Here is a 57,671-nt window from a genome sequence, read left to right as displayed (position 1 = left end):
GCCTGCACAAAGACTCGCAAGGATACCAACAGCACTATCTCGTTCGCCTAAATACCCCGTTACAAAGAGTGGCATATTTAAGAGGTACATCCACTGTCCGACATGAAGAAAAATAAAGGCTATAAAAGGCACGAATAAAGTAAGGCTCTTTATTATGTTCGGACTTTCGACCTCTTCATAACTCGTAATTTCGATTGCAGTAGATTCTGCAGGGGCTGCAGAATTCTTAATCAAGAAACTCGACATAAATACAACTAAAAACATGATTACTGTGCCAAAGAACAATCCTGTAAAATCATAACGTGCAAGTAAAATGGAACCGACTAAAGGTCCAAATAAGAATCCAAAGCTAAACATTGAACGCAAAATCGTATTTGCCATTACAGCGATGCTAGAACGATACTGGTTAATAGATTCTCTTGCTGAGGCATAGAGCTGCGGCATGGCCGGTGCACCTAGTGAGAAGAATAGAATATAAGCAATAATTAAAATCCAAGTGTTTGGGATGATTAAGAAACTTAAAAATGCACAAATTTGCATTAGTAAAGCTGCGATAATTAAATATTTACGGTCGAATGTTAACCGGTCACTAAAGCGACCAATAATCGTATTAACGATAAAACTCCCAACAGCAGCTGAGGCCATAAATATACCGTAAGCTGATGATGACATGCCATGGTGTTCAGTCATGAAAATAACGAGGAACGGGGCTGTGATTGCAACAGCCATACCGAGCATCGTCATATTCATTAAAAATAATTTATAGTTTTGAATTTGGAATAAGTCTTTAATCATTGCTTGTCCACCTTATTTTAGTCTCTTAGCTTGCTTTCATTTTTAATCAATTCTACGAAAGATGCGACTTGCGGTAACATCAAGACACTTTTATCGTACGATAAAAATGTTTCCCTTATCAGCGGACTATCTTCAACCATGACTTCTTCAATATGATAATTTTCAAGGTCCAAACCTTCAAGTACAAGTTCAGGTAGTACAGTAATGCCAACTTTTTTACGTAATAGTTCACGACACGTTGTAATCTGATCCACAAAGATTTGTGGTTCGTACTTCGTGTTAAAGCGTGCTTCAAAGAAATTTTTAATATGAGTGATATAGGCAGGATCCGCCTGGAACTCAATGATTGTTAAGTCTTCAAAGTTCGTATCTTTCGGGGTCACTAGATAATGACGGTCTCTATATAAAAGCTCATTTTCCTTATTCAACACCCGAGAGCCACGTACAATTGACAAGTGATATTCACCTTGGTTAGCGATAATTTCTTGAGTGGAACCTACATTTATTTTTACATTTACACTCGGGAAATCATTTAAATACTTATAGAGAATATCAGGTAATATCGAGTACCCAATTAGTGATGACACACCAATTGAAATATTCCCTTCTACTTCACCTTCATTCGCTAGAATATAATCTTTTACACGGCTTTCTTCGTCGACAACCTTTTTAGCATGCTCTATAATTTTTTCTCCAACACCTGTCGTGTATAGTGCTTTTTTTGTTCTAATAAAAATCTGCACGCCCCACTCATCTTCGATGGATTTCAATCGTTGGCTGACTGCCGGTTGTGATATATATAATTTTTCTGCAGCTTTACGTAGAGTTTTGGCTTCACTCAGTGTTGCAAGTAAACGGTAATCATCTACTTTCACGATACTACCTCCATTTAAGAAGCCATTCACGGTTTCCGGAATGGCTACATTAATTTTTTAAGTTCAGTTAATGCAAAATCTGCTAACGCCTTAAACTGTGAAAAATTACTGTCGATTTCATGCATTAAATCATTTGCGACCTGATAGGCAAAATCTCTTTCTTTTTTAGTAATCTTTCCCTTTTTTAAAGCACGTTTGATATCTTCTTCATCGACAAGTTCATATCGACCATCTGGTAAGGCCAAAACATCAAGATACATATCTTCCCGTCTCGCTTTACCAGGTTCTAATGTGTGTGAATAATTAATGTCGAAATAATACTGTATCTCTGTCCAACGTTCATCGTACATGACTGTTAGACTGTAATTTCTATTTTCAGGTAGGAGTTGCATCCATTTATAATTGTTGGCTGCCACGAGTGTATCTTTACCAACGACTGGTACCACAAGGGGTTCACGTACCTTGTGCATGTGAATCATACCGACCAGGATTTTTTCACCTTTGTAAGTCAGTACGGTTTCATCGTATTTTGAACGCACTAAGCGTCGCCATTTTTTCTTATCCAGATACTTCAACTTCATGGCATTCATCTCCTAATGGTAATTATACAAAAAAAATTAAACAAAAGTATAGAGATAGGCATTTATATTTGCTATCTCTATAACTTTTGCTTATATTTTATCGAATCGATAGGAGACTGTAATTCATATATGTTTCATACTCTGCCTGTGGGTCCTCAATAAATCCAGGATAACTGTATAAGAGTAATTTGCCACTGGTAGGATCGATATCTTGTTTTGAAAAATCAGTAACAAAGTCATTTCCATCTACTTCTTTTAGTTCATATTTCTTATCTAATTCATCAACTGTTAAAGTCTCATAGTCGGTTACAAACGCTTCGTATTCATTCTCTTCAAGATTAACTGTGTACAATACACTTGTCTTATCAATGCCTAGTAGACTTAAAACCTCATCTTTATTCTCAACATTTTCTGTTATTGCAGGATTATAAATCGAGCTTGTTCCATAAATAGAATCATCTACATAGTTTAGATTCAGGCCAATTTGCCCTGTCTCGTTAACAATTACCGAATGGTAAAGTGAAAGTTCAGCGAGAGATGCTTTGTAACTGTCGACTATATCTTTATCTAAATCGACATTATATTCATTACTGCTGATACCGATAAGTTTAGGCGTTTGTTGAGCATAAGCAAGTACATCGTCATGCTTTTGATACTCACTAAAACGCTGACGATCCATTAACTGAACTGCCTCTGAATCAGAATTTAAAGTATTAAATTGATAGGTCTTTATACTGCCATCCTTCATTTTATACTGCACATTGATTGTTGCTTCCATCTCTTTTGAAAAATCTGGACGACTTCGTTCTTCACTAGCAATTTCGTGTATTGTTCTCGCCGTTTGAATCGCACCTTTAGAATCGTCAAAACCATAACCAGCTTCAAGATATTTCCTAGATGCTTGGTCCATCATCATGGCATCATTATTTAAACTGACACTCTCAATCTCATTTGTCTCAGGTATATCTTCCACATATCGTGTGAAGGCGAAAACAAAAATAATCCAAAAAATGATAATCAATACTATAGTTAGAATCAGTGAACGCCAATGAAATTGTATTTTAACACTGTTTTGAAAGAGCATTTCAATGACAAGGTATGACACCAATGCACCGACGCTAAAACTAATAATGGAGATAATAACGGATTGCTGTAGTAAAAAGGATACAACAACACCCAGTGCTAACATGCCCGTGATTGTTGTTAGAGCAATGAGTAGGTTTCTTAACAAGGTAAAGTTAAAACTCAAATGCACACTCTCATTTCTTCTGTACTTATATAGGACAAAAGATAAGATAATAAGGATAATTGCTAGTATGCCGAAAATCAAACTCAGCCCAACATTTAACCCCATGTATAGTTGATTCACTGCCAATATAGGAAAAGTCGCATCTAAGACCGGTTGGATATAAGCTGTTATATCAGTTGATATACCGTCAAAGAGTAAGCTTGCAGTACCATGAATGAGTGTCCATAAGACAATCGGTAAAAATAAAATCAAAATTATTATTTGTAAATGTAAGAATGATCCGTTGACTAAATAGCCTGTGAAAAGGGCGATAGAAAACATCACTAGATGTGTAAAAATTGAATATACTAACCATTTCCCTATTTCTAAAAGTGTAATATTCGTAGCAATTGTCATACTTTCTGCCACAAGTATTAAACCATTTACCAAGAGAGGGATGACAATGGCTAAAAATCCTACTATCAGAACATGAATAAGTAGGTTTGAGCGCTTTATGGGTAAGGAATGTATAAAATCTGATGAATCTACCTTATACAAGTAGTTTATTAGAAACATACCGACAAGCGTCGAAAATGCTAAACCGATTATTTGCTGTCCAGCAGACAATTCCAATAGACTGCTTCTAACTGTACCACCAACAATCATGTTATTATTCATGGTGTCTATCCAAATGATGAGTGGTAAGGCGATAATATTCATGACCATGTAGACCACTGTCATCCAAAATATAAGACCCGTGAAATGACCCAGTAGATTTCTATTCAACAATGACATTTGAGATTTCATAACCCATTTCCCCCATTTCATAAGTGAATATTTCTTCTAGTGTTAATGGCAATATATCGTACATTAATGGGTTATACTTACTCACTTTTTCTTCTACTTTAGAGAGATTCCCTTTAATAATACATGTGATAATTCGTCCCTTTTGACTCGAATGTACAACGTTTAAATCTTCATAAAATTTATTGTCAGGTAGCGTTTTAAAGGCAATCTGTAATTTACAATGACTCCCTCTAATTTCAGACAAGTCTTGATTAAATAGGATCTTACCATGATGCATGATAGAAACTGAGTCACATAAGTCCTCCATTTCTCTTAAGTTGTGACTTGAAGCAATGACCGTCATCTTATGATTAGCGATATCTTGCATCATAATATTTTTAACTTGTCTTCTCATAATTGGATCTAAGCCATCAAAAGGCTCATCTAAAAGAAGTACTTTCGGTCGACTTGAGAACGCTAATATAAAAGATGCCTGGCGTTTCATTCCCTTTGATAGCTGATTTAGTTGAGTATTTGGAGCGAGACCAAAGTGTTGAGACAACTGTACAAAGCGCTCAGATGACCAGTTCGTATACATTGCCTGATAAAAATTAGCCATCTTTTTCAAAGTTGCACCCTTAAAAAAGAATGGAATATCATGAAGGAGAATCACATCATTTTTTACTTTGGGACTCTCAAAAATATCAGCACCATCATAAGTGACACTTCCTTTGTCCGCCTTGTAAACACCCGCCATAATTTTCATCAAGGTCGTCTTACCCGCTCCATTTGAGCCAAGTAAACCATGTATGGTTCCTGGTGCGATATCCATTTCTATATGATCCACAGCCACTTTTTTTCCAAAATACTTTGTCGCTTGATTAATGTTCAGCTTCATAACCATCCTCCTTCTCCTTATAAATTCCATCGACAAATGCCTTTACCTCGTCGCTCGATACCTCAAGAAAGACAAGCTCACCAATCGGCGCTTTAAGCGATTCTAAAATCACCCTTATTCTCTCTTGATTCACTTGATTCGTTATTTCATTAACAAAACTTCCACGTCCCGGAAGTGAGCTCACATAGCCTAGCCTTTCCAATTCCCTATACGCTTTTTGAATGGTATTAGGATTTATTGTCAGTTCTGCTGCCAATGTTCTAACGGAAGGTAACTGCTCGTTAGCTTGAAGTACGCCTTTAATGATCTGTTGTTTTATATTATCAACAATTTGCTCATACAAGGGTTGTCGGCTTTTAAGATCAATTTCAAACATAATTTACCTCCTCCAACTAACTGTATTACATATTATAGTACAGTTAATACACTATTTTGTCTATAAATTATAAAATATTATTCATTTAAACTTGCTTTTTAAGTATTTACTGGTTATGATGTAAAACAACATTTAATAATATTTATACAATTCAAAGTATATTAATTAGTTATATAATATTTTTAGGAGGTCTTTATGCATTTTCAGGGCAAAAGTTTTTTAACAACTACAGATTTTTCTAAAGAAGAATTGACCTACCTCATTGACTTTGCGATTCATTTAAAAGCTTTAAAACAAAACAATATTCCTCACCAGTACTTACAAGGACAAAGTATTGCGTTACTTTTCGAGAAAACTTCTACACGTACTCGTGCGTCCTTTACAGTAGCTGCTAATGACCTAGGTGCGCATCCTGAATTTCTAGGCACTAATGATATACAACTCGGTAATAAGGAATCTGTACAAGATACTGCAAAGATTCTTGGTAGCATGTTTGATGGAATTCAATTCCGTGGAGCAAGTCAGGACACTATTGAAACACTAGCTGCTCATGCAGGCGTTCCCATTTGGAACGGCTTAACGGACATGTGTCATCCGACACAAATGATTGGGGATTTCATGACAATTAAAGAAAGTTTCGGGTCGCTTCAAGGTATTAAAGTGGTCTATGTTGGAGACGGCCGTAACAACGTCGCAAATTCTCTGTTGGTTACAGCAGCGATTTTAGGTGTCGACATGACAATCGCTTCGCCTGAATGTCTCTTACCTGATGAATTTTATAGCAAACAAGCATCGTTATATGCAAAAGAATCCGGTGCAACGATCCATTTAACTAGTGACGTGCATAGTGCAGTTAAAGACGCCAACGTGATCTATACCGATGTCTGGGTCTCCATGGGTGAAGAAGATCAGATTGAAGCACGTCTTGATTTACTAAAAGAATATCAAGTAAATGAAGCCTTGCTTAAAGATGTACATGAGCAGTTCATATTCATGCATTGCCTGCCTGCTTTTCATGATACGAAAACTAGCTTTAGTCAACAGATAAAAAAAGACTATGGTTTAGATGAAATGGAAGTAACAGACGAGGTCTTTAATGCACCATATGGAAAGCAATTTATTCAAGGTGAAAACCGTCTACATTCCATTAAAGCGATTATGGCAGCAACGAATGGACATATATTCATCCCTCGGCAATATACAAAAAACGAGTCTTAGATATCCCATTTAGGATAACTAAGACTCGTATATAATATTTTTTATTTACCAAGCGTGTCCACTACCACCGTCAATATTGACAGCAGTCCCCGAAACATATGATGCTAAATCTGAGCATAAGAAGGTAATAACATTAGCCGCTTCACTCGTATCCCCGATTCTACCTAGTGGGATATTCTCTCCAATTTTCTTAGAGTATTCATCCCAGCTTAAATCAGGTGCATTGTTTTGCCAACGCTTTTCAATTTGATCACTACGTATTAAACCGATACATACAGCATTAACGCGGATATTGTATTGACCAAGATCTTTAGACATTGCCTTAGTCAGTGCTAAACCAGCACTTCTAGATACCGTTGTTGGTAGTGAATTTGCCTGTGGTGTTTTACCCATAACTGCGGTTAGGTTTAAAATCGCACCGCCTTGTTTTTTTAAGTGAGGGATGGCTGCTTTAGAAATTTTAACAGCTGCAAGTACTTTTAAATCGATATCTTGTTCCCAGTCACTAAGTTCAATATCTTCAAAGCTTTTAGCAAATGAACTACCCGCATTATTAACAAGTACGTCTAGACGCCCATATTCTTCAAGTGCTTTATTGACAATTTTTTCACCAGCATCCTCAGAGGTAATATCAATAGCAATGTATAAGACCTCACCAAACTCTGATATTTCCGCTTGTGCTTTTTTAAGTCCTTCTTCTCCTCTAGCGACGAGTAGAACTTTCGCACCAAGTTTAACCATCTGTTCTGCTGTTTCTCTACCGATTCCTTTACTTGAGCCTGTAATCACTGCCACTTTTCCTTGATAATTAAAATCCATCTTGATTCATCCCTTCATATTTTTATCACTTAAAGATCAACCATTGGAACTAAAAACTATCCTAAGTTTACATTATGAAATACATTGGAAACATCTTCTAAGTCTTCTAAGACATCGATGAGATGCTCAAACTTTTCTTGGTCTTCATCTTCAAGGTTAACTTCATTTTGAGCAATCATCGCAAGTTCTGCAACCTTATAGTCTTCAACACCCAGTTCATCCAGTGCATTTTTGATATCGTTAAAGGCATGCGGTTCACCATAGACCACTGTCATCTCATTTTCTAAAGTCACATCTTTAACATCGACTTCTTTTTCCATTAAATGCATCAATACTGCTTCTTCGTCAAAGCCTTCAAAGACAAATACTGATACGCTATCAAACATATAAGATACCGCACCACTGACGCCCATATTTCCGCCGTTCTTCCCGAAGGCTGCACGCACTTCTGAAACTGTACGATTCACGTTATCGGTCAATGCATCAACGATGATCATTGAACCACTTGGTCCAAAACCTTCGTATCTCAATTCATCGAAGTTTTCTTCTTCGCCACCTTTTTTTGCTTTTTCAATTGCTTTATCAATAATGTGTTTGGGAACTGAATAAGTCTTCGCTCTTTCTAAGACAACCTTTAAGGCTTGGTTCGCTTCAGGATCAGGTTCACCTTTCTTTGCCGCGACATAAATTTCTCTGCCGAATTTTGCATAGACACGGCTAGTGTTCTGGTCTTTTTGAGCTTTCTTTTCTTTAATATTATTCCATTTTCTTCCCATTGTTCATCTTCCTTATTTCGTAGATTTAATTGTTTTTGGATCTCTTTTCAGGGACAGTCTTATTGATAATCATCTCTACTTGGTAAATGCGACTCACTAAAAGGTGAATCGGTGCTTGTGTTAATTTATATATTGGCCAAGGTAGAGATGGTTCATAGTCATGTAAGGCCATTATAAATTCATCAGACACAGCAAGCTTTCTAAACTCAAAACGCTGGGTTTTCTTAGCCATATTTTTTCTTAATTTACCACCGATAATTTCAAAGATAATGATATCTTCAGTTGATGATTCTTCGTTTAATTTCAATATTAATACAGGAGAAGGGTTGTCTAGTAAATGAATATAGACGGTCTTATTTTCTATTACAGTATTAACAAAATTATAGACAATCTCATCCAACCAGCCAAAGTAGTACCAAGCTATATTTTCTATAGTCCAACCTGAAGGCATGGGGGCCCTTTGTACACTTCTAACACTATTGTAGTCTTTAATACGATAATTTAAATTCTTACCATAACGTCTTATTGGTGTCTGCGTTTCATTAACTGGGGTGCCGTAACTACCTAGAACAGAAAGTATACTACCATCGGATAGTTCATCTGCTATATATATAATTTGTTCTATTTCATTTACCATACTTGCCCGAGCAATATTATCGGCGATTAACATATATAAGTCACTGAATTTCCCTTGAGTTAATCGATTCAGTCTCATAATAGGGTCTTCATAGAAGATAACAATATCAATTCCGGCTAATGCATCCTCAACATCAGGTAAGATAAAGAGATCTTTCTTAATAAAGTTCACATCTTCAAAGTAATCTTCTTCATGTGCTGCTGAAAATGCATAGAGTTCAGAGGTATCTTTTAGTTCTTCATATAAATGCTCACCAATTCTACCGTTCACACCCATTAGTAAAACTTTCTTTTTTTCCATACAACCACTCCTAATGTACTGAATCTACCCATTTCATCCTTACGGCAAGCATTAAAATAATAATAATAATCATTATAATGGTGACACAACCAATACCTAAGAAGGGTAGGTTAAAGACTGTTGCGAAGTAGCCTCCAATTGTGGAACCAGCAACAGAACCTAAAGAAAAGTAAGAATAAAAGATACCATTTGCTTTACCCCGTTCGTGCATTTCTGACGATTCAGCAATAATTTTATTCATGGATGGGAACGTCATTGCGAAACCAATTCCATAAATGACCATGACAGCGAAAATCATAGCTGCAGACGGAACGAAATGTAAGAGCATCATACTTACACTTAAGATTAATAATCCAAGTGCAACTAGGCTTTCACTCTTGTAAGCTGTGTATATTTTATTTATAGGTGATATGAAGATAATAATCGCTGTCACACCAAAGACACTGAGCATCATACCTGTACTGGATGCTTCTAAATCAAGCAGATCAGTTTTTATTGGCAAACCAAAAGCCAACGCACCTTGTGAAATCATCAAAGTAAACGATGAAATATAGGCCACATTTAATGATGGTCTTAACAATAATTCCTTAAGTGATGTTTGACTATGATGTGCACGGCTGCCTTCTGTCGAACTTTCTTTGATGGCAGAATAGACAATGATTGTACCAATGACATAAACAATAGCTAACACATAATAGACTGTTTCATAGTTCACCAGACTCGCAATGATTCCTCCCGATGCAGGGCCTAATATAGCAGCAGTCCCAATGGCCACACCTGTTAGGGCCATAGATTTACCGATTGCCGAACGTTTTGATATATCAGCAACTAAGCTAAATGCAGCTGGGGTTAGAAGTCCGCTTGAGAAACCGTGAATCGCACGTACAAGTAGAAGAATACCTATTGATGGTGTCATCGTGTAGATTAAAACGAAAAACACCTGCATAATCATTCCGAACAGGAGTGTATTTCTCCGACCGTACTTATCGGACATGTAACCGCCCGCCATGTTTCCGACCATATTAAACAGTGAATATGTAGCAACAACAATCCCTGCCATAAACTCAGATGCACCAAGTTCTAGAACAAAGGGGGTAATTATCGGCAACTGAATAAATAAGTCTAAAAAACAAATGACGATAACTAAATATAAAATAATTCTCTTTTTCACTTAAATACCTTCTAACATAGTGATAATTCTACCTATATTATTATAACAAAAAAAGACAGTCTATCACCTTTTAGACTGTCTTTGACCTTTGATTTATACGTCTTTGTTCAATTTTTGTTCATAACCATCGATGACTGCTGCTACCGCACCATCACCTGTAACGTTCGTTGCCGTACCAAAGCTATCTTGCGCGACGTAAAGTGCAATCATGAAAGCAACTGCCGCCTCGTTGAAGCCTAAGTTAGTCATTAAGACACCACTCGCTGCCATAATTGCGCCACCCGGTACTCCAGGTGCTGCAATCATTACAACCCCAAGTAGTAAGATGACCCCAACCATTTCAAAGAATCCTGGCATACTGTACTCAGGTAATATCGTCATAACTGCTAATGAACAACTGACGATTGTGATCGTTGAACCTGATAAATGAATAGTTGCACATAATGGTATTACAAAATCAGCAATACTTTCTCTAATTCCGTTTTTCTTCGCACGTTCTAATGTGACAGGAATCGTTGCAGCAGATGACATTGTACCTAGGGCTGTAAAGTATGCTGGTAGCATCGTTTTCAACATAGCAAATGGATTTCTCTTCAATATTGAACCTGCAACTGTATATTGAATCGTTAACCAAACCCAGTGTAAAATAATCGCAACTAATAAGACGACACCAAACACTTTTAGCGTATCGAATACTGTGCCAGTTGCTGCCATTCCAGCGAAAACACCGGCAATGTAAAACGGTAGAATTCTAATGATAACTTTTTCGATAATGAATTCTGTGATGTCTTTACCTTGGTCGAAGAATTTTATCATTAAGTCGAGCTTTAAGACGTTCATGACGATTCCGACTGCAAAAGCTAATACTAGCGCTGGTAAGATGTCAATAATTGGCGTCAATTCAAACTCGATAAAACTCTCAAGGCCTGTCCCTTCTTCAGGAACAGAACTTCCTTCAGTTATACGTGGCATCACGAAAGATGCAACAATGTAAGCTAAAATACCCGCACCTAAAGTAGATAAGTAAGCGACACCTAAAGTCGCACCAACAACCTTACCTGAACCGGTACCGATTTGTGAAATCCCTGATGCAATAAAGAATAAAATAATAAATGGAATCGTAAAGAATATAAAGGCGCCTAAGATTGACTCTAATGTCACAAATAACCTAACGATGAATTCCATAATCTGTCCTTCTGTACCATCTGGACCGAGTAAGTAGTAACCCCCACCTACAATAATACCCGCAACGATACCAGCAATCAGTTTTGCTAATAACTTCACTTTGTAAATCCCCCTTGAAATATTGAACTTCGAATTTATAGCGCTTAAGTGTTCTTTAAAAAGTAATTAAAAAACGATTTCGTAAGCAACGTACCAGTCATCTAAGTTGTCATCTAAATTTAAGTTACCCTTAAATTCAAAACCCAGTTTTGTAAACAAGTACTGCATTGCTTTATTCTCTAATGAAGTATCAGTATGTATGCCAAGATAACCTTTTTGTTTACCTACCTCAATGATTTCACGAATAATTTTCTGGGCGAGACCTTGACCCTGGAAATTCGGGTCTATTGCGAGTCTATGAGTCGCAAGGCAATCAATTCGTGCCAGTTCCCAAGGGATATCATCATAACTAAAGGCGTGATTATCATCGGCTGTAATGCAACCTTTGATGACACCATCTTCTTCAAACACATATAAACTTTCAGCCTTCACATCATCTTGAAACACTGATGCATTAGGATAGTTTTTATCCCATTGATAATTACCTACAGCGTGCATTTCTGGTATTACTCTTGAAACGATATCCATTATATGTTGTACATCGCTCATAACGGCTAGTCTTAAAGCCATATTATCTCCCTCGTTTTATCTATCATTTTGTAAAAAATCTCTCAAATGCTATGCATTTAATTATACATTGTTGTATACTAATTTAAAGACTAAAATGTAAGGGGTTTTATAATGTTCAAATTTGATAAGAACACCGTCCCATATCATGTGACAAATATGATATTTTATGTTCTGACTTTAGTTGTTGTTGGCTTAATCTACTACTTTGCATTCTTACCACCATTATTAGAAGTTACAACAGGAGAATTCTTCCAAAACTTCGGTATGCGTCAAGTTGGCGGATCAGTCTTCTTCTTAATTCTAGTCATCGTACCATTTGTACTAGTAGCTGCTGCAGGCTATCACTTATATAGACTGATTAAACCTGCACCAAAAGTATCAACAGACTTTTAAGATTATATATACCATGGGGATGGGAGAAAACCTGAGCTTATGTAAGCTCAGGTTTTTTTGTGTTGTTTGTTTTTCGAAATGGAGAACCAATAGTACATCAGCTTCGTTTTGCTTTCGAAGCGGAGCACCACCACACACCGACAACTACACTTCCAACTATTTTTGTAAGGTCTTTTTAAAGGCGATTAGATAGTGCTCAACTTCTCTAGCACCAGCAATGGCAAATTTGTCATCAAATATATAATAAGGTAACGTCTTCACCTGATTCACTTTAGCTAGATTAAAATCTCCAATGACTTCTTCTAAATAGATACTTGGATCATTCAGTAATTCTTCGACTTTATCTTGTTCAAGTCCTGTTTTGACACCAATATTCAATAGCACTTCTTGATCGCTAACATTCTCCCCTTTAGAAAAATAGCTCTCATAGAGTGCATCTAAAACTACACTACCTTTGCCATTTTCCTTGGCTAATTTCAACAATCTGTGTGCATTTCTTGTATTTGCAGGTACTACTTTATCCATATTAAACTCAATACCAACTTTTTCACCTGCTTCAACTATACGGTCCACCATGTCATAAATCTCATCTAATGGTTTTTGGTGTTTATCGGCAAGGGATTGATAAATATCAACTTTTGGTGCTTTGGATGCTTGATTATCCAACTCATAGCTTAGATAATTCAAACCTATCTCTTCTGAGTTTTCAAATTCCGCTTTTGCCTGTTCAATATTTTTCTTTCCTATGTAGCAAAAAGGACATGCAATATCTGTATAAATTTTAACTTCCATAATCTCACTCCTAGTTAACATCAATTTTACCATACATTTATTCAAGACTTTAAAGTTTCACTTTCCTGTAGTAAATTTTTCACAAAAATTGCCTAAAATCTGGTACAATATTGTCTGTAAAACTATCAGGTGTATCCTGCAAATATATTATTGATAGGTGGAAAATGAAAATGGAATATCGTGTTTTACTGTACTACCACTATGTTGATGTGGAAGATCCGGAAACGTTTGCTGCTGAGCACTTACGTTTTTGTAAAGATTTAGGCTTAAAAGGCCGTATTTTAGTTGCGCATGAAGGAATTAACGGGACTGTTTCAGGTGATATTGAACAGACTGAACGTTACATGGAATACATGAAAGCTCATCCACTGTTTAAAGATATCGTCTTTAAAATTGATGAAGCAGATGGCCATGCCTTTAAGAAAATGTTTGTACGTCCGAGACCTGAACTTGTTAATTTAAGTTTAGACAAGGACATCGATCCTCGTGAACAAACGGGTGAATATTTAAGCCCTGCTGAATTTTATGAGGAGATGCAAAAAGAAGATACTGTCGTATTAGATGTAAGAAATATATATGAATATGATGTCGGCCACTTCCGTGGTGCGATCAAGCCAGATGTAGAAACGTTTAGAGATACTCCGGAATGGGTTCGAAATAATAGACATCTATTTGAAGGTAAGAAAATTTTAACCTACTGCACAGGTGGAATTCGCTGTGAGAAATTCTCTGGTTGGTTAAAGGAAGAAGGTTTTGACAATGTTGCACAACTTCATGGTGGTGTAGCAACTTATTCTAAGGATCCAGTAGCTAAAGGTCAGCTATGGGATGGTCAAATGTATGTCTTCGATGAAAGACTTACTGTCCCAATTAACCAAGTTGAACATGTTGTTGTTGGTAAAGATCACTACGACGGGACACCATGTGAACGCTATATCAATTGTGCGAATCCAGAATGTAATGCACAAATTTTAGCCTCAGAGGAAAACCAAGCATATCACTTAGGTGGTTGCTCTATGGAATGTGCTGAGCACCCTCGTAACCGTTATATTGTTGAACATAATCTGTCATCAGAGTTTGTACAATCACGAATAGAAGAATTAAAACAAACAGACTTTAGTAAAACAGAACCGATGCTAAGCCATAAGGGCTAAGTATTTCGCCCGGAAATCTATTTAAGATTTCCGGGCTTTTTTATGCATAATACCAGGTTCATTACTAGGAATTAATTGTTGAATAATTCTAAATTCATGTTATGATTACTGTTAATTCATAGTTTGCCACTAGGATAATTTACATGTTATCGGAGGGAAAAAATATGCAATTTAGTATCTTGAACCAAAGTCCACTTTTAGAAAATCATAATATACAGGAGTCACTTGCTCATACAACCGAACTTGCGAAAAAAGCAGATGACTTAGGTTATCGTCGTTATTTCGTTTCAGAACACCATAATATGGATCATATTATTGGAACGTCTCCTGAAATCCTTGTTACCCACCTACTGAGTCAGACAAAGCGCATTAAGGTCGGTGCAGGTGGAGTCATGTTATCTCATCACAACCCGTTTCATGTTGCAGAACAATTTCAACTCATTAGTCATCTCGCACCAGAGCGTGTTGATCTTGGTGTTGGTAAAGCTCCAGGAGGCACTCCATTAGCTACACAGGCCCTACAAGAAGAATTAAAAGATGATATTGGAACTTTCAACGATCGTTTCTTAAAGTTGAAGTCTTATATCGACGGGACTCATGACAATGCTCATAGTCTACAAATTTCCTTAGACACAAAATCAAGTCGCCCGAGCATCTTCCTCCTTGGTGGTAGTCCTGATTCTGCTCAGTTTGCTGCTAAAAACAAGGCGAACTTTATCTTTGCACATTTTATTAAAAATGACCCAGATCTTTTAAAAGAAGTGGTTAATGTATATAGAAAGCATTATCCAGAAGGTGAAATTATCGTCGCCCTGTCAGTCTTAGCCGTAGATAACGAAGAAGATAAAGCACTGTTAAGAAAAGAAAACGAACTTTATACCATTACTTTTCAAAGCGGGAAAACTCTAACTGTTATCAATCAAAAGCAAGTTAATGACTTTATTAAAAATACTGATGAAAAAGTAGAAGTTAATAAAAAAGAAGCAGATATGATTATTGGGAACAAAGAAGAAATACTAGCAGCTTTAAATAAATTGAGCCAGGATATAGAAATTAATGAGTTCATGTTCCATCTCCCAACTAGTCGTAGTGAAATTAGAGACTATACTATAGAAACGCTTGCTCCAAACCAGTTAAGACAAACAGAAAAGGCAGGGATAATATGAGTAAGAAAGTAAAATTTGGCGTAATGTTAAATGGTCCAGGTGGACATATGAATGCTTGGCGCAGTGAAGATGTTCCAGCAGATGCAAGCATCAACTTCGATTATTTAAAAACTGTAACCCAAAAGGCTGAAAATGCTGCATTTTCTTTTATATTTGTAGCAGATGGTTTATATATAAATGAAAAATCCATTCCTCATTTCTTAAGCCGTTTTGAACCCCTAACATTACTAGCAGCTTTGGCTCCAATTACTTCAAAAATCGGCCTAGTCGGTACAGTCTCAACTTCATATAGTGAACCTTATACTATCGCCAGACAACTGATGTCGATTGACCATGTATCAGGTGGGCGTGCTGGGTGGAATGTTGTCACTTCCCCTCTAGAAGGCAGTGCCAACAATTTCAGTAATGACAAGCATCCCGAGCACAGTTTACGCTATGATATAGCAGACGAACATCTAAGATCAGTTCAAGGGCTCTGGGATTCATATGAAGATGATGCCTTTACGAGAGACAAAGAAAGTGGACAGTATTTCGATAATAACAAGATGCATGAGTTAAATTTTGAAGGGGATTTCTTCAATATTGCAGGTCCTTTAAATATCGAACGTTCCCCTCAGGGGCAACCCATTATATTCCAAGCTGGCGCGTCACCAAAAGGTTCCGCCTTTGCTGCCCGCCACGCAGATGCGGTATTTACAAATGCAAGTACACTAGAACATGCCAAAGAGACTTATAAACAACTGAAACAAAAAGCTGTCGATAGTGGTAGAAATACGGAAGAAATTAAAATTTTCCCCACCCTACAACCTATAGTCGGTAAGGACCATGAAGAGGTTCGTTCACGTTATGAATACATTAAAAACCTAGTAACAATTGAAGAAGCCCTCGCCTATTTAGGACGCTACTTCGACCACCACGACTTCAGTCAATACGATGTTGATGCTCCGTTCCCAGAGCTTGGTGATGTCGGCAAAAACAGCTTTAGATCCACGACAGATGAAATTAAAAAGCGCGCTAAAGAAAATAATTTAACACTTCGACAAGTTGCAATGGAAGAAACGACGAGAGAAAGTGCCTTTATGGGTACCTATGAAGAGATTGCCGATCAAATTATTGAGTGGATCGATCACGGTGCAGCAGACGGTTTCGTTTTAATCCCTCATGTCTTTGGTGAAATATTTGAAGACTTTATTAATAAGGTGATTCCAATCCTTGTAAAACGCGGCTACTATGATAATGAATACAGTGGTCAAACACTCCGCGATGAGCTTGGTTTAAAATTTAAAGAGAATAGATATCAGCAGTAATAATTCAAGCTATGTAATCCTTGATTAGGATTACATAGCTTTTTTCTCCTTATTCATAAATTTTTCAGAACTGATTTATATACTCACAGTATAGAAATTTTGAAAGGAGAAAATATGATGGAAATTTTACTAATGATCATTGTTTACCTCATGATTATTTCATTTTTTATAACTGTGGGGTTATTAGTCCTAGAAATATTAATGAAGGGACCTAAAGAGAGAAAGTTTACTTATGTAAATGTATTTGGAGTGGTGACTTTCATTAGTTTAATCGCCTTCCTCATTCTAGTAAACTTATATCTATAGCAACAGAAATGAGGTTTACAAATGAAAGATTTCAATATTTTAATCGTAGAAGATGATATCAGTTCTGCTGAAAATTTAAAGAAGATATTAGTCAAACAAGGGGCTAGGGTATCATTAAATCATACTGGTGAACATGTCTTAGAACAACTCACAGATGTCCACCTTATTTTATTAGATATCATGTTGCCATATGACGACGGTTTATCGATTGCTGATTATATTCATCAGCATGTCGATATTCCAATTATTTTTCTAACAGCAAGGAACGATATGGATAGTAAGATTACAGGCTTACGTGCAGGTGATGACTACATTACTAAACCCTTTCATCCGACCGAGTTAATTTCTAGAATTAACAACATTTTAGGTCGCTTTTACGATAAAACACAGACAACACTATTCAACTTGACTATAGATCCATACAAATTTGAAGTATTTGACAAGGAAGATAACGAAATTCAGTTTACCAAAATTGAAAAACGGCTGTTCTTTTACTTATTTTCTAACATCGGTTCAACACTAACAAAAGAACAGATTCTACAATATGTTTGGCCAGATGGTGATACCTACGATAATTCCTTGAATGTTTATATTAAAAAGATTAGACAAAAAATCAATGATCACGACAACATGATTATTTCTACAATTCATGGAATAGGTTATAGGATGAATGCTCATGAAAAATAAGAATTTAAGCTACAAATTTTATGTCATCATGTCTTTGTCTATAGCTGCCATTCCAGTGGTTTTTATCGTGTTGTCTTATGCGATGTTCTTCACTCACCTTGGCATTACCTCATTATTTAATATCGATAATCATTTTTCCGGTAGTGTACTGACCACTTATTTTTATATAGTCTTTTTTGGTATTCTATTTGGATTAATGTTTATTGCTGCTAAATACTTTAAGAAAATTATCCATCGTATCAATACAATGGAACAGACGGTCAGAAAAATTGCAGAAGACGAGGCATTTCCTGAAAAGTTAACAGTAATTGAAGAAAGTGAAGATGAGTTGAATAAGCTTGCATCCTCAATCAATACCATGATCGACAGACTAAGAGCAAAAGAAATGGAACTATCACAGATGGAAGATTTGAAACGTGAATATTTAAAACAGTTATCTCATGATATTAACACACCATTAAATGCTCTAAATCTTGAATTATATTTGTATAGTCAAAATCATAATGTATCAAAAGAAGAGGTAGATGTACTCTATCAAAAAGTTGATTACATTAGTAAACTGGTGAATTCTATATCAAGTGAAGCATTATTTGATATCGATAACTACTATATTTTTAAAGAAGATATTTCAGTCCATAAGTCTTTAAAACAAACCATTAACAAGTGGTCATATTTACTAAACAAAAATAATATAGAATATACAATTGACGTGCAAAAAAATCTGATATGGCAAGCCAATGAACTGTGGCTGGACCGATTATTTGAAAACATCATCTCTAATATTTTCAAACATTCAGCTACGAATCAGATTGTAATAACTGTTGGTGATACTTTAATAATTAAAGACTACGGCGTTGGTTTTGAAATTGATAGAGATCATGAAACAACAGGTCTTTCAGTAATCAAAAATATTTGTCAGAAGCTTAATATTCAATTGGATATTGAGTCAACAAATGCGGGCACAGCTTATCGATTATCACAGGAATAAATGTAGACGTTAACTACAGGGTAAATGGTAATCGTTTTGTGTTCTAGTTACAGGTATACCATTACATCAGATTCGTTTTGTTTTCGAAGCGGAGCTACGCCATTACTTCAGCTTCGTTTTTATTTCGAAGCGGAGCACCACCATCACGTCAGCTTCGTTTTGTTTTCGAAGCGGAGCTATACCATTACATCAGCTTCGTTTTGTTTTCGAAGCGGAGCACCACCATCACGTCAGCTTCGTTTTGTTTTCGAAGCGGAGCTATACCATTACATCAGCTTCGTTTTGTTTTCGAAGCGGAGCTACACCATTACGTCAGCTTCGTTTTGTTTTCGAAGCGGAGCTACACCATTACATCAGCTTCGTTTTGTTTTCGAAGCGAAGCTACACCATTACATCAGCTTCGTTTTGTTTTCGAAGCTCATCTAACAACATTTCGTCTCACCCAATCCTACTTAAACTAACAAAAAAGACTTGGATCTTAAAGGATCCAAGTCTTTTCTCTTCATATTAATATTATTAGAATCTGTAGTAACCGTCAACGTGACCATGTACGTATGATACTGCACGCTCGCCAACGCCTTCTGAAGGGTTAAGTGCATCTACCATTTGGCCATTACCAATGTAAACACCTACGTGTGAGTAGTTGTTAAAGAATACTAGGTCACCTGGTTGTGGGTTAGATACTTGTGTACCTGCTGCTTGCTGACCATAAGTTGTTCTAGGAATATCTTTACCATTGAATGCTTTCATGAACTGCTGAGTGAATGCTGAGCAGTCTACTGCTGTTGCAGAGTTTCCACCCCATACGTAGCTCTTACCTGCTGCTACTGAGTGCGCAACTGATGCTGCGTTTCCACCTGATACTTCTGGTGCAGGTGCTGGAGCTGGTTCTGAAACTTCTTCAGATTCTTCTACTTCTTCAGATTCTTCAACTTCTTCTACATCTTGAACTTCAGGAGTTTCTTCAACTTCCTCAACTTCTACTTCTTCAACAGCAGGTGCTGATGTTTCTTCTACAGCTGGAGCTTCTTCAGCTGCTTCTGAACCACCTGCAACGTTGATTGTTTTCCCAACGAAGATTAGGTCTGATGTAAGGTTGTTCCACTCTTGTAGGTCAGAAACTGATACGTCAAATTGGTTAGCGATTGCGAATAAAGTATCGCCTGCTTCAATTGTATATGTAGTCGCGTCTGAGCTTACTTCTTCAGCCGGTGCTGCTGGAGCTTCTCCATCGATCTTAAGAACGTCACCAGGGAAGATGATGTCTGAAGTTAAGTTGTTTAATGATTTAACTTCCTCAACTGTTTTACCAGCTTCACTAGATAAACTCCAAAGTGTATCTCCTGAATCTACCGTTACTTCTGATGCAGATATGTTAGCTGCAGCCACTGCTGATAATGCTGTAAGTGATGCTGCAGAAATAATAGTTTTTTTCATTGATAAAGCCTCCGTAATTTGGATGTTTTTTAAATTCGCGTCACGTGCGATTCCCATGAGACCTACTATAGCACATGATATTGCTAATTTGTCCTTTGTAACCAACTTGTAATTAAAGTGAAAAATCGCAGAACATTCACATTCTCAAAAATACTATTTCTCATTCTAAAATAATATAAAAAAATAGCTAGAAGCCTTATGTATCAAGGCTCTAGCTATTACGTGTGTGTTTTTGCTTCTGAAGCATGTAAGATAACGTAATTTGACTGTAATAATTAGTAGAAAAGTAAATCGATGATTACCAGTGTAATACCAGCTGTTAACCAACCTAGTGTTGTTGGTACTGACCATACCATAATTTGCTCTTTAATCTTAGTAATTCCGAGCATTCTATTAACAACCCAGAACAAACTGTCGTTGAAGTATGAGAAGACCATAGCACCAAAGGCAGCGGCCTGTGCAGCTAAAACAGGATCTAATCCCATATTAGAGACGATAGGTGCAGCGATAGATGCTGCAGTAATCATTGCAACGGTACCGCTGCCTTGAACAAGCCTTACAAATGTTGCGATAAGGAAAGGAATGAGAATTGCAGGGACACTCCATGTTGCAACTTGTTCAGCAATAACTTGACCTGTGCCTCCAACACGTAATACTTCACCTAAGGCACCACCAGCACCTGTAACCAGTAGAATAATACCAGCGGATTTTACACCTTCTTCAAGTTCATTTAGAGTCTCGTCTTTAGTTAAATTTTTCGTTAAGAACACAAGCGCATAAATTAAACCTAGCCCAACCGCGATGATTGGATTACCTAAGAAAGTAATATAACTCATTACTGTGTCAGATAAGCTGATTACACCACCATCTTGCAAAGCATTCATTCCTGTATTACCAAAAATTAATACCAAAGGAATTAAAATAGGTAAAAACGATTTAAAGAATGATGGTAAGTTTTCCTCTCTGACTGTCGCCGCTTGTTCAAACTCTTTAAATGCTTCTTTGGCAGTCGGTCTATAATAACCGTCTCCATCTTCTTCTGGTAATTGATAAATTTTCTTGCCTAACCATTTCGCATATAGGATACCGACAATAATAACTGGAAAAGAAACAACCAGTCCAATAATCACCATCATTCCGATGTCCGCTCCGAAAATTCCAGCTACGCCTAAAGGACCTGGTGTGGGTGGTACTGCATGGTGCGTGGCAGCAAGTCCAATTGCTAAAGCAACACCAAGCGTCACAACAGATTTACCTGTTTGACGTGATAATGCTTTAACTAGAGGTTGTAAAATTACAAAAGCAGAGTCTACGAATATTGGAATTGCTACAATATAACCACTGATTGCGATCGCCCACTCCTCTTTTTTACGTCCTATAAACTTAATCATTGTATAAGCTAACTTCTCAGCTGCACCTGATATTTCCATGATTTTCCCCATCATGATACCTAGTCCAATAATAATACCAATCGAAGCGAGCGTTGAACCAAAGCCTGCTGAGATTGTTTCAATTGTATCTGTCGGAGACATGCCTCCGACAACACCTGTGAAAATTCCAGCAATTAACAGTGACACAAAGACGTGAATACGGGTTTTAAGCACTAAAAATATTAACAGTGCGATTCCGATAACTAAGCCGACTATCATCTGAGTTGTAGAAACATCCGTCATTTAAATTTCCTCCATCTAAAACATAAAACGTTTTCACTTTTATGTATTTATAAATGGGCGGTTATCCCGCCCATTACTTAGCTTTTAAACGTAAGCGCATATTCTCCAGCAAGTTTAATACATTCTTCCATACTTTCACTTGAAGCGATATTTTGACCAGCAATATCAAATGCTGTTCCATGGTCTACTGAACTTCTTAAGAAAGGCAAGCCATTTGTAATAGAAATTGTTTTATGGAAATCCGTCATCTTAGCAGCAATGTGTCCTTGGTCGTGGTAAAGGGAAATTACAGCATCATAACGCCCATTTAAAGCCTGGAAAAAGACGGAGTCAGCTGGTACTGGACCTACAACATCAAAACCGTCTTTTTGAGCCAGTTTAATTCCCGGTGTGATTTCATCGATTTCTTCATTACCAAATAATCCACCCTCACCACTGTGTGGGTTAAGACCAGCAACTGCTAATTTTGGTTCTTCAACACCAAGTTTAATTAGTGCATCATAAGAACGTTTAACATAGTCTTGTACACGTTCTTTAGTCATTTGATCAATGGCTTGTTTGATTGATAAATGTCTTGTTAGGAAGAATATACGTAGGCTTCTAACTTGGAACATTGTTAATGGATCATGTGAGTTTGTTAATTCTTCAAGCATTTCTGTGTGCCCGATATATGGTACTTCAGCTGCTTTAAGAGATTCTTTATTTATTGGTGTAGTCGCAAGTGCATCGACCTTTTTATCCATCGCTAATTTAATTGCATATTCAATATATTCAAATGCAGCTTTACCGCACTGAGCTTGTACTTGACCATATTCAAATGTAGACATATCTACATTATCTAGGTCGATTAAGTTAATCACATTATTTGAAAAATCAGCTTGTGAAACTTCATCAATCACATTTACTGAGATATCTGTATTCGTAATTTCAATCGCTTTTTCAATTACTTTCTTATCTCCAATTACTACGGAATTTGCCGCTTCTAATACCTCTTTGTTAGTAAATGATTTAACTGTAATTTCAGGTCCGATTCCTGCTGGATCTCCCATTGGTACTGCAATAATTGCTTTAGACATACGTAATTCCTCCTATTTTGATTTTAAATATTGGATGGCTTCATATAATGTTTCTCTGTTTCCAATCATGCCACCCTTAGTAATCAGTGGCAGACCTTCATATTCACCGCCAAGTAAATGACCGTAAGCAATCAGTGGTCCTACTTCATCGATAAGTTTAATACCACTCGCTAAAGTAATACTTGCTAATGATGCGGTCACATCGCCACCGCTGACGTAACACCCTTTAATTTCATGGCTGGATTCATCAATAAGACGTTTTGTAATTGTGGCGAGTCCATCAGTGATGCGTTTAGCTACTCTATCTGGTGTGACACCATTGACAGCAGCTATTTTTTTAATATCAATAATCACTAAATTCTCTTCGTTGGTTGTAATCACTGTCACTTCATTATCTTCCATACGTTTCTTAGCTTTTTTAACACATTTCTGAACCTCGTCGTGCCAATTGTGATCAAAGGTTGCAAGTTTTGTTATATCCGGTATTACCGGTTTAATCTTAAGTCTATCGATTAAGTAAACTAGTTGTTTTTCTGATACTTTAGTCGCTGATCCTACGGTCACAATTATCTTTCTATCATCACCGATTTGATTGGCCCTATACTTCGCATAGAGCGAAGTAAAGGGTCCTGGATCAATCGGAACAAGCTTATGACCCTTATATTGGCTGAGTGCCTCAGCAATAAATTCAATATCATTATTCGTGACCGCATCTAACACAACAATCTTGTTTCCTTTTTCTATAACGCTTTTAAAAGATTCTAAGAAAGTTTCACAGTCTTCAGACATATCATTTATGGTCATTACACCCACTTGATGCTCTGTTTGTGCACTAATGATCTCAGGTACATATGATGAAGTAATCGGTGTAATTGGATCATTGGCCGCATCTGTTCTATGTAAAGGCAGACTATCAACAATTAAGTACCCACCAACTGTAATCCGTCCTGAATCAGGAAATGACGGTACAACAACTCCGATGGTTTCTTCACCGACCGTTTCTAAGATCATATCAATTTCCTTACCGACATTTCCTCTTAAAGTAGAGTCCACTCGTTTTGCTAAAATATCCGCACCCCAGTGCTTCAATTTAGTTAAGGATCCACCGACTCTATGATCTAAAACTCTTTCACTCGCATATCTACTATCAGTGTCAATGACAATGACATCAGTATTTTCATCATTCAATAAGTCATTGTAATGAAAATACGTTGCAGGATGAAAGCCGTTTTCGCTCAATCGGACACCCGTCGCATTCGCGCCAGTTAAATCATCCGCAATAATTCCTACCTTCACTGCCTTACCTCCTTAAATGACTGTCGTTGCGGACTGCAGGCTTTCTCTGATTTCTTCATCTAGAGAATCGTCAGTAATAATACCTGTAAAGTCATTTAAATCGCATATTTTAGCGAATGCTGTGTGATTGAATTTACTGGAATCGACAACAAGATAAGATGTCTGCCCACATTCCACCATCAATCGTTTAACTTTCGCTTTTTCAATTGTTGGTGCATATATGCCTTCATAAACATCAATTGCTTGTGTACCTACAAAAGATACACTCACCTTTATTGAGTTCAGCATATCTACTGTCTGGGCACCATACATGGACCCAACATTCGTTTGAACTTGACCGCCTAAAATAATGACTTCGTGTTGACTATCAATTAATTCCGCGGCCGCTTTTATATCATTTGTTACAATTCTAACTTTGAAATCTACGCTTTTAAGTCGTTTACAAATTTCTAGTGTCGTAGTACCAGCATCGAGTAAGATTGTTTCATCTGGATGAATGAATTCTAATGCCTTCTTTGCAATCAACCTTTTCTCTTCGATATTAACCAACTGTTTTTTTACAAATGGGACTTCGTTCAAGAAAGAGTCCTTAAGCAAGATCGCATTAGAAGTACGGATGACTTGTTCATTTTCTTCAAGTTCCTTTAAATCTCGACGTACTGTCATTTCAGACACTGACAATTCCTCAGCTAGCATTTCAATCGTTACTTCACTAAACTCCGCTACCCGACTTAAAATATATTGCTGTCTTTTAGATTTCATCACCATCACCTTTAAATTAATTATATTGTTCAAATCTAACAAAGTAAATAATAAAGTGTGAATAATTAACAAAATATATTTCCTATTGTTATTTTTCAACAAAAATAAGACACTCCTCTATGAAGTGTCCTATTTCTTCAATGTCACTTTGTGTGCTTTTAGCCAAACTTCAATCTCTTTCATTCTATCTGTGTCACCCGCTTTTTTTGCTGCTTGATATTCTGCCAACTTATCCGTTACCTCATTTTGCACACCTTTTGAAACTTGTCTATTCCTGTCCTTCTCTATATCTTCTTCATATATGCGCTCGACTTTGAAGGTTAAAAACAGAGCAACAAGTCCAAAAATTACAGCAAGACCAATCGGTGAGACATTGGCAATATTGTTTAAGGTAGTTGTCTCTATAACATTTTTCGATAAAAATCCAGCAACTTCTGGGGTCACAAAACCAATAGCCATACCAATAATTACCTTGATCGGATCAAAATGATATTTCTTTTTTATAGGCGTTCTTTCATCTTCTTGGGATTTTAAAAACATAGGCATCTCCTCGTCGAATCTTCAAATCTATTATACTAGAAAAGATATGATATGCTAAGCGCTAAGATAACAATACGGAGGTATGACATCTTGAAGAAAAAGAAAGTTCAAAAGACGAATGCTATGAGACAGTTAGATAAAGAGAAAATCCCTTATTTAATTCACGAATATGCTTGGTCAGAGGACCATAAAGATACTGATCGTTCAGTCGACACACTTGAAGTGTCAGAACAAATAATATTTAAGACGCTTGTAGCAGTTGGTAATATCACAGGGCCAATTGTTGCTTTTATTCCAGCCAAAAAAGAATTGGATTTAAAGGCACTGGCAAGGGAAAGTGGTAATAAGAAAGTAGACATGTTGCATATGAAGGACTTGGAGAAAACGACCGGTTATATTAGAGGCGGTTGCTCACCTATTGGTATGAAGAAAAACTTTCCTACCTTTATTGCTATTGAAGCTAAGTCACTTGATAAGATGGTTGTATCTGCTGGTAAAAGAGGAATGCAGGTCGAAGTGACACCTGATGATTTACTGAGCATTACTAATGGATCACTCGTAGATATAACTGATAAATGATTTGGTTACTAAATAAAAATCGAACAACAAAAAAAGGGGCTGGGACAAAAACTCTGAATATATAGGGAAATAATAAATTATAATAGAAAAGCCGAACGTTAGACTTCTAGGGGAATAGCATCTGCGTGAGACTACAGGCTCACGCGATGCCTTAAGAATTGCTAACGTCCGGCTTATTATATGAAGGGAATTGTTTTGTCCCAACCCTTTTTCAATATTTAAAATTTCAGTTTTCTGCGCTTCCTTATGCTTTAGATACGACAATCTCACCATTTTTAATGTGCGCTCTGACTTGTTCTAAACCATCCGATTCTAATATTAAATCAGTAAGTTGGTCTTCAATTCTATCTTGAATCACCCTTCTCAATGGTCTAGCACCAAAGCGTTTATCGTAACCGAGGCTCACTAATTTTTTCTTAGCGTCTTCAGTTACAGTGATGTTAATATCATTTTCCTTAAGTGTCTCTGATAGCTCATTAAGCATTAAATCAGTAATTTCCATCAGATTTTCTTCGGACAATTCATTGAAGTTAATAATTGCATCAAATCTGTTTAAGAATTCAGGTTTGAAGTAATCACTTAAGTTCTCAAGTGTCGTTACTGACTCATGTTGATTCGCATTAAATCCAACACTAGCGTTGTTATCTCCTGTACCAGCGTTACTTGTCATGATGATTACTGTTTCTTTAAAGCTAACAGTACGACCATGAGAATCAGTAAGCTGACCATCCTCCATAATTTGAAGGAACATATTTTGTACATCAGGGTGTGCCTTTTCAATTTCATCTAAAAGAATAATTGTATAAGGATTGTGACGTACTTTTTCTGTTAGTTGTCCTGCTTCTTCGTGACCAACGTAACCTGGAGGTGAACCGATAATTTTAGAGACAGCATGTTTTTCCATGTACTCAGACATATCTAATCTAATCATAGAGTCTCTTGTACCGAAAATTTCCTCAGCTAATGCTTTGGTTAATTCCGTTTTACCAACACCAGTTGGGCCAACGAATAGGAAGGAACCTATTGGACGATATTTAGATTTTAGTCCAGCACGGCTTCTTCTGACCGCTTTCGCTACCTTATCTACCGCTTGTTCTTGCCCAATTACTTTAGAACTAAGATTTTCACTCAGATGTCTCATCTGATTTTGTTCTTCTGCTTGTATTTTTGTTACAGGAATACCTGTTTTCTCTTCTACAATTAATTGAATATCTGTGACATCAACATCTAAAGTCTTTTGTTCATCCTCTGCTGCATCTAGTTGTTTTTGTAGTTGTAATTCTTGATATTTTAAGTGTGCTGCAGTTTCATAGTCTTCTTGTTCAGCAGCTTCATCTTTTTCTTTAGCAATTTTGTCTAATTTTAGTTTAATAGACTCCGTATCATTTTCAGCATTAGACAGGTTGAGTCGTGCACCGACTTCATCCATTAAGTCAATTGCCTTATCTGGTAAGAAACGATCTTGAATATATCTATTAGATAAGTTAACAAATGCTTCAATTGCATCATCAGAGTAATTGACCTCATGGAATTTTTCATAGCGATCTTTAATACCTTTAAGGATTAATACAGATTCTTCTAAACTTGGTTCTTTAACAATGATTGGCTGTAAACGACGCTCAAGCGCTGCATCTTTTTCAATTTGACGATATTCTTTTAGCGTTGTTGCACCGATGATCTGTAGTTCACCTCGTGCAAGTGCTGGTTTTAGAATGTTACCAGCATCCATTTGTGAACTTTCAGCAGAACCTGCTCCAACAATTTGGTGAATTTCATCTATAAATAAGATGACCTCTTTTCGTTCTTTCAATTCAGAGATTAACTGCTTCATACGTTCTTCAAACTGTCCACGCATAGAAGTGTTCGCGACTAGTGATGCGACATCTAAAACATAAATTTCTTTGTCCATCAACTTCGTAGGAACGTTGCCCTCAACAATTTTAAGTGCTAAGCCTTCAGCAATGGCAGTTTTACCAACACCAGGTTCACCGATGAGTACAGGGTTGTTTTTATTTCTTCTATTAAGTGTTTCAATGACACGTTTAACTTCTTTGTCACGACCAATTACAGGATCAATTTTCCCAGCTCTCGCCTCGTCGGAAATATTATTACCTAATTGATCTAAAAGTCCGTCTCTATTGCTTTCTTCTCTTGTTCTAGTGCTCGTTGCACTGTTTCCTTGTCCGTTAAAGTATTTATTGTTATTCATTGCATTATTTTGACCTTTAAAGAAATCGTTAGAGTTCATCATTTGTCCTTGAATTTCTTGGAAACAGCTGTCACATAAATGAACCTGCATTTTTTGGTTATTAAAATTCATTGCAAGGTTAACATTTGCTTCGTTAATACCACAATTTTGACATTTCATGTGTGTTTCCTCCTTTTAAAAGTGTTTCAATCATAGTTCGTATTGACTTTGACTATATTTGACTATGATTATAGTATAAAGCCTGACATCAGTGACTTCAAATTATGTGCTTACCAAATTAATAATCCTACCGAGAAGTTTGACTATCTTTGACTTATAACTTTATTATACATTGACCTTGTTTGACTTTCAAGTTTTTTATACTTTTTCTTTACAAAATCTAACTTTGATTGAAGTGAAGAACCATGTAGCCTTCATGTTAGAAGTTCATCCTTATTATGACTTATGATGTCTTAAACTGCGCATCAAATTATAATGATAAATGGAATCAAGCTTTAACTGATTAATTAGTAGAAATCTTACAACTTCCAAGAAAGAAAAAATTCGTAAATTTACTGTAAGATAAAATCCGTACATGTAGTCACGATCACATGTACGGATTTCTTTTATCGTAATTCTATTGTTAATATAAGCGATTTACCACTGACCTCACTAGTCATTTTTACTTGTTCTTCATCTGAAGTGTCTATGACCGCTTCACCGGATAGATGGTTTTCATCTCTATAAAAAAACTTCACTTTGTCTATACTAAAGAAATCGTGCTCTAGCATAGCGACCATACTATTAAGATGATCAAATTCTGAGTAATTCTCATATTCTAGTAGCTCTTTATTTCTTTCCTTAGTAAATTCTTCTAATGAGGCTCTATTAATATGCATTTTTAATAATGATTCTGAAATTTCTAAGTCATCAAAATGTTTACGATCAATCGACAGTCTTTTTTCTCCCAGACCGACAATGTCATCAATATACGTAATTGTATGAATGGTTACATCTTCTAATTTTGAATTATCTAATAGTTGAGTCATTTGAAATTCCTCACATTTTATTCAATAAATGATAGTTTGATTAAATCTTCTTCTATTTGTATTCTTTTCTCTTCTAGGAATGGCGGTAAGTCTAAGTGATTTCCTAGTGATTTATTCGCTTCATCCTCTGTCATTCCGGGGCCATCTAAAGTTGCAATTTCAAACATTATGCCGTTTGATTCTCTGAAATACATACTCTTAAAAAAGTGTCTGTCAATGACACCAGTTGAGCGAAAGCCCCTCTTCGTTACCCTCTCATGCCAAAACTCGAGCTCATCATCATTTCGAACATTAATCGCTAGATGATGTACACTGCCACGCCCTTGTTTTTCTCTTGGTCCATCTTTGTAAACAGTTAAAATTTCACCTTCATGACTACCATTTTTCGGTCTATAAAGACGTTGGTTGTCACCACCTGCTACCTTTTCATAATCGAACAGTTCAATCAGTGTTTTTTCAAGCTTATCCAATCGTTTTGCCGTCAACTCAACTGTCCCCATACTAATAATTTGGTGTTCTAGAGGGACTGCTGAGTCTTCCCAAGGAAGATAGTTCCCGTCGACTTGGTCTGCCACTTGAAGGACTAAATGTAAGCCATCTGAATCTGCAAACGGTAAGCCTCTTCTACCTGCGAACTGTTTGATACTACCGTATTCTACCCCATATTCGTCAAAGCGTTGTTGCCAATAACTTAAAGCCGCTTCGTCTTTAACCAATAAGCCAATTTTAGTTATCGCATTGGTGCCTTTATGTGTCTGTCCGATATTAGGCATTTCAAAAAAGGTAAGTTCAGTACCTGGTGTCCCCTTCTTATCGCCAAAAAATATATGATACATAGACGGATCATCTTGATTGACTGTTACTTTTAAACGTCTTAAACCGAGCACTTCATTGTAAAATCGATTATTCTCTTCTGCATCTTTTGTCATCATTGAAATATGGTGATGTCCGAGTACTGAATTCATATAAATCCTCCTAGAATAAGTTAATTAAAACTACACCGACCAGCATAACGATTAAACCAAGCACTTGGATTGGAGCTGTTGGTGTTTTAACTGAACGGAACAATCCAAATTGTTGCACGAGTATACTGCCTGTAATTTGTCCAAATAGAACGAGTACAACGGTTGGGCCGGTACCGATGATACCGACTAGTAAAATATTAATCGATACGTAGCAGGCACCAAATGCACCACCTAACCAAACCCAAAGAGGTGCTTTCTCGGTAAATGGTCGACTCACGGGCTTCAGGTTTTTATCGATAAAAATTACTAGCAGAAACAGAATAATTGTTCCTACTAAAAATGATAGGAATGCACCTGTTAGTGGTGAGTTTACTGCGACACCAAGCTGGCCGTTGACTGCCGCTTGAACAGCGAGCATAGCTCCGCCAAATAAGCCAACCGCACGCCATGGATTCTTATTAATATTACTATCGGTATCTTTCGTTAATTTACGATTTATTAAGGCATCTCTCAGGACGACAGCAAATACTACGCCGATAAGTATAAGAATGACGCCAACAAATCGGTTTAAACCGAATGGTAACATCGTAGACTCAAACCAACCAAAATGGTCAATCAACATGCTTGTAATAATCATTCCAATAATCGGCATCACTGCAGTTTCTATACTGCCGATCTTAGGGAAGATGATGATATTTCCTGTTAATGCAATCACACCACAAAGTCCACCAAGCCATATCCACCAAGGATGATTTGTTATAATCTCAAAGGTAGGAAATAATGGTAGGCCCTGTGAGATTACCACCAGAGCCAAGAGTATGGTCCCGACTAAAAATGACAACATAGAAGCTATGTAAGGAGAGAAAACGTAATTTCTCAGTTGTGAATTGACAGCGGACTGAAAGGACATTCCACTACCTATTACAATGCCTAGTATTCCTATCATGTTCTCATCCCCTGTATTTTCCTTTATGGTATCACGATTTCAAAAAGAAATCCCTTTTGGAAACCAAAAGGGACAAATCGTCTTACTTATTATTTTGAAATTCATCTAGTAGAACACGTACCTCATCTGTAGTTTCTGTACTCATCAGTTGATTTCTAAGTTCCCCTGCACCACGTATACCTTTAACGTAGATTTTAAAGAAACGACGGAGCGGCTTAAATAGTCTCGGCTCATCTTTTGAATACTTATCAAAAAGATCTAAGTGTAATCTTAAAAGATCGAGCAGTTCTTCAGGGCTATGTTCCTTTGGTTCAACTTCAAAAGCGAATGGGTTCGTGAATATTCCGCGACCAATCATCACACCATCCACGCCATACTTACGAACGAGTTCAAGACCTGTCTTTCTATCCGGTATATCGCCGTTAATTGTAAGTAGCGTATTCGGCGCAACTTCATCACGAAGTGCTTTAATTTCACCAATTAATTCCCAATGTGCATCGACTTTACTCATTTCACGTCTCGTTCTTAAATGAATCGATAAGTTTGCGATATCTTGTTCTAGAACATGCCTTAACCAGTCTCTCCATTCATCAATATCTGTATAGCCTAATCGTGTTTTTACACTGACTGGAAGTCCACCAGCTTTAGCTTCTTGAATGATTTCTGCTGCGACTTCTGGTCTTAAAATCAATCCAGAACCACGACCTTTTGTTGCGACATTCGGTACTGGACACCCCATATTGATATCGACACCTTTAAAGCCCATTTCTGCCATGCCGATACTCATTTCTCTAAAATGTTCAGGCTTATCGCCCCAAATATGTGCAACAATCGGTTGCTCATCTTCCGTAAACGTCAATCTGCCTCTTACGCTGTGTATGCCTTCAGGATGGCAAAAACTTTCCGTATTCGTAAACTCTGTAAAATAAACATCAGGTGCACTCGCTTTTGCAACAACATGTCTAAAGACAACATCAGTGACGTCTTCCATTGGTGCAAGCACAAAAAATGGACGCGGTAGCGTCTGCCAAAAATTTTCTTTCATATATGTCTAACCTTCTTATCTTTAAAATATCTCGTATAATCCATGATGAATATTACCACATAATACCTAATTAGACAAAGCAATGAAAACACCTGCAAATCGATGTCTGCAGATGTGAGTTCCGAGTCTACACTCCACCCAGTGATAAGAACACTGTAAATAGTAGAAGTGCTACGAGCACTATGGTTAAGAATAATAAATACCACTTATTCATACTTAGTCTCCTTTAACTAGCCGTATATCAATTATACATGATAAGAAATCACTCCAGAGTAAATATGGAGTGATTTCGCTAATTAGTCATTATTTTCTTCTGTCTTCTTTGGTGCAGGTACAACATCTTCAAGTGGTCTTGCTCTATAAACAAATAAAGCTAAGATAAATGCGACAATCGTAATAATAAAGATGACGAAATATACAAATTCTGTTCCTGCAACCATCGCATCAGTAATGGCTTGTGGTGAGGTTGGATTTTCCACACCATTTAAGTAACTCGCTTGTTTAGAGTTCAGTAAGCCAAGAAATACTGACACACCAATTGCGCCAGATAGTGGCTGTAAAGTAGACATTAGTGCAGTACCGTGTGAGTACATATGTTTAGGCAACTGATTTAAACCGTTCGTTTCTGCTGGCATCATCATTGCTGAAACACTTAACATAATCAATATAAAGCCGACAATGATGACCCACTCTGGTGTATCTGCAGTCAGGTTACTGTACATAAACATAACTGCTGCCAAGACTATTGTTGCTGGAACCATCATGACTTTTGGTCCCACCTTATCAAATAAGGCACCCATAAATGGACTCATTAAACCATTAAGAATACTACCAGGTAATAGTAAAAGTCCTGCTGCTGCTGCTGTTAAGCCCATTGGCCCCTGCATAAATACAGGTAAAATTAGCTCTGAAGCAAACATAATCATAATAATAATAATGAACATGATTACAGCATGGGCAAACATTGGAAACTTGAATACTCTTAAATCCATAAGCGGTTCATCAAGTTTAAATTGACGCATGGCAAAGAGCACAAGACTGATCACACCAATAATTATAGGAATGAATACAGATGCTGTCATAAATCCATTTGCACTTTCACCGGCATGACTGAATCCGTATATTGTACCTCCAAGACCAATGGTTGAGAATACAATTGATAACCAGTCAATCTTAGGTTTAGTAATTTCAGTAACATTTACTAGGAACTTCATTGCAAATAAAATCGAGAAGATTGTAAATGGCACAACTAGGAGGAAGAGGAATCTCCAACCTAAATACTCGACGATTACACCTGAAAGTGTTGGTCCAATTGCAGGTGCAAACATAATGACAAGCCCTACAATCCCCATAATCTTACCTCTTTTGTGAGGTGGATATAATAGCAAGAATACGTTAAACATAATCGGCATAATCAAACCTGTACCAACAGCTTGAATCATTCTACCAAATAGTAGAACACCAAATGTTGGTGCTGAACCTGCTACTATGGTCCCGATTAAGAAAGTCACCATGGTACCGATAAATAATTGTCGTGTGGTAAACCAACCAATTAAGAGTGGAGATATTGGCATAACTATAGCCATCACCAACATAAATCCTGTCGCAATCCACTGAACTGTGGGTAGCGTAATATCAAATTCTTGCATTAAAGTCGTTAATGCAATATTTAGTAATGTTTCATTGAGTATCGCAAAAAATGCCCCGATGATTAAAGCAATCATAATAGGCTTAGTTTTAACATTCGGATTTTCTGAAAGAAACTCATACTTTACGTTTTCGGTCGTCATAATACACCTCGTATCTGTTTTTTTCTATAAACGTTTTGTTGACTAACAGCATAATTAGTGACCTAATTAAATATAAAGTATATAGTAACTATATAGTCAAGAGGTGATTTAATGAATTCAGAAATATATTTTTCAACTGGTGATTTCGCAAATCTTTGCAATGTTTCTAAGCAAACCTTATTTTATTATGACAAAATCAATCTGCTAGAACCGATTTATAAAGATCAAAATGGTTTCCGCTATTATTCAATTACACAGTGTGACACCATGTTCTTAATTGAATCGTTAAAAGAAATGGAAACACCATTAAAGGAAATCAAGATCTTTATAAATAATACAAACCCTGAGTCCATGATTGATTTATTTAAGATAAAGTCTGAACAGATATCTAAGAAAATTGAAAACTTACAGTCCATCCAAAATTCAATAGAAAAGAAAATTACCCTAACCAAAGAAGCACAACAACAAGATTTCACAGAGATTGTCGTACAAAACTCAGATATTGAATACCTATATGTGAGTCATCAACTAGTATACGATGATGAAGACTACAACAAAAAGGTAATTGCAGACTTTTACCATACAAGTATGGATACTTTGAATGAGAAATACGCAATTGGTGTTATCTTAAGAAAAGATGATTTTAATCTATCCACTGAAAATAATTTCAAGCATTTGTTCGTTAGAACAGAGTATACAAAAGAACTGCCCTTGGTAAAAAAAGATAAGTGTCAAGATGTGGTCGCTTACCATATAGGTGAATACGAGAAAATATATCAAACTTTCGATAAGGTAAAGACATTTATAAACAATCATCAACTAGAGATTATAGATAAGATATACTGCGAGCCTGTATATGACCGTATTGCAGTCAGAGATGCATCACAGTACGTGACAAAAATAACTGTCCCGGTTAAAGAGGCAGAAAGGAGTAAGTAATGAGTAAATCGACAAGCGTTGTAAAAACTGGTGTTGGATTCGGTACTGTATTAGCCGTCACAATTTCTTGGAGTTTACACCAATCTATACTATGGGCGATTATCCATGGCATCTTCTCATGGTTCTATGTTATTTACTATATAATTGTGAGATAAGATTCTTATGCAAGTAAAAAGCTATGCAGATTCCCTGACGGTTCTGCATAGCTTTTTTTTATATGTTATTAAACATGCATTTCAATTTCTGCATCTTCTTTAAGCGTCTCTACTAATTTTTGAGCAGCTTCACCTTCTTTTTGACTGACCAATTGTTCTTCTAGTTGCGGTTTCAGCTCATCAAATGAAGGTGGCTCTTCTTCAGTTTCCATTTGCTCTAACTGTTCGACTTGCTGATCATATAATTCTTTTAGCTCATCTTCTGAAGGTTCAATTTCTCCAGCTTCTTCTGCAATGAGTTTATCTACTCTGACTTGAAGTTGAATTTGTTCATCGACTTCTTCTTGATTCATACCTTGCTCTTCAAACATTGTGTAAAGTTCTTCTTGTGATTCAACACCAGCTTGTTCTGTGAGCTGATCTAGAAGTTCTGTCGTTTCTTCTTCAGATGCTTCAAGTTCTCTATTATCGGCTTCCTGCACGAGTAGCTCTTGTGAAACTAAGCCATCAGCCACTTGTGTTTTAAGATCATCCTGATTGACCTCTTCACCAGACATTTGAGACATCATTGCCATCTGCTGGAACTGAGTGTTATACGCTTCTTCAAATTCCGGTTTTTCTATTTGTGTACCATTTACTTCTGCTACGACATCAGGTACATCTTCTAAATCTGGTTCAGGCATTTCTGCTTGTTCGCCTTCACCTTCTGCTGATTCGCCTTCTGATGACTGTCCTCCTTCAGCTGCTGCTCCACCAGATTCTTCTGACGAAGCTGTTTCTTCAGTAGCATTTTCTTCTTCTGCACTTGTATCTTCTGCACCTTCATCATTACTGCATGCAGAGACTACTAATAATGATCCTATTATTGTTAATCCTGATATCCATTTTTTCATATTTAAGATAACTCCTTTTAATAAAGTGTTAGAGGTCATTCTAACGTACACTATTAAAAAAATCATGTAAAAAGGGGTATATATAAAAATAATTTCATCGATTTTGACTGTTTCGTGACCATAAATTTCTATGTAGAAATAAAAAAACAGCAAACACGACAAGGTGTTTGCTGCTTATATTATTCACTTACGCTTCTTTTTGCCAGCGAAGTACAGGCTTACGTGAAGCTCTAGTTTCATCTAAGCGTTTAACTGAAGTTTTGTGTGGTGCTTCGTGAATGATATCTGGGTTGTTTTCAGTCTCATCCGCGATTTGTAACATTGTGTCGATGAAGTGATCTAATGTTTCCTTAGATTCAGTTTCAGTCGGCTCAATCATCAATGCTTCAGCAACGATTAATGGGAAGTAAACAGTTGGTGGGTGAATATCGAAGTCCATTAGACGTTTAGCGATATCTAATGTTCTCACACCGTGAGCTTTTTGTTTATTTCCAGATAATACGAATTCGTGTTTACAGTGTTGTGTAAATGGAAGTTCGTATTTATCTTGTAGGCTACGCATGATGTAGTTCGCATTAAGAACTGCGTACTCACTTGCTTTCTTAAGTCCTTCAGCACCAAGTGTACGGATATAAGTGTAAGCACGTACGTTGATTCCAAAGTTACCGTAGAAGTTCTTAACCATACCGATTGAATCTGGACGGTCGTAGTCTAATTCGTAGACACCATCGTTTTCAACAACTTGTGGTTTAGGTAAGAATTTAGCAAGTTCTTCTGTTACACCGATTGGACCTGAACCTGGTCCACCACCACCATGTGGGCCAGTGAATGTTTTGTGTAAGTTTAAGTGAACTGCGTCAAAGCCCATGTCGCCTGGACGAGTATAACCCATAATCGCGTTTAAGTTCGCTCCATCATAGTACATTTTACCGCCGGCAGCGTGAACAATCTCAGCCATCTCAACGATTTCAGTTTCAAATAAACCTAATGTGTTCGGGTTAGTTAACATAAGTGCTGCTGTATTTTCGTTAACAACTTTCTTAAGGTCTTCAACGTCTACAAGACCTTTACTGTTAGACTTAACCTCTACAACTTTAAAGCCAGCAACCGCTGCTGATGCAGGGTTTGTACCGTGCGCTGAGTCAGGAACGATGATTTCGTTTCTGTGCCCTTCGCCGTTTGCTTCGTGGAAGGCTTTAAATACCATTAGTGAAGTCCACTCACCTTGTGAACCTGCCGCTGGTTGTAGTGTAATTTCGTTCATACCTGTAATTTCTTCAAGGTGTACTTGTAGATCGTACATTAACTCTAAAGCACCTTGGATTGTTTTTGTATCTTGGTATGGGTGGATGTGGCTGAAACCTGGGTGTCTAACTACATCTTCGTTGATTACTGGATTGTACTTCATCGTACAAGATCCTAAAGGATAAAAACCAGTGTGGATACCGAAGTTACGGTTAGACAATCCTGTGTAGTGACGCATTAATTCTAATTCGTCTACTTCAGGCAGATTAGCTGGCTCTTTACGGATGTAAGTTTCGCCAATTTCAGCTTTTAAATCAGTTTCAGGAACGTCAAGGCTAGGTAAGTGATAACCCACTCGACCTTCTTTACTGCGTTCAAAAATTAATGGAAAGTTTTCATTAGCCATTGTTGATTGCCCCCAATTCTTTAGCGAATGCATCGATTTCATCTTTAGAACGGATTTCAGTCGTTGCGATTAACATATGGTTCTCGAATTCTGGGTAGATGCGACCAAGATCAAAACCACCAACGATTCCTTTTTCGAATAATTGCTCGTTAACTTCCTTAACAGGTTTGTTTAACTCAACAACAAATTCGTTGAAGAATGAACCGTCAAATGCTGCTTTAATACCAGCATCTGCAAGCTGTTGTTTAGTGTAACGAGATTTTTGTAGGTTAAGCTCAGACATTTCTTTCACACCGTTTTTACCTAAGGCACTCATTGCTGCTGAACTTGCTACAGCGTTTAGCGCTTGGTTTGAAGTGATGTTTGATGTCGCTTTTTCACGTCTGATGTGCTGCTCACGCGTTTGTAAAGCAAGCACGAAACCACGTTGTCCGTCTTCGTCAACTGTTTCACCAACGAAACGTCCTGGAACTTTACGCATTAACTTTTCAGTTGTTGCGAAGTAACCACAGTGTGGTCCACCAAGTTGTGCTGGGATACCAAAAACTTGAGTATCACCGACAACGATGTCTGCACCAAACTCTGAAGGTGGTGTTAAGTAGCCAAGTGCTAATGGGTTACTTGATACAATCATCATTGCTTTAGGTGAAGTTTTAACGATTTCATTTATTTTATCGAGAGGTTCAATTTGTCCTAAGAAGTTAGGATATTGAACGATAACACCTGCAGTGTCTTCATTAACTTCTTTTTCAAGTTGATCAAGGTCTGTACGGCCATCAACTAGGTCGATTTCAACGATTTCGATGTTTTTACCTTTAGATGCAGTCTTAACTAACTCCCGGTATTCAGGGTGTAAAGCTTTAGAAACAAGTAGGCGGCTCTTCTTAGTTTGAACATTAGCCAAGTACATTGCTTCAACAACTGCTGTACCACCATCGTATAATGAAGAGTTGACAACAGGCATGCCTGTAATTTCAGATACCATTGTTTGGAACTCGAACATTGCCTGAAGTTCACCTTGTGTCATTTCCGGCTGGTATGGTGTGTATGAAGTGTAGAACTCTTGTCTAGAAATAACGTGGTCTACGACTGATGGAATAAAGTGATCATAAACACCAGCACCAAGGAATGAAGTGTACTCTTGAAGGTTAGCATTTTTAGATGCCATGGTGTTCAATTCTTTCTTCAACTCATACTCATTCTTAGGGTCTTTCAGGTCTAGATCTCTCTTCAGTCTAACTTTTTCTGGAATATCAGAAAAAAGTTCGTCTGTGGATTTTACACCGATTTTTTCTAACATCTCTGCTTTATCAGCTGCTGTAGCTGGTAAAAAACGAAAATCCATTACATTTTCCTCCCTATTCTTCCTGGATAATAATATAATTATTGTATCTAGTCTGGAGCTCGCTCCAGAAATAGAATTTACTCATGGAGACGCTATTATTTAGAGCGCTTTCAGAAAATGATTAGTTTCTGAATATTTATCCATACATTCATTATTATAACGATAAGTCACAAATATTAAAAGTACTTGTTATTATACTTTTGTACATTTTGCACAAATAATTATGATACATTGTGAACCCTTTGTAGTCAGAACATATATAGTCCATTATAATAATATGAATTACCTTCTTTATAGAAAGAGAGCATCACTTAATGCAACCTATACTACATGGATTTTTACTCGCACTAGGATTAATTTTACCACTCGGTGCTCAAAACGTTTTCGTCTTTAATCAAGGCGCAAATCATAAGAAGCTCACTGGCGCCTTACCTGTCATTATAACAGCTGGTCTAGCGGATACCTTTCTTATATTAATGGCAGTTCTCGGCGTTTCATTAATCTTGATATCCTTACCTGCCTTACAATTAGTTATCTATATAATCGGTTTTGTCTTTCTCATATATATGGCCTGGTCACTTTGGCATGAAAAGCCAACTCATCTAGAAGAACAGCAATCGATGAGTGGTAAGAAACAAGTCGGTTTTGCACTATCTGTGTCCTTATTTAACCCGCATGCCCTCATAGATACTATAGGCGTTATCGGTACAAGTGCTACGGTCTATGACGGTGGGGATAAAGTTCTCTTCACCGCTTCAACCATTATTGTGTCATGGCTATGGTTTATTATGCTAGCTATAGTCGGACGGGTTGTTGGTTATATAGACAAAACAGGGAAGTACATATTGATACTCAATAAATTCTCAAGTATTATTGTCTTGATCGTCAGCTTGGTTATTCTGAAGAACATTATTGAGTTGATCTTTTTGTAATGGTAGGTTTAACGAACTCGTTTTATTTTCGAAGCGGAGACCCGTTATTACATCCGCTTCGTTTTTATTTCGAGGCCGACCTACACCATTACTTCAGTTGAAGGGAAAAGTGAACATTTAGGCAAGGTGGTTATAGCGAAAATTATATAAAATAGTTGAATATGCATCTATTTTTGTAGTTTTGATGGATGAGAAAGCAGAAGACACTTTACAACATTGTTCAAAAATAGCACTTTATTTTCATAGTGCTGCTAAGTTCTTTTTCTTAGAGACTACGTTAAATGAATTACAATTGCATGGATATCAGAACTATAATTTAAAAGGAAAAAATAAACTCTATATTTTAGGAAATGAATCTTAAATTTTAAGAGATCTATTGCTAATTTCATAAATTTTTAAAATTTCCCCAGTACCAGTATAAGTAGAAATATGGCCATTTTCCCAATACATTATGGAACATAGTTGATTGTATTTTACTTTCAAATGAAAGATAGAATTGATGTCATTCAGAGCAACTTCTGTTAATAAAGGTTTCTCAATTTTATCTTGATTTTGAATAATTTTGTTTAAAATTTTAAACTGTTCAGGGAGCGTTGCAAAAGCTTGCCATTTGATTTTCCCACGGCCCTTAGGAATTCTAGGGTTTAAATATTCTCTATGTATATTTCTGTAATCAGTTTCATAATTATACTTATCTGGGTCATTAGAATTTGGAATCATAAAAATTACCTCAAGATAATAACAGAGCATACGTTCTGTTATTGCAAGATAATTAGCAATTTAATAATTTAAGAAGAAATTTTTTATTAAATAATATACTTACCTTATAGTTAAACACTATTCTATATTTAAAAGATATCTTTTACTATAAAAGGAATTTTATTTTTATTAACAGAATAAGTGAAAGAAGGGTTGATATGGAAACAGTTGAAGGTCTTTTGATTTTTATAATAGCTATAGTTATAGCTTCATTAATTCATTCGTTATTTATACAAAAAGTACCCTTAGCATTTATACAGATTTTTATAGGAGTTTTAATATTTATATTACCAATTCCAGTGAATTTTGATTTTAATACAGAGTTATTTATGTTGTTGTTAATCGCCCCATTATTATTTGTAGATGGTGTCAAAGTATCGAGAGAAAATTTAGGTCGGTATATAAAATCTATAATGCTTATGGCGCTTGGCCTTGTCTTTTTTACCGTTATTGGCGTAGGTTTTATAATACATGGTATCTGGTCTGATTTACCCTTAGCTGCTAGTTTTGCTATCGCTGCTGTGTTATGTCCTACGGATGCAGTAGCGGTATCAACAATTACAAAAGGTAAATCACTACCAAAAGGATCTATGACTATCTTAGAAGGAGAATCACTGTTTAATGATGCCGCAGGTATTATTTCATTTAATATAGCAATTCTTGCATTAATGACTGGAGATTTCTCACTTTCAAATGCTGTGAGTCAGTTTTTAATTTCTGCTATTGGAGGTCTTTTTGTAGGATCAATAATAGGTGTTGTATTTGTTAGATTAAGAATTTCGCTTTTGTTAAAAGGTATTGAAAATAATAATATTTTTGTATTTATACAATTATTAACGCCCTTTATAACATTTGCTATCGCAGAGATGTTTCATGCTTCTGGAATTATAGCAGCTGTAGTAGCTGGTTTAGTACATGGATTTGAACGCGATCGTATAGCTCAATTTAATGCTCAGTTACAATTAAGTTATACGCAAACTTGGAATTTACTAAGTTATCTATTAAATGGTTTTGTATTTGTACTTTTAGGTTATATTGTGCCTAAAACTATCCAAAATATTATTGCATCAGAACCACAAAACATAGCATTTTTATTAGCGATTACTCTTATTATTGCATTACTAATTTATGGTTTCAGATTTTTGTGGGTTTATTTATTTTATCCATTGTTTTATTCAAAACATAAGAACTCCCAAAATAATCAACATACTAATAGAGGTATGTATTCTCTAATTATGACCTTATGTGGCGTACATGGCACTATTTCTTTAGCAATTGCGCTGACCCTGCCCTTTACAATTGACGGTCATGCTTTCAGTTTTAGAAATGATTTATTATTTATTGCATCAATAATGATTATTATTAGTTTAATTATAGCTCAAGTACTTTTACCTGTTTTTACTACAAATATAAAAGAAGATAAAGTTATAGGATTGAATTTTATAGAAACTCGAATTCTGATATTAGAACGAACTATTGATTATCTAACAAATCTATCGACACCAAGAACATCATATAATTATGGTAGTGTTATAAAAAGTTATCATGATCGTATAAAGTTCATGAAATATTCGAAACAAAACACAGAAAATTCAGGAGAATTAAATCGTCTTCGTCATATTGCTTTTGAAACAGAAATGGATACACTTAATCAATTGATTAGGGATAACAAATTATCACAAAATGAATTTGATGATTACTGTACTTATACAGATCATAGACAAAGGTATCATCGTGCTCCATTATTTAAAAGAATATTGATATGGTTTAAATTAGCGACATTGCGTAAGCAGTTTACAGACCAGTCAAAAAATGAACGAAATTTAAATAGAGAAGAAATCTCGGAAAAAACAGCAGATGTAATGAGAATAATTTATTATAATATCTCTAAACGTTTGTCTAAAGAGATGACAAATGATAATGAATTGGAAGTCATGCAAGTTTGTGATAGTTATTTAATGCGAAATGATAGCTTAACATTAGCAAATTCCAATTTAATTAATTATAAAGATCATAACCATGTAACTGTATATCGTATTAAATTAACTGCATTGAACGAACAAAGGAATATTCTTAATCAACTTATTGAGTCAGGAGAAGTAAGTGAAAATATAGCTCTTCTAGTTAATAAATCTATAAATTATGATGAAATGATGGTTTTAGATAAGTTAATATAAAGCATAGAGTTATATAGCGTGTGATATACCATAAAAAAGTTCAATATATTATTTCACTATCCATAAAAATTTATTCTAAGTTGGCATGATTTTGTTGCAACTTAGTTTCATCAACGTCATCTTCAGACTTTAATCCTAAGACCACACTATCTAAAAACATTAGAGAAGATTGTTCAAACAAGCTTCCAAGTGGCTGCATTGAACCTTCTGCGTCATGTTTTGTTACTGCAGGTAGAATTACCGATAAGTCGGATAGTTAACCAATTTTTAAATCTGATTTAGTAGTAATAAGCGCTGCTTGCGCGCTGATAGAATTTGCTTTATCTGCAAGTAAACGCAGATGCTCAGTTGAACCTGAGCCCGAAAAAATAATAAAAAAGTCATTACTCCTAATGACATCCTCCCCTTAAGTTGTACTTAATATCCAACTTAAGGGGATTTTTTATATGAAAAATAATAAATATAGTTTTGAGTTTAAATTGAAAGTCGTTAGAGATTATTTAGATGGTGAAGGTGGACATAAATATCTGGGTAAGAAACATAGTATTCAGTATTCGATGGTTAGAGACTAGGTCAATCAATATAACAAATTTGGAGTTGAGGGTTTAGCTAAATCCTATGAATATATATTATTATACTCCCGAAGAAAATGAACTCAACTTATTAGTCATTAATATTGAGCCAAATGAATGTTTTTACTTATGTGTGAACGGGAAAGTGATCAAGATGAAGAAATGCAAGTTGTTAAGCTTCCCTATATCATGTCAACTAAAGATAGAATGAATACAGTGGATGCTTATGAAAATCTTACATACTATGTTTTAATTGGTGATCAATCAAACTTTTCACACTGGGAAGAATTAATGTATTCTTGGAAAATTTATTGCCAAAATTAAAAGTGTTTGGAATGAAGAACCACCTGCTTTCCCTAATTATAAATCTGGAAGTTAAGGACTTAACGAAAGTGAAAAGCTTCTTTAATAGAGATGAATTAAATTGGTGGAATAATTTGTAATATCAACTAATAAATTTTGATGTTCTTTTAAGTAGTGAAGTTTCAAGTAATATGAAATAATTAACATTACAAAGGTTATAAGGGAGGACAATTGATGGATGATATTAATATTATAGGTGCTTCACAAAATAATTTAAAAAACATTGACTTAAATATACCCAAGCATTTGGTGACCGTGTTCACAGGTCGTTCTGGTTCAGGTAAATCTTCGTTAGTGTTCAATACTATTGCTGCAGAATCTGAACAACTTTTAAATGAAAGTTACTCTAGTTACATCCAGTTTCATTTAAATCAACAACCCAAACCAAAAGTAAAAGAAATTAAGAATCTTCCTGTAGCAATGACAATTAGCCAAAAGAGATTCAATGGCAATTCTCGGTCTACTGTAGGTACGGTATCAGATATATATGCAACAGTTAGATTGCTTTGGTCAAGAATAGGTGAACCTTTTGTTGGTTATTCAGATGCATATTCATTTAATAGTCCTAAAGGTATGTGTGAAACATGTGAAGGATTAGGATACATTGAGGATATTAATCTAGATAAACTGTTAGATTGGAACAAATCTCTAAATGAAGGAGCGATTGATTTTCCTTCATTTGGTCCAGATAAAGAACGTGGTAAAGCTTATCGTGATAGTGGTTTATTTGATAATGATAAAAAATTAAAGAATTATACTAAGAAGGAATTAGATTTATTTTTGTATCAAGAACCAATGACATTAAAAAATCCACCAGATGAGTGGCGTAAATCTGCAAAATATGTAGGCTTAATTCCTAGATTTAGTAGAATATTTTTAGGTGATAAAGAATTTAATAAAAAACGTTATGCTAAACATCTTAAAGGTGTAGTAACTAATAAAATCTGTCCTACCTGTGAAGGACAGCGGTTAAACTCAAAAATATTAAGTTCTAAAATCATGAAAAAAAATATTTCTGATTTCACACAAATGACGATTAAAGAAAATTTAGAATTTCTTAATAAACTAGAAGACCCAACAGCTAAATTTATCGTTGACCCACTTCGAAAACAGTTAGAAGCACTTGATTATATTGGACTAAGTTATTTAACACTTAATCGTGTAACAACATCTTTATCAGGTGGTGAAGCACAACGACTGAAGTTAATTCGTCATTTAAATAGTCCATTATCTGATTTAATTTATATTATAGATGAACCAAGTGTTGGATTACATCCAGAAGATATAGCTAAAATAAATGAAATTTTGAAGTCTTTAAAAGATAAGGGAAATACAGTATTAATTGTAGAGCACGATCCTGATGTAATTAAAGAAGGTGATTATATTATTGATATGGGTCCAAGTTCAGGAAAAAATGGTGGAGAAGTAACATTTAAAGGAACTTATAAAGAATTACTGTCTTCAAATACTTCAACAGGTAACGCATTACGGGACAAACATTATCTGAAAAGTAATATACGTGAAGCAAATAACTTTTATGATATTGGACCTGTTAATCAGAACAATTTGTATAATGTTACAACGTCTATACCTAAAAATGTATTGACAGTTATAACAGGTGTAGCTGGTTCAGGAAAAAGCTCACTTATTAAGGCTGGGTTTGCAGAGAATGATAATACAATTTTTATGGACCAAAAAGCAGTTCAAGGATCTAATAGATCTAATTTATTAACATATCTAGGTATTTTTGATAGTGTAAGAAACTTTTTCAGTCAAGAAACCGGTTTAAATAAATCAATGTTTAGTTATAATTCAAAAGGTGCTTGTCCAAATTGCGGTGGAAAGGGCTATATAAAGACAGAACTTGCTTTTATGGGTGACTTTTCACAGACATGTGAAGTATGCCATGGAAAGCGTTATAAGCAAGAAGTATTAAACGCTACAATAAATGGGTACTCGATTGCTGATTTTCTTGATTTAACAGTTGATGAAGGTATAACTTTTTTTGATAAAGAGACAGATATTAAGTCTAAATTAAAGTCTATAAGCAAAACAGGATTAAATTATATGACACTTGGGCAACCATTATCAACTTTATCAGGTGGAGAGATACAACGTGTAAAATTAGGACAACATTTAGATGAAGATGTAAAAGATAATATTTTTATATTTGATGAACCTACAACAGGACTACATGAATCTGATATTCCTGTGCTAATGAAATGTTTCGATGACTTAATTGAACAAAATAATACCGTTATATTAATAGAACATAATTTATCGATTATGTGTGAGGCTGACTGGATTATAGATGTTGGTCCAGGTCCTGGATTAGAAGGAGGAAAAGTCCAATTTAGTGGTACACCTGAAACGTTTATTAACAGTACAGAAACATTGACATCTAAACATTTGAAACGTTATATAAAGGACTAGAACTAAAGGAGTTGAATGAGTACATATTATTACTCATTTAACTCATTTTTATATGCAAATTATGAAAATTAATTTCTATTTTAGTATAAGAAAGACTTTGAAATAATAAGGTTTTATTGTAGAGATAACAATAATAGAGTATAAAATAGTTTGTGTAAATGAATAAATATAAATATACATAATGTACATATAAATTATGTGAATTTATTGGATATAATAGCTTTTTTAAAAAGATAGTATATATCAAACGGCTATCTTTCCCTGTTTCATAACCACCTAGCTCACGGCAATTTTCCAAGTTTGTTAAAGGTAAACGCACCCCGTTCAATTGTGCTTTGTTATTCATTAGTAACCTCCACAATAATTTTAATCATAAGAATCATTTTACCAAGGGAATGTTAAGGTCTATCGATTATTTAGTAAATATGTGTTTACTAAAATATTTGTCACTCTTAAAATAATACCTGAAATGATTCATTGGAGGTTTCGTGAATGGGAGATAGAATTTTTCGTCTACTTATATTATTTATTGATGTATTCTTTTTTCTTTTTTACATCACAATCATGGCTGAATTTGTAGAGGTTGACTACATAGCTTTCCCATACATCATCTTAACGATATATTTCATCGTCGCAACCTTTACACATCCATTTATTGGTCTAGAAACTGAAGACAAGTTTTCACATACTAAGATACCTAATTCTAAATACACACTAATTTTCGCCTACATTTTCGCACCAATTGTCTACATCTATAGCCTTATAAAAAATAATGATTCAGAGTAAAATTACTCTGAATCTTTTAATCTCACTTCGTAAAAACGCATTGCAGACAAGTCACCTTTATAGTCAAAATAGCCTTCTTCTATCATTTCTCGTAATCTATATTCTATAAACAAGTCATCAAAGTCTTGTAATTCACCGTACACTTCTCCTACTATTCTCGCTGCTTTTATATAGGGCTCATTCTGCATTTCTACATGTATTTTCTTTGCTGTCTCTATGATAAATGCATCATATGCCGCTTCGTTTTTACTTACAATTTTATAATTACTATATGCTCTTAAATTCATTTCTGTCTGCCTTAAAGCTTTCCATTCTTCTACTAAACGTTTTCTATCATCCAAAAGTTTCTTCTTATTAAACTTCTCATATATTTCTTTTAACTGATTGATACTAAGTTCTGTGGTCTTCACTATATTCGAATTACCAATCAATTCATTATAAGCACTAGTGGTATTTAAAATGTAGATATCATTAGACCAATCCTTCAGCAAATACATCACATATCGTAAACCTGTCTGTTCACTCCCATTATCTGCAGTCCAAATAATAATAGGCTCATACGGCGCAATGTCTCTAAGTTTCTTCAAAGTGTCGTAAGAATAATGATCAACATCTGACAATTTCTCTGTCAACCAGTCTAACCGATTCTCTATCCCCTTTTTTGTATCTAAATATAAAATCGGCCCATACGACAGGTTATCCTTTAATCCAATCACCCGACTACTATTTGTTGCGAGCTTTACAGATAACCATGCTGATTCTCCGATTACAATATGCCAAGTCATTTCATTATTCATAAAATCACCCCACATGGTTTTAACCTTTTCTATGTCTGACCAAACAAAAAGCACCCTAGTATTGAACCATAAAATTCAATACTAAGAGTGCTAAGTTTTTATCATTAAATCTATTCTACAGTAACTGATTTAGCGAGGTTACGTGGTTTATCGACATCATTACCTCTGTGAAGTGCTGCATAGTACGAAATTAACTGATAAACTACTACAGATACTAATGGTGTCAGCATTTCATGAACGTGAGGGATAACATAAGTATCGCCTTCTTGTTCTAGTCCTTCCATGGCAATCATACAAACATTGGCACCACGTGCTGCAACTTCTTGTGCATTACCACGGATGTTTAGGTTTACATTCTCTTGTGTTGCGAGTGAAAATACTGGTGTACCGTCTTCAATCAAGGCGATTGTACCATGTTTCAATTCTCCACCTGCAAAGCCTTCTGCTTGAATATAGGAGATTTCTTTAAGTTTTAAGGCGCCTTCTAAGCCGACATAATAATCCATTGTTCTTCCGATAAAGAACGCATTTCTAGTCGTTTCTAAGAAGTCTTTAACAATGCCTTCAATCGTTGATCCATCATCAATCACTGAAGTAATCGCTGTCGTCACTTTACCAAGCTCTGACATCAAGTTTAAGTCGCTCTTTCTACCAAGTTCTCTTGCTGTTACGGCTGCAACAATTGAGAGTACTGCTATTTGTGCAACATAAGCTTTAGTAGATGCTACAGCAATCTCTGGGCCTGCATGTAAGATTAAAGTCTGGTCCGCTTCACGTGAAAGTGTAGACCCAGGTACATTCGTAATAGTAAGAGCCTGATAGCCTTTTTCTTTAATATCCACTAATACTGCACGACTGTCTGCAGTTTCACCTGACTGTGATATAAAGATGAATAGTGGATTTTCTGAAAGTAATGGTGTGTTATACACAAACTCAGAAGCAACATGTACTTCAGTTGGTACACCTGCCCATTTCTCGATATATTCTTTACCAATTAAACCAGCATGGTAACTCGTTCCAGCTGCGATAATATATAAGCGGTCTGCATCATTTAGCTGTTTGATGATGGCATCATCAATTTTCAGGTTCCCATTTTCATCTTGGTATTCATTGATAATTTTACGCATTACTTGAGGCTGTTCATTAATTTCTTTAATCATGTAATGTGGGTAAGTGCCAAGTTCAGCATCACTTGCATCAATCTCAGTAATATAAGATTCACGTTCGATTACTGTACCTTCAAGATCATGAATAATCATTTGATCTTTCATGATTTGAATCACTTCACCATCCATCAATTCAACAAACTCATTTGTTAATCTAAGCATCGCCATTGCATCAGAAGTGATAACGTTAAACCCGTCACCTTTTCCTAATAGTAGTGGTGATTTATTTTTTGCTGCATAGATTGTATTATCATCCTCATTATCTAATAGACCTAATGCATATGAACCATGTAACAATGATAAAGTTTTCTTGAACGCTTCTAAAGTAGATGAACCTTCTTTGGCGAATTTAGCAATCAACTGTACGATGATTTCTGTATCAGTCTCAGACACTAATTCTACATCTGATAAGTAGTCTTCTCTTAATTGTACATAATTCTCAATAACACCGTTATGAACAAGTGTAAAACGTCCATCGTTACTCTGATGAGGATGAGAATTGACGACACTTGGCTCCCCATGAGTTGCCCAGCGTGTATGACCAATACCCACTTGACCAGAAAAATCTGCGTCAACTTGTTTTCTAAGGTCAGCAATACGACCTTTTTCTTTAAATACTTTAGTCTCAGAGTCACCCTTAACTGCGATACCCGCTGAGTCATAGCCCCGGTATTCTAGCTTCTCTAGACCGTGCAATAGAATTTCCTTAACGTCATTTGTTCCTATATATCCTACAATTCCACACATAATAATACTCCTAGTCTTAATTAATGTTTTGTGGAATATCTGCTCTGTCAGATCGATCACTCGATAGTTTTAACAGATAAACTTACGAATACTTTAGTATCCGGGACAGCATCCGCCGAATGTTCGATAACTGTCCTCCTCGTCAGCAGTTAATACTGCTCTGGCGCTATTCCGATTTAAATTAAGTTTCCCTCCTTTTTACTGTCAGAATAAAAGTGTAAATTATATGGCGAAATATTACAAGATTTTTTTACCTATTTATACCATAAATATTATTGTTCAATAATTTCTTTAACTCTGCCTACAACACCGCCTTCTAATCTCACTTTTATACCATGCGGATGGTTTGCTGAATTTGTTAAATGTTTTTCAACAATGCCCTCTGTCAATTCTCCGGTACGCTGATGATGCTTTTGCACGACTTTGACATGACTCCCCACTTTAATATTCGATCGATTTCTATGATCCATCATTACAACTCCTTTAAGTTAAATTTATTTAACATTGTTATGTTTTTGTTTATATAAAGTTATTTTTATATCTAGTTTAATGATATACTACCTTTATAGGAGGCACATATCATGAAGGGAAAAACTCATGTGATCGGCGGTGTCACTCTTGGTTTAACCGTGGTACATCTCACAGATTTAGATCCAGTCGTTGTTCTAGCAAGTAGCTTAGTTGGATCACTCATTCCAGATATTTGTCATAGTGGAAGCAAAATTGGAAAGCGGATGCCAATCTTATCAAGAATAATCAACTTTGTTTTTGGACACCGCTCATTTACTCATAGTATAGTATTTTGTTTTGTCATTGCATTTCTAGCAGACTTTTTATTTAGCAACACAGCTATAAAGACGGGGCTTCTTTCGGGTATCATCAGTCATTACATATTAGACATGGCTACAAAAAGTGGGATCCAATTGTTCTTCCCCCTAAACTTCAAAGTTCGATTTCCATTAACCACCCGCACAGGGAGTTTTGTAGAGAACATTATCTTCTCTATACTATCTTTAATCTCTGTCTATTTAGGATTTCAAGTGCTAAGTACAAACTTTTCATCTTTCATTAATAATCTTACACCTTAAATTTTACATAAAAGTGGTCCGGACATTAGCATTCCGGACCACTTATCATTTTATGTTTATTTATCTAAACCCATTTCAGCTTCTACAACTTTTGCAATTGTTTCACTATACTCTGTAGCTAATTCTTCAGTTTCTGCTTCCACCATTACACGTACTAATGGCTCTGTTCCTGATGCACGAACAAGAATACGGCCGTTACCGTTCATCTTATCTTCAACATCTGACATGACAGCTTTAACCGCTTCATTATCTGTTACGTGGTGCTTGTCTGTTACACGAACGTTAACAAGCTCTTGAGGGAATGTTTCAACCTGAGCTGCAAGTTCACTTAACTTCTTACCAGAGTCTTTAATAATTTGAGCAAGATGAATACCTGTTAATAGTCCGTCACCCGTTGTGTTATAGTTCATCATCACGATATGTCCTGACTGCTCTCCACCAAGAGAATAGCCACCTTCACGCATCTCAGCAACAACATATCTGTCTCCGACTTTTGTCTTATCAGATTTCATGCCATGTGCTTCTAACGCCTTATAGAAACCAAGGTTACTCATTACCGTTGATACGACTGTATCGTCTTTGAGTTCACCTTTTTCTTTGAGTGATTGAGCTAAGATGAACATAATCTTATCCCCATCAACGATATCTCCATTTTCGTCTACAGCAATAATTCTATCGCCATCACCATCAAAGGCTAGACCGAAATCACATTCTTCATTTTTCACTAATTCTTGTAATCTCTCTGGATGAGTCGAACCAACATTTGCATTGATATTTGTACCATCTGGGTTTGAACCGACTGTTGCTGTCTCTGCTTCTAAGTCACCAAATAAGTATGGGCCTAGGTGATAAGTCGAACCATGAGCACCATCAATACCGATTTTTAGGCCATCAAAGTCTGTGTTAATTGTTGATTTAAGGTATGAAAGGTATTTTTGACCGCCTTCAAAATAGTCAGAGATTGTACCCACATTAACACCAGTTGGTCTTGGAAGATTATCACCTTCACTGTCGATTAATGCCTCAATCTCATTTTCTTGCTCATCTGTTAACTTAAATCCATCTGGACCGAAAAATTTAATACCGTTATCCTCAACCGGATTATGTGATGCAGAGATCATTACACCAGCGTTCGCTTCCATATCTTTAGTTAAGTAAGCCACACCAGGAGTTGTAATGACACCGAGTCGCATCACTTCAACACCGATTGATAATAGGCCTGCAATCAAGGCAGATTCTAGCATCTCACCAGAAATACGTGTATCTCTTCCTACGAGTACACGAGGGTGTTCTTGGCCTTCTCCAAGTAAAGTGTAACCGCCGTAACGGCCTAATTTAAAAGCAAATTCTGGCGTTAATCCTTCATTAGCAATTCCTCTTACACCATCAGTTCCAAAATACTTTCCCATAATAGTCTCCTTTTTGTAAGTCCATGTTAATCATTCTCAACAGTGACATCTGCTTCCAGCACTGCCGGTTCACTCTTTGTCACATTTTCTGGTAATTCTATTCTAACATCTTTTGTACCCGACGATGACATTCCTTCAACATCAACCTCAGCTGTTAGAGAGTTGATAGAGTCCAAGGTTTCCTTGTCACCGAATATTTCTATTGTATCATGGTTTAATTCTACATCAGATACCGTATGTCCGTCATCTGGTTCACCAACCGTTTCTTGATACACAGGTACACTTTTAGAAAGTTCTTCAACTTCAATTTCCACTCTTACAGTTTCTGGTTCGATGACGACATCTAACTTATTGTACTGAGCATCAAAAGCACTCACCTCTGCTTCTTCTACTCTCTCATCAGTAATACTAGAGGTGTCTGACATCATGGCACGTACATATTGTATACGATTCATCGTGCTTTCTCCACCACTCACTGTCACTGTGGAAGGTTCTACATTGACTGAATCCAGTTGATAACTAGAACCCACTCTACCGTCACTCACTTCTGCTTGAACTTCAAAAGTTTGTGACACTAGGTTTTGTATTGTAACATTTGTTGTTTCAGGCTGTACGGTTGCAGTAACATTCTCAGGTAGTCCGTTTACTGTGAAGAACACTTCGTGCTCTCCCGGCTCTCTATTTCTAAGGTCTAAGGTCACTTCAAAGTTTCTCGTCGCCTGTAATCTTTTCACATTTGAACTTGAGCCTGATAATTCAACTGTAACCTCTTGTGGTACACCAGAAACATAATATTCTTCTTCATCATAAAGTAATTCAACTGGTACGGATTCAACAAAATCGGCATCTTCATTTGTATTCTCGTCATCAACAAATATATTTGCCTCATCGAAGATGTTATTTGCATTAAAGAACATCAAGATTGTTAATAACAGTGCAACAATACTTATTCCAACCTTACTTTCTAGCAAATATACCGCCCCCTTCCTTAGATGAAACAGCGACTAACCACTGTTCATGGAGTAGTTTTTCAAGTGTATCCATGTCGAGTTCTTTGGTCATTTTACCGTCGTATGTAACAGACACATTCCCTGTCTCTTCAGATACGATAATCGTAAAAGCATCGGTCACTTCCGATATTCCTACAGCAGCTCTATGTCGTGTTCCTAAGTCTTTTGCGATCTTATTGCTTTCAGAAAGCGGTAGATAACTACCTGCAGTAGCGATTTTATCACCTTGAATAATCATCGCACCATCATGTAACGGTGTATTCGGTATAAAAATGTTAATAAGAAGTTGTGAGGAAATTTCTGAGTTTAATGGCACACCTGTTTCGATGTAGTCTTTTAACCCCGTCTCTTTTTCCATCACTATTAAAGCTCCAATCCGCCTTTTAGCCATATACCTTACAGCGGTGAGCATATCTTGTACAAGACGTTCCTTAACTGCAGCTTCGTTTTGTCCATTGGATCTAAATAGACTTCCACGCCCGAGTTGTTCTAAGGCTCTTCTTAGTTCAGGTTGGAAGATTACGATTACTGCTAAGAAACCCCATTGTAAAACCATATCAAACAACTGAGTTGTCGTTGTTAGATCGAAAAAATTACTAATTGCCCGCCCAATTATTATGAAAAATATCCCTTTGATTAGCTGAACGGCTTTTGTTCCTTTGATGACGGTAAGTATTAAGTAAAATACATACCAAACGATAAGCACATCGATAATACTTGTAATTACAAAGGAAGTAGAGATATTTTCAAAAAAGTTGGCTGTGTCCATAATGATTATCCTTTCTATTATGTTATAAGCCACCTAATCTCTCTGTTAACTCGCGATATACTACTGTTATTTCAGGTATGACTGAAGTATCTAACTCAATGTTAGCTAATTGTTTAAATAAGGCATCTGCTTCTTTAACCTTATCCATTTTGAAATAACTATAGGCTTTTAAAACTAATAGTACTTCATCATCTGTTGTAGTCAGTATTTCTAGTGCATCATTATAACGCTCAATCTTAACCAAACAAAGCACTTTTAGCTGTTCAATTTCCAAGTCTTTATAGTGGATACCTAGTCTTGTAGAAATCAGTTCTATATCTGTAATGATTCTGTGTGCAGTGTAATACTGTTTAAATATAATATAACATTTTACAAGTGCATAGCGTAATTTTAAATCTGAAATATTTAATTCATCAAACTTCGTTAACATGTATAAAGCATCTTCTAAAATATCGATTGCTTGATCTGTTAACTTATCATTCACCAGTAAATCCGCCTTCAATAAGACTGCGTTAATATAATGTTGATTCACAGCCACTGTAGATAGTTGTTTTAATGCCTTATCTATGTTCGTACGTGTACGTTTACTATCACCGAGATGACGGTAATACTGAGCATATATCAAATGAATTCGACCACTATCTGGCATAGGAATATCTTCAATCTGTTCATATTCTTTATCGATAAAATATTTCAAAGATTCAAAGTCTCCATGTTCAACCTTCAATTCATAGTGACCTATTTCTCTAAGTATTTCGAAATTATTATATTTAAAATGAGATACTTCAGTCATGAAATCATTTACAGTACAATTCAAACGCTTGCTTAACTTAACCAATACATTTGTTGATGGTTGAACGGTACCTTTTTCAATCAAACTTAAATATGTGCGGGAGATGATTCCCTCAGCGAGCTCTTCTTGCGTCAGATTATTATTGTTTCGAATTTCTTTGATTCTTTGACCTATCATACTCATCCCCCTAGTACTTAACATTTTAATAATACCAAATCCAAATTTATGTAACAAACAATCATATAAATGAAATCTTGATTAATTGACGAGGTTTACTTCTTACATGATAATAAAAGAAAACATTGGAGGATATAATGAAGAATTTGCTCGTTATAAAAGACCTAGAGCAGCTCAAGTCAATTAGCGATCCGTTTAGAATGAAACTCCTTGCCATGATGTCAGAAGAAGCAAAAACTGGTCAGATGCTTGCAGACGAACTTGAATTGCCACGAGCTAAAGTCCACTATCACCTCAGCCAATTGTTAAAACACGGTATTATAACCATCTCACATACAGTAGAAAAGAAAAGCATTTTACAAAAGTTTTACATTCCTAGCGCAAAACATATTATTGCTGATATGAATATACTCAATTATAAACCATTATCCGAACATTCGGACCCGCACGTTTATCAATTAAAATTAAATGATTACTCTTTTAATGCCCTGATGGTGCAGCTTAAAAACCTAAATAATGAAGAAAACGACTCCGATATTTCTTCTTATCTCATTAATATTGTAAAAACAGAAGACAAACTGATTCAGTAATATAAAATAAGAAGCTGTGAAAGTCCGTCTTCCACAGCTTCTTTACTATCTATAACAATCTTTTCCCGAAGATAAACGATGCGATTTCTACAGCTTTTTTAGCTGTATTATTCTCCTTATCAAGGAGTGGATTAACTTCCACTAAATCACAAGAAACTAAACGATCAGATGCACTTAGTACTGTTAATGCCTCGAGTAGTTCAGCTAGAAAAAGTCCCCCGTTGACCTTTGTACCTGTCCCTTCTATTTCCATTGGATCTAAGCTATCTACATCTAATGATAGATGTATGGCATCACAATGCTCTAAAGAAGCTAAAGCTTTTTTAATCACAACAGTCAAACGCTCAGTTCTCACATCTGACATAGTATGACACTTAATATTGTGTGCTTTAATATAAGACTGCTCACCAGAGTCTAAGTCTCTCACTCCTATAAAGACAATATTTTCATGTTTTAATTTTGGACCACTTTTATGTACATCAACCAGCTGTTCATGCCCTTCACCTAATAAGACACCTACAGGCATACCGTGTATATTACCACTCGGTGACGTTTCGCTACTATTGATATCCCCATGCGCATCAATCCAAATTACCCCTAAGTTATCATAATGATGACTAATACCACTAATTGAACCAATAGATAAGCTATGGTCGCCTCCAATTATAAATGGGAACTTCTTATTACTTACACTCTCATCTACCACAGAGGCAAGCGTCTGACTATAATCTAATACTTCACTTAGATTGATTAAGCCATTTTTATCTTTTTCATTACTATTCTCTTTCCATACCCCATATCCTCCAACAACATTCCCCTTATCGGTTACTTCATGACCGAGCTCATTCAATTTCTTTATTAAATGTTCAAAACGCAAAGCATCTGGACCTAAAGCAACACCTGGTCTTTGTTGACCAAATGATGTTGGCGCACCGATCAAATCAATATTTACCACTACAACTCCTCCAAATCTAAACCCTTTTGTTATACAAATATACTAAAGAAAGCGTTTTTATACAAGTGCTTATAAATATTAAATTTGAACTAAATTCATGTATAAAAAAAGACACTTGCTTTTGCAAGTGTCCAAGATGAGCCATGCAGGGCTCGAACCTGCGACCCTCTGATTAAAAGTCAGATGCTCTACCAACTGAGCTAATGGCTCTAAATATAATTAAAACTGGGCTGGAAGGATTCGAACCTTCGCATCACGAGACCAAAACCCGTTGCCTTACCGCTTGGCTACAGCCCAAAAATCATGGTGGAAGGGGGCAGATTCGAACTGCCGAACCCGAAGGAGCGGATTTACAGTCCGCCGCGTTTAGCCACTTCGCTACCCTTCCAAATGAAAAATGGAGAATGACGGGCTCGAACCGCCGACCCTCTGCTTGTAAGGCAGATGCTCTCCCAGCTGAGCTAATTCTCCATATTAGACTATATTAAAATGGTGACCCGTACGGGACTCGAACCCGTGTTACCGCCGTGAAAGGGCGGTGTCTTAACCGCTTGACCAACGGGCCATAACAAAAAAATGGCTCCACAGGTAGGACTCGAACCTACGACCGATCGGTTAACAGCCGATAGCTCTACCACTGAGCTACTGTGGAATAAAAAATATGTAAGCCTGGCAGCGTCCTACTCTCACGGGACGTCAGTCCAACTACCAT

Annotated in this window: 57 protein-coding genes, 6 tRNA genes and 2 pseudogenes (1 of these 65 running past the window's edge); 20 read left to right on the top strand and 45 right to left on the bottom strand. The window is 36.1% G+C overall.

Annotated features, from left to right (window positions below):
* The 6 genes from EYB29_RS00325 to EYB29_RS00300 form a co-directional block, all read right to left on the bottom strand.
* Nucleotides 1-795: the 5' portion of an MFS transporter gene (locus tag EYB29_RS00325; protein WP_166626227.1), read on the bottom strand. The gene continues 411 nt to the left of window position 1, outside the view; 795 of the gene's 1,206 nt are visible here — the first part of the coding sequence; the start codon lies at nucleotides 793-795; its stop codon lies beyond the left edge, outside the window.
* A 17-nt stretch (nucleotides 796-812) separates the two neighbouring features.
* On the bottom strand, nucleotides 813-1,670 hold the full coding sequence (locus EYB29_RS00320; RefSeq protein ID WP_026866940.1) for a LysR family transcriptional regulator: 858 nt from the start codon (nucleotides 1,668-1,670) through the stop codon (nucleotides 813-815).
* Between the two features lie 44 nt (nucleotides 1,671-1,714).
* Nucleotides 1,715-2,251: a ribonuclease FAU-1 family protein gene (locus EYB29_RS00315; RefSeq protein ID WP_035856334.1), complete on the bottom strand. Its 537-nt coding sequence runs from the start codon at nucleotides 2,249-2,251 to the stop codon at nucleotides 1,715-1,717.
* Nucleotides 2,252-2,348: 97 nt separating this feature from the next.
* A complete protein-coding gene (locus EYB29_RS00310; protein WP_166626226.1) occupies nucleotides 2,349-4,286 on the bottom strand; it encodes a hypothetical protein in 1,938 nt (645 codons plus the stop codon).
* Nucleotides 4,258-5,163 (bottom strand): ABC transporter ATP-binding protein, encoded by a 906-nt coding sequence (locus EYB29_RS00305; RefSeq protein ID WP_026866942.1) that lies wholly within the window; start codon nucleotides 5,161-5,163, stop codon nucleotides 4,258-4,260. The genes EYB29_RS00310 and EYB29_RS00305 overlap by 29 nt, the downstream gene beginning before the upstream one ends.
* Nucleotides 5,147-5,539, bottom strand: coding sequence for a GntR family transcriptional regulator (locus EYB29_RS00300; RefSeq protein ID WP_026866943.1), 393 nt, complete (start codon nucleotides 5,537-5,539; stop codon nucleotides 5,147-5,149). Before EYB29_RS00300 ends, EYB29_RS00305 begins: the two co-directional genes overlap by 17 nt.
* Before the next feature lie 195 nt (nucleotides 5,540-5,734).
* Here EYB29_RS00300 and argF point away from each other — a divergent pair, with 195 nt between their 5' ends.
* Nucleotides 5,735-6,757, top strand: a complete 1,023-nt coding sequence (gene argF, locus EYB29_RS00295; RefSeq protein ID WP_166626225.1) for an ornithine carbamoyltransferase — start codon at nucleotides 5,735-5,737, stop codon at nucleotides 6,755-6,757.
* Between the two features lie 45 nt (nucleotides 6,758-6,802).
* Here the strand turns inward: argF and EYB29_RS00290 are convergent, their stop codons facing one another.
* From EYB29_RS00290 to EYB29_RS00265, 6 genes are all read right to left on the bottom strand, one after another.
* Nucleotides 6,803-7,576 carry an SDR family NAD(P)-dependent oxidoreductase gene (locus tag EYB29_RS00290; RefSeq protein WP_166626224.1) on the bottom strand — a complete coding sequence of 258 codons (774 nt, stop codon included), beginning with the start codon at nucleotides 7,574-7,576 and terminating at the stop codon, nucleotides 6,803-6,805.
* 56 nt (nucleotides 7,577-7,632) lie between these two features.
* The gene (locus EYB29_RS00285) at nucleotides 7,633-8,352 is read right to left on the bottom strand and encodes a YebC/PmpR family DNA-binding transcriptional regulator (RefSeq protein WP_026866946.1); all 720 of its coding nucleotides are present in this window, start codon (nucleotides 8,350-8,352) and stop codon (nucleotides 7,633-7,635) included.
* 25 nt (nucleotides 8,353-8,377) lie between these two features.
* Entirely contained in the window at nucleotides 8,378-9,289 is a 912-nt protein-coding gene (locus EYB29_RS00280) for a Rossmann-fold NAD(P)-binding domain-containing protein (protein WP_051220516.1), read from the bottom strand.
* A gap of 10 nt (nucleotides 9,290-9,299) precedes the next feature.
* The gene (locus EYB29_RS00275) at nucleotides 9,300-10,460 is read right to left on the bottom strand and encodes an MFS transporter (RefSeq protein ID WP_026866947.1); all 1,161 of its coding nucleotides are present in this window, start codon (nucleotides 10,458-10,460) and stop codon (nucleotides 9,300-9,302) included.
* A gap of 93 nt (nucleotides 10,461-10,553) precedes the next feature.
* A complete protein-coding gene (locus tag EYB29_RS00270; protein WP_166626223.1) occupies nucleotides 10,554-11,744 on the bottom strand; it encodes a dicarboxylate/amino acid:cation symporter in 1,191 nt (396 codons plus the stop codon).
* Nucleotides 11,745-11,810: 66 nt separating this feature from the next.
* Nucleotides 11,811-12,314 (bottom strand): GNAT family N-acetyltransferase, encoded by a 504-nt coding sequence (locus tag EYB29_RS00265; protein WP_166626222.1) that lies wholly within the window; start codon nucleotides 12,312-12,314, stop codon nucleotides 11,811-11,813.
* A gap of 111 nt (nucleotides 12,315-12,425) precedes the next feature.
* Here EYB29_RS00265 and EYB29_RS00260 point away from each other — a divergent pair, with 111 nt between their 5' ends.
* A complete protein-coding gene (locus EYB29_RS00260; protein WP_026866950.1) occupies nucleotides 12,426-12,707 on the top strand; it encodes a hypothetical protein in 282 nt (93 codons plus the stop codon).
* A gap of 156 nt (nucleotides 12,708-12,863) precedes the next feature.
* Here the strand turns inward: EYB29_RS00260 and EYB29_RS00255 are convergent, their stop codons facing one another.
* Entirely contained in the window at nucleotides 12,864-13,499 is a 636-nt protein-coding gene (locus EYB29_RS00255) for a DsbA family oxidoreductase (RefSeq protein ID WP_026866951.1), read from the bottom strand.
* 170 nt (nucleotides 13,500-13,669) lie between these two features.
* On the opposite strand from EYB29_RS00255, the gene trhO reads away from it, so the two are divergent.
* The 6 genes from trhO to EYB29_RS00225 all read left to right on the top strand — a co-directional run bounded on the left by trhO (nucleotide 13,670) and on the right by EYB29_RS00225 (nucleotide 19,107).
* Nucleotides 13,670-14,653, top strand: coding sequence for an oxygen-dependent tRNA uridine(34) hydroxylase TrhO (gene trhO / locus EYB29_RS00250; protein WP_166626221.1), 984 nt, complete (start codon nucleotides 13,670-13,672; stop codon nucleotides 14,651-14,653).
* 164 nt (nucleotides 14,654-14,817) lie between these two features.
* On the top strand, nucleotides 14,818-15,819 hold the full coding sequence (locus EYB29_RS00245) for an MsnO8 family LLM class oxidoreductase (RefSeq protein WP_166626220.1): 1,002 nt from the start codon (nucleotides 14,818-14,820) through the stop codon (nucleotides 15,817-15,819).
* Nucleotides 15,816-17,126 carry an LLM class flavin-dependent oxidoreductase gene (locus tag EYB29_RS00240; RefSeq protein ID WP_166626219.1) on the top strand — a complete coding sequence of 437 codons (1,311 nt, stop codon included), beginning with the start codon at nucleotides 15,816-15,818 and terminating at the stop codon, nucleotides 17,124-17,126. The genes EYB29_RS00245 and EYB29_RS00240 overlap by 4 nt, the downstream gene beginning before the upstream one ends.
* Nucleotides 17,127-17,243: 117 nt before the next feature.
* The gene (locus EYB29_RS00235) at nucleotides 17,244-17,432 is read left to right on the top strand and encodes a hypothetical protein (protein ID WP_026866954.1); all 189 of its coding nucleotides are present in this window, start codon (nucleotides 17,244-17,246) and stop codon (nucleotides 17,430-17,432) included.
* 21 nt (nucleotides 17,433-17,453) lie between these two features.
* The gene (locus EYB29_RS00230; RefSeq protein WP_166626218.1) at nucleotides 17,454-18,119 is read left to right on the top strand and encodes a response regulator transcription factor; all 666 of its coding nucleotides are present in this window, start codon (nucleotides 17,454-17,456) and stop codon (nucleotides 18,117-18,119) included.
* Nucleotides 18,109-19,107 carry a sensor histidine kinase gene (locus EYB29_RS00225; RefSeq protein ID WP_166626217.1) on the top strand — a complete coding sequence of 333 codons (999 nt, stop codon included), beginning with the start codon at nucleotides 18,109-18,111 and terminating at the stop codon, nucleotides 19,105-19,107. The genes EYB29_RS00230 and EYB29_RS00225 overlap by 11 nt, the downstream gene beginning before the upstream one ends.
* 516 nt (nucleotides 19,108-19,623) lie before the next feature.
* On the opposite strand, the gene EYB29_RS00220 is transcribed toward EYB29_RS00225, so the two are convergent.
* The 6 genes from EYB29_RS00220 to EYB29_RS00195 all read right to left on the bottom strand — a co-directional run bounded on the left by EYB29_RS00220 (nucleotide 19,624) and on the right by EYB29_RS00195 (nucleotide 25,891).
* On the bottom strand, nucleotides 19,624-20,544 hold the full coding sequence (locus EYB29_RS00220) for a LysM peptidoglycan-binding domain-containing protein (protein WP_026866957.1): 921 nt from the start codon (nucleotides 20,542-20,544) through the stop codon (nucleotides 19,624-19,626).
* Between the two features lie 275 nt (nucleotides 20,545-20,819).
* Nucleotides 20,820-22,217 (bottom strand): GntP family permease, encoded by a 1,398-nt coding sequence (locus EYB29_RS00215; RefSeq protein WP_166626216.1) that lies wholly within the window; start codon nucleotides 22,215-22,217, stop codon nucleotides 20,820-20,822.
* 77 nt (nucleotides 22,218-22,294) lie between these two features.
* The gene (gene pdxA / locus EYB29_RS00210) at nucleotides 22,295-23,293 is read right to left on the bottom strand and encodes a 4-hydroxythreonine-4-phosphate dehydrogenase PdxA (protein ID WP_166626215.1); all 999 of its coding nucleotides are present in this window, start codon (nucleotides 23,291-23,293) and stop codon (nucleotides 22,295-22,297) included.
* Nucleotides 23,294-23,305: 12 nt separating this feature from the next.
* Nucleotides 23,306-24,589: a four-carbon acid sugar kinase family protein gene (locus EYB29_RS00205; RefSeq protein WP_166626214.1), complete on the bottom strand. Its 1,284-nt coding sequence runs from the start codon at nucleotides 24,587-24,589 to the stop codon at nucleotides 23,306-23,308.
* 12 nt (nucleotides 24,590-24,601) lie between these two features.
* A complete protein-coding gene (locus tag EYB29_RS00200; RefSeq protein WP_166626213.1) occupies nucleotides 24,602-25,351 on the bottom strand; it encodes a DeoR/GlpR family DNA-binding transcription regulator in 750 nt (249 codons plus the stop codon).
* A 129-nt stretch (nucleotides 25,352-25,480) separates the two neighbouring features.
* The gene (locus EYB29_RS00195; protein WP_026866962.1) at nucleotides 25,481-25,891 is read right to left on the bottom strand and encodes a hypothetical protein; all 411 of its coding nucleotides are present in this window, start codon (nucleotides 25,889-25,891) and stop codon (nucleotides 25,481-25,483) included.
* A gap of 123 nt (nucleotides 25,892-26,014) precedes the next feature.
* On the opposite strand from EYB29_RS00195, the gene ybaK reads away from it, so the two are divergent.
* Nucleotides 26,015-26,470, top strand: coding sequence for a Cys-tRNA(Pro) deacylase (gene ybaK / locus EYB29_RS00190; protein WP_371807487.1), 456 nt, complete (start codon nucleotides 26,015-26,017; stop codon nucleotides 26,468-26,470).
* 244 nt (nucleotides 26,471-26,714) lie between these two features.
* Here the strand turns inward: ybaK and EYB29_RS00185 are convergent, their stop codons facing one another.
* The 6 genes from EYB29_RS00185 to EYB29_RS00160 all read right to left on the bottom strand — a co-directional run bounded on the left by EYB29_RS00185 (nucleotide 26,715) and on the right by EYB29_RS00160 (nucleotide 34,453).
* Nucleotides 26,715-28,838, bottom strand: coding sequence for an ATP-dependent Clp protease ATP-binding subunit (locus EYB29_RS00185; RefSeq protein WP_166626211.1), 2,124 nt, complete (start codon nucleotides 28,836-28,838; stop codon nucleotides 26,715-26,717).
* Nucleotides 28,839-29,284: 446 nt separating this feature from the next.
* Nucleotides 29,285-29,707, bottom strand: coding sequence for a hypothetical protein (locus EYB29_RS00180; RefSeq protein WP_026866968.1), 423 nt, complete (start codon nucleotides 29,705-29,707; stop codon nucleotides 29,285-29,287).
* 17 nt (nucleotides 29,708-29,724) lie between these two features.
* Entirely contained in the window at nucleotides 29,725-30,672 is a 948-nt protein-coding gene (locus EYB29_RS00175; protein ID WP_166626210.1) for a VOC family protein, read from the bottom strand.
* A gap of 10 nt (nucleotides 30,673-30,682) precedes the next feature.
* Nucleotides 30,683-31,618, bottom strand: a complete 936-nt coding sequence (locus EYB29_RS00170) for a DMT family transporter (protein WP_166626209.1) — start codon at nucleotides 31,616-31,618, stop codon at nucleotides 30,683-30,685.
* A gap of 82 nt (nucleotides 31,619-31,700) precedes the next feature.
* Nucleotides 31,701-32,663, bottom strand: a complete 963-nt coding sequence (locus tag EYB29_RS00165; protein ID WP_026866971.1) for a tRNA dihydrouridine synthase — start codon at nucleotides 32,661-32,663, stop codon at nucleotides 31,701-31,703.
* Nucleotides 32,664-32,959: 296 nt separating this feature from the next.
* Nucleotides 32,960-34,453: an MDR family MFS transporter gene (locus tag EYB29_RS00160; RefSeq protein WP_166626208.1), complete on the bottom strand. Its 1,494-nt coding sequence runs from the start codon at nucleotides 34,451-34,453 to the stop codon at nucleotides 32,960-32,962.
* A 111-nt stretch (nucleotides 34,454-34,564) separates the two neighbouring features.
* Between EYB29_RS00160 and EYB29_RS00155 the strand changes: the two genes are divergently transcribed.
* Both EYB29_RS00155 and EYB29_RS00150 read left to right on the top strand, forming a co-directional pair.
* A complete protein-coding gene (locus EYB29_RS00155; RefSeq protein ID WP_166626207.1) occupies nucleotides 34,565-35,392 on the top strand; it encodes a MerR family DNA-binding transcriptional regulator in 828 nt (275 codons plus the stop codon).
* Complete coding sequence (locus EYB29_RS00150; protein ID WP_166626206.1) at nucleotides 35,392-35,547, top strand: hypothetical protein; 156 nt, start codon at nucleotides 35,392-35,394, stop codon at nucleotides 35,545-35,547. Before EYB29_RS00155 ends, EYB29_RS00150 begins: the two co-directional genes overlap by 1 nt.
* A 68-nt stretch (nucleotides 35,548-35,615) precedes the next feature.
* Here EYB29_RS00150 and EYB29_RS00145 read toward each other — a convergent pair whose 3' ends face one another.
* From EYB29_RS00145 to gcvPA, 3 genes are all read right to left on the bottom strand, one after another.
* Complete coding sequence (locus EYB29_RS00145) at nucleotides 35,616-36,440, bottom strand: SurA N-terminal domain-containing protein (RefSeq protein ID WP_166626205.1); 825 nt, start codon at nucleotides 36,438-36,440, stop codon at nucleotides 35,616-35,618.
* Nucleotides 36,441-36,627: 187 nt separating this feature from the next.
* Nucleotides 36,628-38,091: an aminomethyl-transferring glycine dehydrogenase subunit GcvPB gene (gene gcvPB / locus EYB29_RS00140; protein ID WP_166626204.1), complete on the bottom strand. Its 1,464-nt coding sequence runs from the start codon at nucleotides 38,089-38,091 to the stop codon at nucleotides 36,628-36,630.
* Nucleotides 38,084-39,436: an aminomethyl-transferring glycine dehydrogenase subunit GcvPA gene (gcvPA, locus tag EYB29_RS00135; RefSeq protein WP_166626203.1), complete on the bottom strand. Its 1,353-nt coding sequence runs from the start codon at nucleotides 39,434-39,436 to the stop codon at nucleotides 38,084-38,086. Before gcvPA ends, gcvPB begins: the two co-directional genes overlap by 8 nt.
* A 314-nt stretch (nucleotides 39,437-39,750) precedes the next feature.
* Between gcvPA and EYB29_RS00130 the strand changes: the two genes are divergently transcribed.
* Complete coding sequence (locus EYB29_RS00130) at nucleotides 39,751-40,368, top strand: LysE/ArgO family amino acid transporter (protein ID WP_166626202.1); 618 nt, start codon at nucleotides 39,751-39,753, stop codon at nucleotides 40,366-40,368.
* 87 nt (nucleotides 40,369-40,455) lie between these two features.
* Nucleotides 40,456-40,719, top strand: a pseudogene (locus EYB29_RS11675) (hypothetical protein); the annotation flags it as partial.
* A 6-nt stretch (nucleotides 40,720-40,725) separates the two neighbouring features.
* Here the strand turns inward: EYB29_RS11675 and EYB29_RS00120 are convergent.
* Nucleotides 40,726-41,088: a YolD-like family protein gene (locus EYB29_RS00120; protein ID WP_035856355.1), complete on the bottom strand. Its 363-nt coding sequence runs from the start codon at nucleotides 41,086-41,088 to the stop codon at nucleotides 40,726-40,728.
* 197 nt (nucleotides 41,089-41,285) lie between these two features.
* Between EYB29_RS00120 and EYB29_RS00115 the strand changes: the two genes are divergently transcribed.
* A complete protein-coding gene (locus EYB29_RS00115; RefSeq protein ID WP_166626200.1) occupies nucleotides 41,286-43,304 on the top strand; it encodes a cation:proton antiporter in 2,019 nt (672 codons plus the stop codon).
* 70 nt (nucleotides 43,305-43,374) lie between these two features.
* On the opposite strand, the pseudogene EYB29_RS00110 reads toward EYB29_RS00115, so the two are convergent.
* A pseudogene (locus EYB29_RS00110) lies at nucleotides 43,375-43,698 on the bottom strand (phosphoheptose isomerase family protein); the annotation flags it as partial.
* A gap of 52 nt (nucleotides 43,699-43,750) precedes the next feature.
* On the opposite strand from EYB29_RS00110, the gene EYB29_RS11525 reads away from it, so the two are divergent.
* The 3 genes from EYB29_RS11525 (at nucleotide 43,751) to EYB29_RS00095 (ending at nucleotide 46,672) form a co-directional block, all read left to right on the top strand.
* Nucleotides 43,751-43,876 (top strand): transposase, encoded by a 126-nt coding sequence (locus EYB29_RS11525; RefSeq protein WP_166626199.1) that lies wholly within the window; start codon nucleotides 43,751-43,753, stop codon nucleotides 43,874-43,876.
* 129 nt (nucleotides 43,877-44,005) lie between these two features.
* On the top strand, nucleotides 44,006-44,200 hold the full coding sequence (locus EYB29_RS11520) for a hypothetical protein (RefSeq protein ID WP_240921797.1): 195 nt from the start codon (nucleotides 44,006-44,008) through the stop codon (nucleotides 44,198-44,200).
* A gap of 213 nt (nucleotides 44,201-44,413) precedes the next feature.
* Entirely contained in the window at nucleotides 44,414-46,672 is a 2,259-nt protein-coding gene (locus EYB29_RS00095) for an ATP-binding cassette domain-containing protein (RefSeq protein ID WP_166626198.1), read from the top strand.
* Nucleotides 46,673-46,709: 37 nt separating this feature from the next.
* Here EYB29_RS00095 and EYB29_RS00090 read toward each other — a convergent pair whose 3' ends face one another.
* Nucleotides 46,710-47,018, bottom strand: a complete 309-nt coding sequence (locus tag EYB29_RS00090) for a hypothetical protein (RefSeq protein WP_166626197.1) — start codon at nucleotides 47,016-47,018, stop codon at nucleotides 46,710-46,712.
* Nucleotides 47,019-47,164: 146 nt separating this feature from the next.
* Between EYB29_RS00090 and EYB29_RS00085 the strand changes: the two genes are divergently transcribed.
* The gene (locus tag EYB29_RS00085; RefSeq protein ID WP_166626196.1) at nucleotides 47,165-47,458 is read left to right on the top strand and encodes a hypothetical protein; all 294 of its coding nucleotides are present in this window, start codon (nucleotides 47,165-47,167) and stop codon (nucleotides 47,456-47,458) included.
* A 2-nt stretch (nucleotides 47,459-47,460) separates the two neighbouring features.
* On the opposite strand, the gene EYB29_RS00080 is transcribed toward EYB29_RS00085, so the two are convergent.
* The 3 genes from EYB29_RS00080 to EYB29_RS00070 all read right to left on the bottom strand — a co-directional run bounded on the left by EYB29_RS00080 (nucleotide 47,461) and on the right by EYB29_RS00070 (nucleotide 50,638).
* Nucleotides 47,461-48,255, bottom strand: coding sequence for a DUF1835 domain-containing protein (locus EYB29_RS00080; RefSeq protein ID WP_166626195.1), 795 nt, complete (start codon nucleotides 48,253-48,255; stop codon nucleotides 47,461-47,463).
* Between the two features lie 110 nt (nucleotides 48,256-48,365).
* Nucleotides 48,366-50,168 (bottom strand): glutamine--fructose-6-phosphate transaminase (isomerizing), encoded by a 1,803-nt coding sequence (glmS, locus tag EYB29_RS00075; protein ID WP_166626194.1) that lies wholly within the window; start codon nucleotides 50,166-50,168, stop codon nucleotides 48,366-48,368.
* Nucleotides 50,169-50,440: 272 nt separating this feature from the next.
* Nucleotides 50,441-50,638 (bottom strand): YwbE family protein, encoded by a 198-nt coding sequence (locus tag EYB29_RS00070; RefSeq protein WP_166626193.1) that lies wholly within the window; start codon nucleotides 50,636-50,638, stop codon nucleotides 50,441-50,443.
* A 111-nt stretch (nucleotides 50,639-50,749) separates the two neighbouring features.
* On the opposite strand from EYB29_RS00070, the gene EYB29_RS00065 reads away from it, so the two are divergent.
* On the top strand, nucleotides 50,750-51,256 hold the full coding sequence (locus EYB29_RS00065; RefSeq protein ID WP_166626192.1) for a metal-dependent hydrolase: 507 nt from the start codon (nucleotides 50,750-50,752) through the stop codon (nucleotides 51,254-51,256).
* A gap of 56 nt (nucleotides 51,257-51,312) precedes the next feature.
* Here EYB29_RS00065 and glmM read toward each other — a convergent pair whose 3' ends face one another.
* Genes glmM through EYB29_RS00045 form a run of 4 tightly spaced genes read right to left on the bottom strand, consistent with a single transcriptional unit; the run spans nucleotide 51,313 to nucleotide 55,414 of the window.
* Complete coding sequence (gene glmM, locus EYB29_RS00060) at nucleotides 51,313-52,665, bottom strand: phosphoglucosamine mutase (RefSeq protein WP_166626191.1); 1,353 nt, start codon at nucleotides 52,663-52,665, stop codon at nucleotides 51,313-51,315.
* Between the two features lie 26 nt (nucleotides 52,666-52,691).
* Entirely contained in the window at nucleotides 52,692-53,636 is a 945-nt protein-coding gene (locus tag EYB29_RS00055) for a CdaR family protein (RefSeq protein ID WP_166626190.1), read from the bottom strand.
* A complete protein-coding gene (gene cdaA, locus EYB29_RS00050; RefSeq protein ID WP_166626189.1) occupies nucleotides 53,623-54,444 on the bottom strand; it encodes a diadenylate cyclase CdaA in 822 nt (273 codons plus the stop codon). Before cdaA ends, EYB29_RS00055 begins: the two co-directional genes overlap by 14 nt.
* A 22-nt stretch (nucleotides 54,445-54,466) precedes the next feature.
* Nucleotides 54,467-55,414: a helix-turn-helix domain-containing protein gene (locus EYB29_RS00045; RefSeq protein WP_166626188.1), complete on the bottom strand. Its 948-nt coding sequence runs from the start codon at nucleotides 55,412-55,414 to the stop codon at nucleotides 54,467-54,469.
* A gap of 137 nt (nucleotides 55,415-55,551) precedes the next feature.
* Between EYB29_RS00045 and EYB29_RS00040 the strand changes: the two genes are divergently transcribed.
* Nucleotides 55,552-56,004, top strand: coding sequence for a winged helix-turn-helix domain-containing protein (locus EYB29_RS00040; protein WP_166626187.1), 453 nt, complete (start codon nucleotides 55,552-55,554; stop codon nucleotides 56,002-56,004).
* 49 nt (nucleotides 56,005-56,053) lie between these two features.
* Here the strand turns inward: EYB29_RS00040 and rocF are convergent, their stop codons facing one another.
* The 7 genes from rocF to EYB29_RS00005 all read right to left on the bottom strand — a co-directional run bounded on the left by rocF (nucleotide 56,054) and on the right by EYB29_RS00005 (nucleotide 57,611).
* Nucleotides 56,054-56,959, bottom strand: a complete 906-nt coding sequence (gene rocF / locus EYB29_RS00035; protein ID WP_166626186.1) for an arginase — start codon at nucleotides 56,957-56,959, stop codon at nucleotides 56,054-56,056.
* Nucleotides 56,960-57,096: 137 nt separating this feature from the next.
* Nucleotides 57,097-57,169, bottom strand: a tRNA-Lys gene (locus EYB29_RS00030).
* Between the two features lie 15 nt (nucleotides 57,170-57,184).
* Nucleotides 57,185-57,256 (bottom strand) — tRNA-Gln (locus EYB29_RS00025).
* Between the two features lie 7 nt (nucleotides 57,257-57,263).
* A tRNA-Tyr gene (locus tag EYB29_RS00020) sits at nucleotides 57,264-57,347 on the bottom strand.
* A gap of 10 nt (nucleotides 57,348-57,357) precedes the next feature.
* Nucleotides 57,358-57,430 (bottom strand) — tRNA-Val (locus tag EYB29_RS00015).
* Nucleotides 57,431-57,449: 19 nt separating this feature from the next.
* Nucleotides 57,450-57,524 (bottom strand) — tRNA-Glu (locus tag EYB29_RS00010).
* A gap of 12 nt (nucleotides 57,525-57,536) precedes the next feature.
* Nucleotides 57,537-57,611, bottom strand: a tRNA-Asn gene (locus EYB29_RS00005).
* Nucleotides 57,612-57,671 lie beyond the last annotated feature (60 nt).

The organism is Jeotgalicoccus sp. S0W5 (assembly GCF_011634875.1).
Classification (GTDB): domain Bacteria; phylum Bacillota; class Bacilli; order Staphylococcales; family Salinicoccaceae; genus Jeotgalicoccus; species Jeotgalicoccus marinus.
The sequence above is the reverse complement of the archived record's forward strand: the minus strand, read 5'-3'. Positions and strand labels throughout refer to the sequence as shown.

Excerpts from the sequence above, each read along its gene's own strand:
- EYB29_RS00315 (WP_035856334.1), bottom strand. The coding sequence starts at position 2,251 with ATGAAGTTGAAGTATCTGGATAAGAAAAAATGGCGACGCTTAGTGCGT.
- EYB29_RS00310 (WP_166626226.1), bottom strand. The coding sequence starts at position 4,286 with ATGAAATCTCAAATGTCATTGTTGAATAGAAATCTACTGGGTCATTTC.
- EYB29_RS00305 (WP_026866942.1), bottom strand. The coding sequence starts at position 5,163 with ATGAAGCTGAACATTAATCAAGCGACAAAGTATTTTGGAAAAAAAGTG.
- EYB29_RS00300 (WP_026866943.1), bottom strand. The coding sequence starts at position 5,539 with ATGTTTGAAATTGATCTTAAAAGCCGACAACCCTTGTATGAGCAAATT.
- argF (WP_166626225.1), top strand. The coding sequence starts at position 5,735 with ATGCATTTTCAGGGCAAAAGTTTTTTAACAACTACAGATTTTTCTAAA.
- EYB29_RS00290 (WP_166626224.1), bottom strand. The coding sequence starts at position 7,576 with ATGGATTTTAATTATCAAGGAAAAGTGGCAGTGATTACAGGCTCAAGT.
- EYB29_RS00285 (WP_026866946.1), bottom strand. The coding sequence starts at position 8,352 with ATGGGAAGAAAATGGAATAATATTAAAGAAAAGAAAGCTCAAAAAGAC.
- EYB29_RS00280 (WP_051220516.1), bottom strand. The coding sequence starts at position 9,289 with ATGGAAAAAAAGAAAGTTTTACTAATGGGTGTGAACGGTAGAATTGGT.
- EYB29_RS00265 (WP_166626222.1), bottom strand. The coding sequence starts at position 12,314 with ATGGCTTTAAGACTAGCCGTTATGAGCGATGTACAACATATAATGGAT.
- EYB29_RS00260 (WP_026866950.1), top strand. The coding sequence starts at position 12,426 with ATGTTCAAATTTGATAAGAACACCGTCCCATATCATGTGACAAATATG.
- EYB29_RS00255 (WP_026866951.1), bottom strand. The coding sequence starts at position 13,499 with ATGGAAGTTAAAATTTATACAGATATTGCATGTCCTTTTTGCTACATA.
- trhO (WP_166626221.1), top strand. The coding sequence starts at position 13,670 with ATGGAATATCGTGTTTTACTGTACTACCACTATGTTGATGTGGAAGAT.
- EYB29_RS00245 (WP_166626220.1), top strand. The coding sequence starts at position 14,818 with ATGCAATTTAGTATCTTGAACCAAAGTCCACTTTTAGAAAATCATAAT.
- EYB29_RS00240 (WP_166626219.1), top strand. The coding sequence starts at position 15,816 with ATGAGTAAGAAAGTAAAATTTGGCGTAATGTTAAATGGTCCAGGTGGA.
- EYB29_RS00235 (WP_026866954.1), top strand. The coding sequence starts at position 17,244 with ATGGAAATTTTACTAATGATCATTGTTTACCTCATGATTATTTCATTT.
- EYB29_RS00230 (WP_166626218.1), top strand. The coding sequence starts at position 17,454 with ATGAAAGATTTCAATATTTTAATCGTAGAAGATGATATCAGTTCTGCT.
- EYB29_RS00225 (WP_166626217.1), top strand. The coding sequence starts at position 18,109 with ATGAAAAATAAGAATTTAAGCTACAAATTTTATGTCATCATGTCTTTG.
- EYB29_RS00220 (WP_026866957.1), bottom strand. The coding sequence starts at position 20,544 with ATGAAAAAAACTATTATTTCTGCAGCATCACTTACAGCATTATCAGCA.
- EYB29_RS00215 (WP_166626216.1), bottom strand. The coding sequence starts at position 22,217 with ATGACGGATGTTTCTACAACTCAGATGATAGTCGGCTTAGTTATCGGA.
- pdxA (WP_166626215.1), bottom strand. The coding sequence starts at position 23,293 with ATGTCTAAAGCAATTATTGCAGTACCAATGGGAGATCCAGCAGGAATC.
- EYB29_RS00200 (WP_166626213.1), bottom strand. The coding sequence starts at position 25,351 with ATGAAATCTAAAAGACAGCAATATATTTTAAGTCGGGTAGCGGAGTTT.
- EYB29_RS00195 (WP_026866962.1), bottom strand. The coding sequence starts at position 25,891 with ATGTTTTTAAAATCCCAAGAAGATGAAAGAACGCCTATAAAAAAGAAA.
- ybaK (WP_371807487.1), top strand. The coding sequence starts at position 26,015 with ATGAGACAGTTAGATAAAGAGAAAATCCCTTATTTAATTCACGAATAT.
- EYB29_RS00185 (WP_166626211.1), bottom strand. The coding sequence starts at position 28,838 with ATGAAATGTCAAAATTGTGGTATTAACGAAGCAAATGTTAACCTTGCA.
- EYB29_RS00180 (WP_026866968.1), bottom strand. The coding sequence starts at position 29,707 with ATGACTCAACTATTAGATAATTCAAAATTAGAAGATGTAACCATTCAT.
- EYB29_RS00175 (WP_166626210.1), bottom strand. The coding sequence starts at position 30,672 with ATGAATTCAGTACTCGGACATCACCATATTTCAATGATGACAAAAGAT.
- EYB29_RS00170 (WP_166626209.1), bottom strand. The coding sequence starts at position 31,618 with ATGATAGGAATACTAGGCATTGTAATAGGTAGTGGAATGTCCTTTCAG.
- EYB29_RS00165 (WP_026866971.1), bottom strand. The coding sequence starts at position 32,663 with ATGAAAGAAAATTTTTGGCAGACGCTACCGCGTCCATTTTTTGTGCTT.
- EYB29_RS00160 (WP_166626208.1), bottom strand. The coding sequence starts at position 34,453 with ATGACGACCGAAAACGTAAAGTATGAGTTTCTTTCAGAAAATCCGAAT.
- EYB29_RS00155 (WP_166626207.1), top strand. The coding sequence starts at position 34,565 with ATGAATTCAGAAATATATTTTTCAACTGGTGATTTCGCAAATCTTTGC.
- EYB29_RS00150 (WP_166626206.1), top strand. The coding sequence starts at position 35,392 with ATGAGTAAATCGACAAGCGTTGTAAAAACTGGTGTTGGATTCGGTACT.
- EYB29_RS00145 (WP_166626205.1), bottom strand. The coding sequence starts at position 36,440 with ATGAAAAAATGGATATCAGGATTAACAATAATAGGATCATTATTAGTA.
- gcvPB (WP_166626204.1), bottom strand. The coding sequence starts at position 38,091 with ATGGCTAATGAAAACTTTCCATTAATTTTTGAACGCAGTAAAGAAGGT.
- gcvPA (WP_166626203.1), bottom strand. The coding sequence starts at position 39,436 with ATGGATTTTCGTTTTTTACCAGCTACAGCAGCTGATAAAGCAGAGATG.
- EYB29_RS00130 (WP_166626202.1), top strand. The coding sequence starts at position 39,751 with ATGCAACCTATACTACATGGATTTTTACTCGCACTAGGATTAATTTTA.
- EYB29_RS00120 (WP_035856355.1), bottom strand. The coding sequence starts at position 41,088 with ATGATTCCAAATTCTAATGACCCAGATAAGTATAATTATGAAACTGAT.
- EYB29_RS00115 (WP_166626200.1), top strand. The coding sequence starts at position 41,286 with ATGGAAACAGTTGAAGGTCTTTTGATTTTTATAATAGCTATAGTTATA.
- EYB29_RS11525 (WP_166626199.1), top strand. The coding sequence starts at position 43,751 with ATGAAAAATAATAAATATAGTTTTGAGTTTAAATTGAAAGTCGTTAGA.
- EYB29_RS11520 (WP_240921797.1), top strand. The coding sequence starts at position 44,006 with ATGTGTGAACGGGAAAGTGATCAAGATGAAGAAATGCAAGTTGTTAAG.
- EYB29_RS00095 (WP_166626198.1), top strand. The coding sequence starts at position 44,414 with ATGGATGATATTAATATTATAGGTGCTTCACAAAATAATTTAAAAAAC.
- EYB29_RS00090 (WP_166626197.1), bottom strand. The coding sequence starts at position 47,018 with ATGAATAACAAAGCACAATTGAACGGGGTGCGTTTACCTTTAACAAAC.
- EYB29_RS00085 (WP_166626196.1), top strand. The coding sequence starts at position 47,165 with ATGGGAGATAGAATTTTTCGTCTACTTATATTATTTATTGATGTATTC.
- EYB29_RS00080 (WP_166626195.1), bottom strand. The coding sequence starts at position 48,255 with ATGAATAATGAAATGACTTGGCATATTGTAATCGGAGAATCAGCATGG.
- glmS (WP_166626194.1), bottom strand. The coding sequence starts at position 50,168 with ATGTGTGGAATTGTAGGATATATAGGAACAAATGACGTTAAGGAAATT.
- EYB29_RS00070 (WP_166626193.1), bottom strand. The coding sequence starts at position 50,638 with ATGGATCATAGAAATCGATCGAATATTAAAGTGGGGAGTCATGTCAAA.
- EYB29_RS00065 (WP_166626192.1), top strand. The coding sequence starts at position 50,750 with ATGAAGGGAAAAACTCATGTGATCGGCGGTGTCACTCTTGGTTTAACC.
- glmM (WP_166626191.1), bottom strand. The coding sequence starts at position 52,665 with ATGGGAAAGTATTTTGGAACTGATGGTGTAAGAGGAATTGCTAATGAA.
- cdaA (WP_166626189.1), bottom strand. The coding sequence starts at position 54,444 with ATGGACACAGCCAACTTTTTTGAAAATATCTCTACTTCCTTTGTAATT.
- EYB29_RS00045 (WP_166626188.1), bottom strand. The coding sequence starts at position 55,414 with ATGATAGGTCAAAGAATCAAAGAAATTCGAAACAATAATAATCTGACG.
- EYB29_RS00040 (WP_166626187.1), top strand. The coding sequence starts at position 55,552 with ATGAAGAATTTGCTCGTTATAAAAGACCTAGAGCAGCTCAAGTCAATT.